The organism is Streptomyces sp. NPDC007872, assembly GCF_042868165.1.
In the GTDB taxonomy this organism is placed as follows: Bacteria; Actinomycetota; Actinomycetes; order Streptomycetales; family Streptomycetaceae; genus Streptomyces.
On the sequence record NZ_JBIAEA010000003.1, the window covers coordinates 692185 to 747830 of the forward strand.

Below are 55646 nucleotides of genomic sequence, written 5' to 3' on the forward strand. Positions count from 1 at the left end.
CGGCGGCCGGGCGGCCATGATGGTCAACGGCCCCTGGCGGATCCCCGCGCTCGACGCGGCGGAGGACCTGGACTGGGGGGTCGTCCCGCTGCCCGTGCCCCGGGCCGGCGACGCCCTGGTCACGCCCCTGGGCGGCGAGGTGTGGACCGTGCCGCGCAACGACTCCGAGGCCCGCCGGCGGAAGGCGGCCGAGGTCCTCGCCTGCCTGAACGGGCCCGCGAGCATGCTGGCCCTGGCCGACTGGCACCACACCGTCCCGTCGCGCCCCGACGTGGCCGGCCGGTACGCCGCGCGGGTCCCGTCGATGGCCGCCTTCGTCCGGAGCGTCGAGGGCGCCCGGGCCCGCACCCGCGCGCTCGGCCCCGCCTGGCCGAGGACGGCCACCGCGATCCACACCGCCGTGCAGGAGGCGGTGTCGGGACAGCGGACGCCCGAGGAGGCACTGCGCCGTGCGCAGCGCACGGCGACGGGCTCCTGAGCGCGGGGCGCGGCCCGGCGGAGCAGCCCGTACGCGACCCGGTTCGGCGGCCCGTACGCGATCCGGCGCGGCGGCCCGGGCGCGGCGGCGGGACGCGGCGGTCCGTGCCGCGTTCCTCGCGCCGGCCGCCGCGTACCTGCTGCTGTTCCTGGGCCGGCCCCTCGTCGACAACGTGACGACGAGCCTGCGGAGCTTCACGGCCGACTCCTTCCTCACCGGCGGGGCGCCGTTCACGGGTGCGGAGAACCACCTCCTCCTGCTGCGGTCGGAGGAGTTCCGGCGGGCCCTCTCCACCACGGCCCTGTACACCGCCGGTTCCCTGGCCGCCCAGTTCGTCCTCGGCCTGGGCCTCGCCCTGTTCTTCCACCGTCGCTTCCCGCTCGCCCGGCCGGTCCGCGCGCTGATGCTGCTGCCGTGGCTGATGCCGCTGGTGGTGACCGGGACGGTGTGGCGGTGGATGCTGGAGACCGACGGCGGCGTGGTGAACGGGGTGCTGCGCGCCCTGCACCTCGTCCGCACCGGCGTCCCCTGGCTCACCGGCACCGACGAGGCCCTCCTGTCCGCGGTCCTCGTCAACACCTGGGTGGGCGTCCCCTTCGCCACGGCCCTCCTGTACGGCGGCCTTCAGGGGATACCGCGCCAGGTCCACGAGGCGGCGCTCCTGGACGGAGCGGGACCCGTGCGCCTCTTCCGGTACGTCACCTGGCCCCTGCTGCGGCCCACCGCGGGCGTCGTCCTCGTCCTCGGCGCCGTCTACACGCTCCGGTCGCCGGACGTGGTGCTCGTCCTGACCGGCGGCGGGCCCGCCGGCGCCACGCGGACCCTGGCCGCCCTGGCGTACGAGCAGTCCTTCCAGGAGCTCGACTTCGGGCGCGCCGCCGCCACGGGGAACGTGCTCGTGCTGGTCTCCCTCGTCCTCGCCCTGCTCCACCTGCGCGCCGGCCGGCGCGCCCGGACCCCCTGAGACGGAGGAGAACCGTTGTTCCCCGTACGGCCACGACGGCGGCGGGGCCGGGCGACCACCCTCGTCGCGGTCGTCCTGCTCGCGCTGACGCTGTCACCGGTCCACTGGATGGTGACCGCCTCCCTGCGACCCGCGGAAGGACCGTGGCGGGACGGGTGGTTCCCCGCGGACCCCTCCGCCGCCGGATACGCGGCGGCGCTGCACGAGCAGGGCGGCCATCTCGTCACCAGTCTGGTCGTGTCCCTCGGCACGGCGCTCCTCAGCCTGGCGCTTGCCGCTCCGGCGGCCCACGCCCTCGCGCTGCGCCCCATCCGGGGCGCCGGCGCGTTCCTCTTCGGCGTGCTGCTGCTCCAGGCGGTGCCCGGCGTCACCGTGGCGAACGCGCTGCACGGCGCCTACGCCGACGCCGGGCTCCTCGACTCCCACCTCGGCCTGGTGCTCGCCGACTCCACCGCCGGCGTCCCGTTCGCGATCCTCGTGCTGAGGTCCGCCGTGCGGGCGATCCCCCGGGAGGTCGTCGAGGCGGCGCTCCTCGACGGCGCGGGGGCGGTGCGCCTGTTCCGTTCCGTGGTGCTGCCGCTCAGCCGGAACGCGCTCATCACCTCCGGCGTCTTCGCCTTCCTCTTCGCCTGGGGCGACACCCTGTTCGCGCTGACCCTGACCACCTCCGACGCCGTCCGGCCGGTCACCCTGGGCGTCTACGACTACCTCGGCGCCCACAGCACCCGGTGGGACGCGACCATGGCCACCGCCGTGCTCGCGTCCCTCCCGGCGGCCGTGCTCCTCGTCGTGGCCCAGCGCCACGTCACCGACGGCGCCGCTCGGAGCGTCCGGTCGGGGCGGTCCACCACTCATGGTTCCCCTTCTCCTCCTCGGTGATCCGCGCCCAGGAGGCCGTTCACAGGGTCCTCCGCACGCCCGCCTGGCGTTCCAGGTTCCGCAGTTGCACCGCGAGGTCGCCCTCGACGGCCGTGTGGGCCGGACCGCTGCGCCCGATGGGCAGGACCTCCTCGCTGCGCATGTCCTCCAGCATCAGGGCGAAGGCGGCGTACGTCGCCACGAGCGCGACCAGGAGTCCGAGGGCGCCGGCCGTGTACGTGAGCCATTCGGCTCCGGTGAGCCCGGCCACGCCCGTGGCCGCCCAGCGCGGCAGGGAGACCACGAGCACGGCCCACAGGGCCCGCTTGGGCCGGGTCACGGCCACCATCAGCGCCCCGAAGCACAGGAACGCCAGGTTGAACACGCCGAGCACCCGGTGCCCGCCGGCCGCGTCGGTGCCGATCACCAGCGCGTACGCCAGCCAACTGCCGGCGAAGGTGCCCATGAGGGTCGCCGCGATGACGTCCCGGGCGCCGAAGGCCAGCACGCTCACGAGGAGTTGCAGGGCGAAGGCGGGGAGGACGCACAGGGCGACGGCCGTGCGGTCCCCGGCCTCGAAGACCCCGAGCTGGAGGCAGGCGGTCATCACGGAGGCGATGGCCACCGTGAAGAAGCCCAGGGGCATGGGCGAGGCGATGGGGCGGAGGGTGATCCGGGTCATCGCCCGCAGGTCGGGCTCGAAGCGGCGCCCGGGGGCGCCGGGGACGGGATCCGGCTCCGGCTCCGTCCCCGCCTCCGTGTCGGTCTTGGCATTCATACGGGTTCCTCGTTCGGTTCAGTGGGTGAAGCAGGGGTCCACGAAGGGCTGCGGCGCGCCGGGCGCGGAGCCCCGTGCCGCGCGCCAGCGGCGGTGCGCCTCGGACTCGGCCACGGTCTGCGCCATCAGCTCGGCCTGGCGCGCGCCGCCCGCCCCGTACCCGCCGAAGCGGGCGACCGGCGACCATTCCGGGGCGATCGGCGGCAGGGCCTCGTCGAGGCCCTCGTACTCGGCGGTCGCGTACACGATGCGGCCGCCGACGACGGTGAGGACCGACTCGATGTCGGGGATCGCGGCGTCGGGGACGGTGAAGTAGTCGTCCGAGAGGACCGTGAGGTCTCCGTAGAAGCCCTCCCGCAGCACGCCCTTGACGTCCTCCTCGCCGGTGAGCCGCGCCCCGCCCCGGGTGTAGAGGGCGAGGGCCGTCTCCCGGCCGAGCAGTTCCGGGCCCGGCCGGAGGGGGGTGCCGCCGACGGTGCGTCCGGTCACGAGCCAGTGGAGCGAGACCCACGGGTTGTACGAGGAGACGCGGGTCGCGTCGGTGCCGGCGGCGACGGTGAGCCCCCGGTCGAGCATGGCCCGGACGGGCGGGGTGCGGCCCGCCGCCGCGGCGCCGTACCGCGCCAGGAAGGCACCGCCCTGGAAGGACATGCGGTTCTGCACGGACACGGCGCCGCCGAGGGCGGCGATCCGGTCCAGGCTTCCGGCCGAGACCGTCTCGGCGTGGTCGAACAGCCAGCGTCCGGCGCCGGGGAAGAGGCCCTCGGCGGCGAGCTTCTCGAAGACGGCCAGGTCGCGGCGGATGGTCTCGTCGTACGTGGCGTGCAGCCGGAAGCCCCAGCCGTTCTCCGTCAGGAGCCGGACCGCCTGCTCGAACTCCGTCTCGTACCCGGCCGCGAGTTCGGGCCGGGGCTCGGAGAAGTTCTCGAAGTCGGCGGCGGCCCAGGTCAGGTTCTCCCCGGCGCCGTTGAGCCGCAGCCACTCGTCGCCGTCCCCGGGCCTCACCGTCTCCGTCCAGCGGCGGAGGTCGGCGAGCTCCTGCCCGGCCGTCTGCGGGAACAGGTGGTAGGCGATGCGCAGCGACAGCTCCCCCGAGCGGGCCAGGTCGACGACGGTGGCGTAGTCGTCGGGGAAGTTCTGGAAGCCGCCGGCGGCGTCGACCGCCGAGGTCAGTCCGAAGCGGTTGAGCTCGCGCAGGAAGTGCCGGGTCGACGTGCGCTTGTCGGCCGCGTCGAGGGCGGGCGCCCTGGCGAGGGTGGAGTAGAGGAGCAGCGCGCCGGGGGCGGCGAGGAGCACGCCGTTCGGCTCGCCGTCCCGGCCGCGGACGATCTGTCCGCCGCGCGGGTCGGGGGTGTCGCGGGTGTATCCGGCGGCGCGCAGGGCCGCCCGGTTCATCAGCGCCGACTGGTAGAGGTGCAGGACGAACACGGGGGTGTCGGGGGCGGCCGCGTTCAGTTCGGCGACGGTGGGCATCCGGCGCTCGGCGAACTGCTCGGCGGTCCAGCCGCCGACGACCCGGATCCACTGGCCCTTCGGGGTGCGGCCGGCCTGCTCGCGCAGCATGGCCAGGGCCTGGCGGAGGCTGCGCACGCCGTCCCAGCGCAGTTCGAGGACGTAGTTCAGGCCGCCCCGGATGACGTGCAGGTGCGAGTCGTTGAGGCCCGGGACCACCCGGCGGCCGAGCGCGTCGACGACCCTGGTGTCCGGGCCGACGAGCGGCGCGAGTGCGTGGTCGTCGCCCAGGGCGGCCACCCGGCCGTCGCGGATCGCGACGGCGCGGGCGTGCGGGCGGTGAGGGTCGCCGGTGAACACCTTGGCGTTGCGGACCAGGAGGTCGGCGTGCGCGGCCGCCCGCCGGGGGGCGGGCACGAGGCCCGCCACCGGCATGCTCGTCGACGGGCCCGTCATGCCAGGGCCTTGCGCAGGGTGGTGACCGCGAGGCCGATGGCCAGCTCCGCCGCGTGCGTCTCGCGGAGCGCGTTCAGCATCACGAAGTCGTGGATCGTGCCGAGCACGCGCAGGGCGGTGACCGGCACTCCGGCGGCGCGGAGGCGGGCCGCGTACGCCTCGCCCTCGTCGCGCAGGACGTCGGCCTCGGCGGTGATCACCAGGGCCGGCGGCAGTCCGGCGAGCTGCTCGGCGGAGGCGCGCAGCGGCGAGGCGGTGATCTGCGCGCGCTCGGCCGGGTCGGTCGTGTACTGGTCCCAGAACCAGCCCATGGCCTCGCGGCGCAGGAAGTAGCCCTCGGCGAACTCGTCGTACGAGGCGGTGTCGCAGGAGGCGTCGGTGACCGGGTAGAACAGCACCTGCTGGAGCAGGCGCACGTCGCCGCGCCGCTTGGCCATGAGGGTGAGGGCGGCGGTCATGTTGCCGCCGACGGAGTCGCCGGCGACGGCGATGCGGGTGCCGTCGAGGTCCTTGTGGTGTCCTTCGCGGGCGACCCACTGGGCGACGGTGTAGTTCTGCTCGACGGCGACCGGGTAGCGGGCCTCGGGCGACAGGTCGTACTCGGGGAAGACGACGGCCGCGCCGGCGCCGACGGCGAGTTCGCGGACCAGCCGGTCGTGGGTGTGGGCGTTGCCGAAGACCCAGCCGGCGCCGTGGACGTAGAGGACGACAGGGAGGGGGCCGGTGCTGCCGCGCGGGCGGACGATCCGGGCGCGGACGTCGCCGGTGGGCCCGCCGTGCACGGTCACCCACTCCTCGTCGACGGCGGGCAGCGGGACGCCCTCGCCGCTCTGGACGTCGTCCACGGCCTTGCGGCCGTCGGCGACGGGGATCTGGTAGAGGTACGGCGGCTGGGCGGTGGCGTCGGCGAACGCCTGGGCGGCGGGCTCGAGTACGGGCTTGTCGGTCATGGCGGGGTGCTCCTTCGGGACGGGTTGCGGGGGGGTCCGGGGTGGTTTTCGGCGGGGGTGAAAAGGGAGGACCGGCGGGTGCGGTCAGCCCAGGAAGTCGAGCAGCGCGCTGTTGACCTCGTCGGCGTGGGTCCACAGCAGGCCGTGCGGGGCGCCGGGCACGATCGTCAGGCGGGCGCCGTCGATCAGGCCGGACAGCGGGACGGCGGTCGCCTCGACGGGCAGGGTGCGGTCGGCGTCGCCGTGGACGATCAGGGTGGGCACGTCGATGCGCGGCAGGTCGGCCCGGAAGTCGGTGAGCCAGGCCTGCACGCAGTCGAGGGTGCCCTTGGCGGAGGCGCCGACGGCGACGTTCCAACTGGCCCGGACGGCCTGCTCGCTGATGCGCTCGCCGCCCAGGACGTCGACGTTGTAGAAGTCGGCGAGGAAGTCCGTCATGAAGGCGTGGCGGTCGGCGGCGATGGCCTCCTGGATGCCCTCGAAGACGCTGCCGTCGACGCCGCCGGGGTTGTCGTCGGTCTTGAGCAGGAAGGGCGGGACGACGCCGATCATGACGGCCTTGGAGATGCGCTCGGAGCCGTAGGAGCCGAGGTAGCGGGTGACCTCGCCGCTGCCCATGGAGAAGCCGACGAGGACAGCGTCGCGCAGGTCGAGGGCGGTGAGCACGGCGTGGAGGTCGGCGGCGAAGGTGTCGTAGTCGTAGCCGTACGCGGGCTGGTCCGAACGGCCGAAGCCGCGCCGGTCGTAGGTGACGACCCGGTGGCCGGCGGCGAGGAGGGCGGCGGTCTGCTTCTCCCAGGAGGCGCCGTTGAGCGGCCACCCGTGGATCAGGACGACCGGCTGCCCGGTGCCGTGGTCCTCGTAGTAGAGCTCGACGGGGGCGGACTCTCGGTCGGCGACGTTGACGAAGGGCATGGGGGTACTCCTTGTGCGGGTGAGGGATGAGAGGAAGGAGAAGGAGGAAGAAAGCGGTCGGGCCTAGAGGCCGTACGCCTCCAGGAGGCGCAGCCAGACCTCGCTGACCGTGGGGAACGCGGGGACCGCGTGCCACAGCCGGGTGAGCGGCACCTCTCCCACGACGGCGACCGTGGCCGTGTGAATGAGTTCGGTGGCCGGCGGCCCGGTGAGGGTGCAGCCGACGACGACCTGGCGGGACTCGTCGACGACGAGCGTGGCGAGGCCCCGGTAGCCGTCCGCGTGGAGCGCGGCGCCGGCCACCTCGTCGGTGCGGTACGTGACGACGCGGACCGGGATCCCGGCCTCGCGCGCCGCGCGTTCGGTCAGGCCGACGCGGGCGATCTCGGGGTGGGTGAAGACGGCCTGCGGGACGGCGAAGCGGTCGGCCGCGGCGCTCCAGGGCTGGAGGGAGCCGGTCGCGGGCCGCCGTCCGGCCGCCCGCTCCGCGATCGCCGCGGCGCAGGCGCGGGCCTGGTACTTGGCCATGTGGGTCAGCGGCGCGCGGCCGTTGGCGTCGCCGACGGCGTAGAGCCAGTCGCCGTGCGGCAGGGTCACGCGACACGTGTCGTCGACCGGCAGCGGGCCCCCCGCGGGCAGGCCGACCGTGTCGAGGCCGAGGTCGTCGGTGTTCGGCAGGCGGCCGGTGGCGGCGAGGACCTCGTCGCAGACGAGGACGGAGCCGTCGTCCGTGTCCACGAGCGCCTCGCGGGTCGCCGGGTCGCGGCGCACGCGGGTGGCCGAGACCCCGAAGCGGACGGTGACGCCGAGGGAGTTCAGGCCCCGGGCCACCTCTTCGCCCGCGCACGGCTCCCAGTCGGTGAGCAGGGCCCGGTCGCGGACGAGGAGGGTGACGGAGGAGCCGAGGGAGCTCCAGGCGGTGGCCGACTCGCAGGCCACGATCCCGCCGCCGATGACGACGAGCCGGGCGGGCACGGCGTCGGCCGTGGTGGCCTCCCTGCTGGTCCAGGCGCCGATCCGGTCGATGCCGGGGACCGGCGGCAGGGCGGGGCGGGTGCCCGGGGCGAGGACGACCGCGTGCCGGGCGCGCAGGGTGCGTGCGGTGCCGTCGGCGCCGGTCGCCGTGACCAGGCGCTCGCCGGCGAGGCGGCCGTGCCCCCGTACCAGCGTCACCCCGGCGCCGCGGAGCCACTCCGCCTGGCCGGTGTCGTCGCCGCGGCCGGTGAACCGGTCGCGGCGGGCGAGGACGGCGGCCGGGTCGAGCGGCCCGGTCACCGCCTGCCGGGCCCCGTCGACGGACCGGGCCGCTCCGCGCGCCGCGCCGGGCCGCAGCAGGGCCTTGCTCGGCACGCAGGCCCGGTAGGAGCAGTCGCCGCCGACCGCGTCCTTCTCGACGAGGGCCGTGGTCAGTCCGGCGCGGGCGGTCCGGGCGGCGGCGACCTCGCCGCCCGGACCGCCGCCGACGACCACGACGTCGTACGTGTCGGTGTCCGGCATCAGCCGCGTACCAGCGGGGTGTCGACGAGGTGTTCGGCGAGGAACCACACCTGGGCCTCGCCGGCGCGGATGACCTCGGAGACGATCAGGTCGGTGCTGCCCTCGTCGCCCTCGGCCGAGATGCGGGCGGCGGCGTCGCGGGCGTCGGTGAGGATCCGCTCGTGGGCGTCGAGCAGCCGCGACAGCATGACGGGGACCGGCTCGACGCCGTCGGGCGGGCGCGGGACGCAGGTCAGTTCGGCCGCGTGGCGCGGGTCCCCGACGGCGACGCCGCCGAGGCTCTGGACCCGTTCGGCCAGCGCGTCCACGATCGCGAGCTGGCGTTCGGCGTGCCGGTCCAGCATGAGGTGGAGGGAGTAGAAGGTGGCTCCGCGCATGAGCCAGTGGTGCTTCTTGTAGAGCCCGTACAGGATCTGGGTGTCGGCGAGGAGGTGGTTGAGGCGCTGACAGGCGTACATGCGGGTGTCGTGGCCGAGGGCGATCGGGAGCTGCTTGAGCGTGCCGAACGCCTGGATCTCCTCGCCCTTCTGGTGCAGCAGCGGCTGGCCGCCGCTCCGGAGGGCGGTGGGTGCGTGGTTCATGGGGTGCTTCCGTTACGGGGTGGGGTGGGTGGTGGGTCCGGCGCGGTGCAGGAGGAGCCGGGCGAGGAGCCCGGAGGCGACGCCGAGCGCGAGGACGGGGGCCGCCCACCACGCGGGGTACGGGGCGAGGCCGAGCGCGGCGTCGGCGGACCGGGCGCCGGGGCCGGTGGCGGCCAGTGCCGTGGCGGTGCCGATGAGGACGAGGGGGTACTCGTAGCCGTCGTTCTGCGCCCAGAGCCCGTGGGGGCGCTTCACGGTGAGGGCGACGGTCATGACCCCGACGGCGCCGGTGGCGGCCGCCGGGGTGAGGAGCCCGGCGGCCAGGAGCAGGCCGGAGCCGATCTGGCCGCCGCCCGCGGCGAGGGCCGTGAGGGCTCCGCCGCGGAAGCCGTCGGCCCGGAACTCCTCGGCGCCGCCTTCGAGTCCCCGGCCGCCGAGGCGGCGGCTGACCTTCTGCACGCCGTGGCCGGCGATCAGGAGCCCCACCAGCAGACGCAGGATCAGAATGCCGGTGTCCACGGGTCTCAGCCGGCGGCGTGCGCGCCGATGACGGTCTGCGCGTACACGACGCCCAGGCCGTACGCGCCCGCGTGGGCCTTGACGATCTCCATGACCGCGCCGTACGTCTCCTGGCGCGCCCAGTCGCGCTGGAGCTCCAGGAGGACCTGCACCCAGGTCACGGGGACGGCGCCGGCGGCCACCATCCGCTGGAGGGCGTGCTCGTGGGCGGCCGGGGTGACGCCGCCGGACGCGTCGGCGACGACGTACACCTCGTAGCCCTGCTCGAGCGCGGAGAGGGCGGGGAGGACCAGGCAGACCTCGGTCCACAGGCCGGACAGGACGATCTTCTTGCGTCCGGTCGCCCTGACCGCCTCCACCAGCGCCTCGTCCTCCCAGGCGTTCATGGTGGTGCGGTCGATGACCTCGTTCTCCGGGAAGACCTCGGCGAGCTGCGGCAGCAGGGGCCCGGAGAAGGACTCGGCGGCGACCGTGGTCAGGACGGCCGGCACGTCGAAGGCGCGGGCCGCCTTGGCGAGGCCGACGGTGTTGTTGATGATCGCGGCGCGGTCGCCGCTGCCGGTGCCGAAGAACATCTGCGGCTGGTGGTCCACGAAGAGCATGACGGCGTTGTCGGGCGTGATCAGGTCCGCGCCGGGAGCGGCGTGCACCTGCGAGGCGTCGAACATGTGGGGTCCTCTCGAAACGGTGGGAACCCGTTCGCCGCGACCTGCGGCGAACGGAACGCCTCGAAATTACGGCCGGCGGGAGCCCCCGTTTGTTCCGTCCGCGCACAGCTCCTGGCACCACAGTGCACACTCCCCGCCGCAGCGCGGTGCGGCGGCGGACGGCTGTGTCCTGAGGCGCTCGCGGTCGCCACCGAGGGCCGGGCGGGCGGGTCCGGCCATCGCCATGGGGCCGATCGATGACGACGCCTTGACATGGTTGACGCGCGTTGACGAGGAACGCCACACTCGGTCAGGTACACGACAAAGTGATGGGGGGTCACGTCGTGCGCGGACGCGCTTCGCGCTCCCGCCTCCCCCGGCTTCCCGCTCGTTCCGGCACCGCACCGGTGCCCGCCTTCCGGCGGGCCCTTCTCCTCCGTGAAAGGAACACCGCTCGTGCTCTCTGGCCTCCCCGCGAGAATCGCCCTCACCGCCCTCGCCGTCACCGGCCTGCTGGCCGCCGCTCCTTCGGCGCCGACGCCCCCCGCGGCCCGGGCCGCGGCCGCCACGACCGCCGCCGGGTCGCCGCCCGCGGGCGCCACCGTGAAGATGCCGACGGGCGTCACCGTGAAGATGCCGGCCGGCGTCGCCGACCGCCTCGGCACCGACCGCGCGGCACTGGTGGACGCCGTCTCCGCCGACGTCCTCTCCCGGTCCCACGACGTCGAGGGCCTCGCCCCGGCGACCGCCCTCGGCAGGCTCGCCGCCGAGGGCCGCACGGTGGTCGTCGACGTGCGCGGCGTCTCGCGCGACTGGGCCCGGGGCGTCGCCTACGTCGAGGCCCCACGCGCACGGCACGGCGCGCCGGAGGGCTGGCTCTACCTCGCCCACCGCGAGGACGGGCGATGGGTCCCGGGCCTGGAGGGCGACCGCGAGTTCGCCGACCAGGTGGCCGAGTCCCCGCTGGTCGGCGCGGCGGAACGGCGGACCATGACGGCCTACGCCGAGCGCGCGGCAGCGCCCCGGACGCGGACACGGCCCCTGGACGCGCCTCCGGAACAGATCTCGCCCGCCGGGACCCAGGCCAACGTCAACGGACTGCTGCTGCCCTGGATGCCGGACCACTACATGACCCTGACCGGCGGTCCGCACGCCCACGACAGCGGATCCGGGTACTGGAGCGCCCTCGACTTCGCCGGCGGCGACGCGAGCGGTCTGGTCCGCTCGTCCCGCGAGGGCACGGCGACCTCGATGTGCGGCGCCGGCGGCGGCTGGACCCGGGTGATCCACCCCGGCGGCTTCTCCACGGACTACTACCACATGCGGAACACGACCTACTACAACGGGACGTCGATCGCCCGCAGTGCCCTGCTCGGCAGCATCGGCACCGACACCTGCGCCGGCGGATCCGCGACCGGGGCCCACGTGCACTGGAGCCTGCGCACCTACGACGCGAACTACGCCGGCCAGTACACCTGGCTGAACGGCCGCACCATCGGCGGCTGGACGTGGTGGAACGGCTCCGCCCAGTACTCCGGCTGCGGCACCCGCCTGGGCGTCACCGCCTGCCCCGGCACGGCGCTCTACAACCGCACCGGCTGACCGGATCCCGGACCCCTCGGCAGCGTTCCCCGGGCCCTGTGGAACAGTGGCGGGCGGTTCCGAGGAAAGGCGACACACGATGACGAACGACGGGGGCGACGGCCTCGCGGTGCTCGACGACCCGGTGGGCGAGTCGCTGCGCGGGCGTCACGCGGGGCTCGGCCGCCGGCACGGCCGGGCCGCCACGTACCTGCCGGAGGTCGCGACCTTCTCGGCGATGCCCGCCGACGCGGACGCGGCGGACTGGGCCGACCTGGCGCGGCTCCTCGGCCGGGAGGCCTTCGCCGACATGTTCAGCTCCCCGGCCGTCCCGCCGCCGGACTGGGAGCCGGTCTTCGTCCTCGCAGGACGGCAGATGCTCCGGTCCGGCGGGTCCTCCGGTGCCGTCGACACCGGCGTGGTGGAGCTCGGCGCGGCCGACGTGCCCGAGATGCTCGACCTGATCGCGCGCACCCGGCCGGGGCCGTTCTGGCCGCGCACCCGCGAACTCGGCACCTACCTCGGGATCCGCGACGGCGGCCGGCTGGTGGCCATGGCGGGCGAGCGGCTCCGGCCGCCGGGCTGGACCGAGATCAGCGCCGTCTGCACGGATCCCGAGGCACGCGGACGGGGGCACGCCGCCCGCCTGGTGGGCGCGCTCGCCGACCGGGTCCTGGCCCGGGGCGAGCGCCCCTTCCTCCACGTGGCCGAGAAGAACACGACGGCGATCGCGCTCTACGAGCGGCTCGGCTTCACGACCCGGAAGCACGTGACCTTCCGGGGCTTCCGCACCCCGTGACCGCTCCCCCGGTGTGCGCGGTGTACGCGGCGTCCGCGATCAGTTCGCGTTCACGAGGTCGTGCGCCGGGACCGTCACGGTCCGCTTCCCCGGCTTGCCGCCGAGGACGACCTTGCGCAGGGCGCTGTTGTTGTCGAGGTCGGTCTCCTTCAGCCGCTTGGCCGGGTTGGCCAGGACCTGGATGTAGTAGGTGCCGTTGGGCACGTCCGTGATGTCGAAGGACTGGCCCGGCAGGTCCTGGGTGTAGGTGTCGCCGGAGCCGACGTCGAGCACCTCGCGGACGGAGATCGAGTTCTCCTGGCCGCAGGCGGTCGCCAGGTCGGTGTTGTACGGGTGCCAGTTGGCGTTCTTCACCGTGTAGTCGACGGCGTCGGTGTTGGCCAGGCAGAAGGCCTCCTTGCCGCTGCGGACCGCCTCCTTCTTGTCGGCCTTCAGGAGCCGGTAGCTGGCGAAGTCGGTGAAGTGCCAGTGGACGTGGCCGGGGCGCGGGTCCCACTCCATGGTGCCGGTCGGGGTGTAGCCGACCTGCTTGCCCTTGGCGTCGTAGAAGTACTGGTAGGCGTCCATCTTCGCCTTGCCGGGCGAGCGGAAGCCGTCCACCACGAGCTGGGCCGGTCCGGCGTTCCACACGTTGGCGCTGAAGGCCAGGTAGTCCTTGCCCGGGACGTTCTCCGTGCCGTCGCTGATGGTGATGCCGTACGCGGGGAGCGAGCGCAGGTCGGGCTTGGGGACGTCCGGGACGGAGGCCTTGCCGGTGGGCCGCTCGGCGGCCGGCGCGAGGGCGGGCGCCTTGCGCGAGCCGTCGGTCTGCCCGGTCGTGTCACCGGTCCGCGCCCCGGCCGCGTCGGCGCCCCGGGCGCCGGCGAGCTCGGCCTGCCGCTTCTTCAGCGCCCACGGGAGGGCCGGCGGGGCGGCCTTCAGCGGTCCGTGGCCCACGTTGTACGAGGGGGTGGCGCCGCTGGTCTCGGGCGCCCCGGCCTGGACGGGCTTCACCGGGCCGTGCCCGGCGTGCGCGGCGTGACCGGCGGGCGCCTGGTGGGCGGCGCCGTGCCCACCGGCCGTACCGTGCCCGGCGTGCTCGCCCGCCGTGCCGTGTCCGGCGTGCTCGTCCGCGGCGGCCGAGCGGGCGGCCCCGACGCCGTTGCCCTCCTCCCAACTGCGCTCCTGGACGGTGACCTTCACCGTCGCGGGCTTGTCGGCGATGCCGAAGAGGTCCCGGTACTTCTTGGCGACCCCGACCCTGGCCGTGTACGTGCCCGCCGCGAGCTTCACGGGCTGGGTGTAGGAACCGGCGTAGGTGTTGGAGGCCCACCCCTTCTCGACGCCCCACACGGAGCCGAGGGTGAAGGGGTTGGTGGGGCAGCTCTCCGGATACTTCGAGGTGGCGGGCGCGTCGGGCCGGATCCGGCCGCTGGCGTTGTTCGGGCAGAAGCTCTCCGCGCGGCTGAGGACCTTCTTGCCGGCCTTGTCGGTGAGGGTGATCTCCGCGAAGCCGGGCAGCCCGGAGAAGTCCTTCACGGTCCCCTGCGGCAGCACCTTGGACCTGGCCTTGCCGCCCTCGTACACGGTCTGGGTGAGGACCACCGGGTCCTTGTAGGACTTCCGGGTCGCCCTGAGCTCCAGCGGCGTCCCCTCCGCGGTCAGATAGGTGCCCAGGTCCAGGTAGACGCCCGGGTCCTCCTTCCAGGAAGTGAGCGTGACCGAGCCGGTCGCCGCGACGAGGCTCAGCCTGGGGCCCGTCGCGGCCTTCGCCTGCTCCGGCGAGGCGGCCATGAAGCCGGCCGTCACGGCCATGGCGGCGACGGCCGTGGTGCCGGCGAGCAGCGGACGCCTCAGCCGGTGGGTGCGGGTAGTGGTCATCGTTCCCTCGTTCTCGACGCTGTGCGAAGAAGGCGGACAGCGGGGCACGGCCCGGCGGGACGGAAGGCCCGTCCGGCCGGCGCGGCGAGAGGCACTCGCCGCGCCCGTGCGGTGAGAGGAGGGGATCCGGCGCCCGGTTGTCCGGGGAGTCGAAATCGTCGGGATGTTGGCCGAATAGCGCCGCCGTGAGGGAAACGGCCGGTTCGGTGGCGCGGGAGGACCGGGTCGTACGAGATGTACGTGATGCACGAGGTTTGCGTGACGTACGAGGCGTACGAGGCTTGCGTGGCGTACGAGGCGGCCCCGACCGCCCTGGCGCCGCCCCGGTCGCGCGGAGGCGACCCGTCTCAGCGGCGCCGGGCGGCTCCGTCGCGCGCGACGTCGTCGTCCGGGGCGTTCCGCTGCCGCGCCGCCGCCCGTCGGCCCGCCACCACGTCCGCTACGGCGACGGCGAGCGAGGCCACGACGAAGGCGATCGAGACGAGGAGGCCGTGGTCGTAGGCGGTGGCCCAGCCGTCCTGGGCGACCTGGCCGAAGAAGACGGAGCCGACCGCGGCGATGCCGACCGCCGAGCCGACCCGCTGGCCGGTCTGGAGGGTGCCGCCCGCGCTGCCGGCCCGGCGCACGGGCACCTCGGAGAGGGTGAGGGTCTGGTTCGGGGCGATCACCAGGCCGCTGCCGAGTCCCGCGAGGAGCAGCGGGGCGAGCATGGCCCAGCCCGCGCCCCGGCCGGGCACCTGGTGCACGGCGAACGCCGTTCCGGCGAGGCCGATCGCCACCATCGCCAGGCCGGCCACCACGAGGGGCCGGCCGAAGCGGTCCACGAGCCGGCCGCCGATCCCGGCCGCGATCCCGGAGCCCAGGGCGAAGGGGGTGATGGTGAGCCCGGCCTGGAGCGCGCTGTAGTGCAGTCCGCTCTGGAGGTAGAGCGTGCTGACGAAGAAGATCGAGGTGAAGCCCGCGAAGTAGAGCAGGATCAGGAGCGAGCCGAGCCAGTAGGAGCGGACGCGGAAGAGCTCCAGGTCGATGAGGGGCTCGTCGCCCGCGCGGGCGCAGCGGCGCTCCCACCACACGAAGACCGCGAGCAGGAGGGCGGCGACGGGGACGAGCAGGTACTTGCCGTTCCCGGGCCACTGCTGGGACTGGACGAAGGGCAGCAGCAGGGCGAGGACCGCGGCGCCGAGGAGCACCACGCCGACCGGGTCGAGGCGGCCGAGCCGCACCGGCTTGGCGTCCGGGGTGTCGGGCAGCAGCCGCCGGGCGAGGAACAGGCACACGATCCCGATGGGGAGGTTGACGTAGAAGACCCAGCGCCAGCCCTCCTCGGGGCCCGCCGCCTGGATCAGCAGGCCGCCGAGGAGGGGGCCGACGGCGGTGGAGATGCCGACGACGGTGCCGAACATCCCGAAGGCCCTGCCGCGCTCGGAGCCCCGGAACATCTGCTGGATGAGGGCGGAGATCTGGGGCGAGACGAGGCCGCCGGCCACGCCCTGCGCCAGTCGCGAGATCACCAGCCACGTGCTCGTCTGGGCCGCTCCGCAGGAGGCCGAGGCGAGCGTGAAGAGCGCGAGGCCGACGATGAAGACGCTGCGCCTGCCGCGCGCGTCGCCGAGGCGTCCGGCCGGGATGAGGAAGAGGCCGAAGGCGAGCGCGTACCCGGAGAGGACCCACTGGAGGTCCGACTCGGGGGTGTCGAGGCCGGTGCGGATGGAGGGCAGCGCGACGTTCACGATCGACACGTCGAGGAGGGTCATGAACCCCGCCACGAGGCAGACGCCGAGCGCCTTCCACCGGTTCGGGTCCGGTTCCTCCTGCGGCCGGTGCGGGGCCTGCGCCGACTCTTGCCGGGTCACGTGTCCTCCTGGTTCCCTCGGGTACGGCCCGGTGGACGGCGCGCGACACGGGCCGTGCGCGCCTCCCGGGCTGCGAAGACCCGGGTACCCGGCGCACGGCCTCCCGATGCCTCCTTTTCACCTGGATCATCCGTTGATGTGGGCAAATGCCCGGGTGCCCGTGCGGGGCACCCGGGCCGGGGAGGCGGTCCCGGGACCGTCAGGCCGCCGTGTCGAAGGTGTAGTGGGGCGTGTGGTCCAGCATGTCCGCGGGGGTCACGTCGTTCCACGGGCGCATGGTGTCGTGGAGGTCCACGACGTTCCGGGTGCCCGCGGCCGGCAGGTAGGCCGAGCCGGGGTGGCGGGCCTGCCAGTCGGCCCACAGCTTGTCGACGAAGGCGTGGTGCAGCCAGAAGACGGGGTCGTTGGGCGAGACCCCGGTGGCCATCTGGCCGCCGACCCAGACGTGGACGCGGTTGTGGAGGTTCACCCCGCGCCAGCCCTCCAGGTGGTTGCGGAAGCCGTCGGAGGCGCTGTTCCAGGGGGCGGTGTCGTAGGTCTCCATGGCGAGGACGGAGTCGACCTCGGCGCGGGTGGGGAGCTGCCGGCCGCCGGCGCCGAGGTCGCGCCGGAGGAAGTCGCGTCCGTCGACGCGGACGGTGACCGTCCAGCGGTTGCCGGACCGGGCGAAGGGGCCGTCGGTGACCTGGCCGTCGCGGGCGCGGCCGGTGCCGCCGAGGAAGTCGGGCGCCCACAGCGAGGAGCGGGAGGTGCGGTCGGCGGTCCAGTCCCAGTAGGGCAGGGTGACGGTCGCGTCGACGGACTTCAGGGCCGCCTCGAACTCCAGGAGGAAGCGCCGGTGCCAGGGCAGGAAGGACGGCGAGCGGTGGCCGACGCGGTCGCCGTCGTCGGTGTCGCCCATGATGAAGGCGTTGTGCGTGGTGACGAAGGCGTCGTACCGCCCGGAGCGCTTGAGCTCCAGGAGGGCGTCGACGAAGCGGCGCTTCTCGTCGGCGGTGAGGGCGGCCTGGTTCTTGCGTACGGTCATGGTGGTGCGTGCTCCTGGATCGGTCGCGGAGGGTTCAGCCGAGGGCGAGGGGGACGAGCGGGGCGCCGCGGAGTTCGCGGACGGCCGCGCGGGCCAGTTCCCTGGGCGTGGCGACGGGCTCGTAGTGGTGGATGACGCTGATCCAGGTGCCGTCGGCGTTCCGCATGACGTGCAGTTCCCGCCCGTCGACGGTGACGGTGTAGCCGCCCGCGTGGTGTCCCCCGTGGTGGCCGCCGCCGTGCGCGGGCCCGCCCTGGATGCGGCGGCCCTGGTAGACCTCGTCGAAGGCGGCCGGGTCGGAGCCGGCCGCCGGGGCGGCGGTGCCGGGGGCCGAGGCCGCGGCCGGGTTCGCCCGGGCGAGGAGCGTGACGGCGCCTGCCGCGACGCCGAGCGCCCGGCGGCGGGTGATGCTGGACATGAGGTACCCCCAAGTGGTCTGTGCGACCGGGGGTTTGGTCATATGCCCCCGGCAGGGGACATCACTACCCGGGGGTGTCGGCGCGGCGGAAATCGCCGGAGGGCGGTTGGCCGTGAAGTGGTCAACTTGCCACGGAAAGTGCAGGTTTGAACAGAGTTGATCTTGCTGTTCGGGGGCACGGAACCACCCCGGAGCGAAGATCTTACGGAGAAAGCGGCTTTTCCGTGAATGATCTTTCGCTCCGGGGTGCGAGGTGTGGCGGGGCCCACGCCCCCGGATTGTCCGGATCGGGCCTCAGCCGCGGCCGGCCTTGCGCCGCGCCCGCAGCCACTCCCGGTTCATCGCCGAGATCGACGGCAGCGGGATCCCCTTCGGACAGGCCGTCGCGCACTCGCCCGTGAGGGTGCAGCCGCCGAAGCCCTCCGCGTCCATCTGGGCGACCATGTCGAGGACCCGGGTCTCGCGCTCCGGGGAGCCCTGCGGCAGCACGTTGAGGTGGTTGACCTTGGCCGAGGTGAAGAGCATGGCCGAGCCGTTGGGGCAGGCCGCCACGCACGCGCCGCAGCCGATGCACTCGGCGTGCTCGAAGGCGAAGTCCGCGTCGGGCTTGGGGACCGGGGTGGCGTGGGCCTCGGGGGCCGCGCCCGTGGGGGCGGTGATGTAGCCGCCGGCCTGGATGACGCGGTCGAAGGCCGAGCGGTCGACCACCAGGTCCTTGACGACCGGGAAGGCGGAGGCGCGCCAGGGCTCGACGTCGATGGTGTCGCCGTCGCGGAAGGAGCGCATGTGGAGCTGGCAGGTCGTGGTGCGCTCCGGGCCGTGGGCGTCGCCGTTGATGACGAGGCTGCACGCGCCGCAGATGCCCTCGCGGCAGTCGTGGTCGAAGGCCACGGGGTCCTCGCCGCGCGTGATGAGCTCCTCGTTGAGGGTGTCGAGCATCTCCAGGAACGACATGTCCGGGGAGATGCCGTCCACCTCGTAGGTGGCCATGGCGCCGTCGGCGTCGGCGTTCCGCTGGCGCCAGACGCGCAGGTTGAGCTTCATGCGTAGCTCCGCTGGGTGGGGTGGACGTACTCGAAGGCCAGTTCCTCCTTGTGGAGGACGGGGGCGGCGCCGTCGGTGAACTCCCAGGCCGCCGCGTAGGCGAACTCCTCGTCGCGGCGGGCCGCCTCGCCGTCGGGGGTCTGGGACTCCTCGCGGAAGTGGCCGCCGCAGGACTCGGCGCGGTGGAGCGCGTCGAGGCACATCAGCTCGGCGAGCTCCAGGTAGTCGACGATCCGGTTGGCCTTCTCCAGGGACTGGTTGAACTCCTCGCCGGTGCCGGGCACCTTGACGCGGCGCCAGAACTCCTCGCGGATGCCGGGGATGCGGGCGAGGGCCTCGCGCAGCCCCTCCTCGGTGCGGGCCATGCCGCAGTGCTCCCACATGAGTTCGCCCAGTTCGCGGTGGAAGGAGTCGGGGGTGCGGTCGCCGTCGACGGAGAGCAGCAGGTTCAGCCGGTCCCCGGTCTCGGCGAGCACCTCGCGGACCGCCGGGTGGTCGTCGGTGACCGGTTCGGCGTGCGGGTGGCGGGCGAGGTAGTCGTTGATGGTGGCGGGCAGGACGAAGTAGCCGTCGGCCAGGCCCTGCATGAGGGCGGAGGCGCCGAGCCGGTTGGCCCCGTGGTCGGAGAAGTTGGCCTCGCCGATGGCGAAGAGCCCGGGGACGGTGGTCTGGAGGTCGTAGTCGACCCAGAGGCCGCCCATCGTGTAGTGCACGGCGGGGTAGATCCGCATGGGGACCTCGTACGGGTTCTCGGCGGTGATCCGCTCGTACATGTCGAAGAGGTTGCCGTACTTCTCCTCGACGGCCTTGCGGCCCATCCGGCGGACGGCGTCGGCGAAGTCCAGGTAGACGCCCTGGCCGCCGGGGCCGACCCCGCGGCCCTCGTCGCAGACGTTCTTGGCGGCGCGCGAGGCGATGTCGCGGGGGACGAGGTTGCCGAAGGAGGGGTAGACGCGCTCCAGGTAGTAGTCGCGCTCCTCCTCGGGGATCTCGGCGGCGGGGCGGGTGTCGCCCTGGGCCTTCGGGACCCAGATGCGTCCGTCGTTGCGCAGCGACTCGCTCATCAGGGTCAGCTTGGACTGGTGGTCGCCGGTGCGCGGGATGCAGGTGGGGTGGATCTGGGTGAAGCAGGGGTTGGCGAAGTACGCGCCGCGCCGGTGGGCCCGCCAGACGGCGGTGGCGTTGGAGTTCATCGCGTTCGTCGACAGGTAGAAGACGTTCCCGTAGCCGCCGGTGGCCAGGACGACGGCGTCGGCGTAGTGGGTGGAGACCTCCCCGGTGATCAGGTCGCGGGCGACGATGCCCCGGGCCCGCCCGTCGACGACGATCAGGTCGAGCATCTCCGTACGGGCGTGCATCTCGACGTGTCCGGCGGCGATCTGCCGGGACAGCGCCTGGTAGGCGCCGAGGAGGAGCTGCTGTCCGGTCTGGCCGCGGGCGTAGAAGGTGCGGGAGACCTGGACGCCGCCGAAGGAGCGGGTGTCGAGGAGGCCGCCGTACTCGCGGGCGAAGGGGACGCCCTGGGCGACGCACTGGTCGATGATCTCGACGGAGATCTGGGCGAGGCGGTGGACGTTGGACTCGCGGGCCCGGAAGTCGCCGCCCTTGACGGTGTCGTAGAAGAGGCGGTGCACCGAGTCGCCGTCGTTGCGGTAGTTCTTGGCGGCGTTGATGCCGCCCTGGGCGGCGATGGAGTGGGCGCGGCGCGGGGAGTCCTGGAAGCAGAACTGGACGACCTGGTAGCCCTGTTCGGCCAGGGTGGCGCCGGCGGAGCCGCCGGCCAGGCCGGTGCCGACGACGATGATCCGGTGCTTGCGGCGGTTGGCGGGGTTGACCAGCTTCGCCTCGAAGCGGCGGGTGTCCCAGCGCTCGGCGACGGGCCCGGCGGGGGCCTTGGTGTCGGCGATCGGCTCGCCGACGGCGTAATCCACGAAGCTCATGGTCAGCTCACCACTCCGGTCATGACGGCGACGGGGACGGAGACGAAGCCCGCGGTCAGGGCGAGCGCGAGGCCGTTGGCGAGGCCCCGGAGGAGGCGCTCGCGGCGGGCGTTGCCGACGCCCAGGGTCTGTGCGGCGCTCCAGAAGCCGTGGCGGACGTGGAGGCCGACGGCGAGCATGGCGACGATGTAGATGGCGTTGCCGTACCAGGTGGAGAAGGTGTCGACGACGTTCTGGTAGGGCCTGCCCTCCTCGAAGCCGCCGGTGTGGACGGTGCCGGTGGTCAGGTCGAGGACGTGCCAGACGATGAACAGGGCGAGAATGATCCCGCCCCAGCGCATGGTGCGGGTGGCGTACGAGGCCCGCCTGCGGCGGTGCGCGTAGGCGGTGGGGCGCGCCTTGATGTCGCGCCGGCTGAGCTGGTACGCGGAGACGGCGTGGGCGACGACGGCGGCGAGGAGCACGATCCGGACGATCCAGAGGGCCCACTCGTGGTGCAGGAGCGGGGCGCCCATGACGCGCAGCCAGTGGGCGTAGCCGTTGAACTCCTCGGGGCCGAAGAAGACCTTGAGGTTGCCGATCACGTGGGCGACGAGGTAGCCGAGCATGATCAGCCCGCTGACGGCCATGACCGTCTTCTTGCCGAGCGTCGAGGAGAGGAATCCGCGTGACGGTGCGGGGGACGGCGGGCGGTCCGCCGTCCGGTTCCCCGTGGGTGCCAGAGCCATGCCGTCGAGGCTAGGGTCGAAGGGCCCGAGAGGTCCAAGACATGGTTCGGCTGCTCTCGATAGGCTCTTCCTATGCACATCGCCTAGGCTGGGCCCATGCAGTTCCAGCAGCTCCTCTACTTCGTCGCCGTGGCCGAGACCCGGCACTTCACCCGGGCCGCCGAGCGCGTCCACGTCTCGCAGCCCTCGCTCTCCCAGCAGATCAAGGCCCTGGAGCAGGAGCTGGGCGCGGAGCTGTTCAGCCGGGCCCGGGGGAACATCACGCTCACCGACGCCGGGGAGGCCCTGCTGCCGCTGGCCCGCCGGATCCTCGCCGACACGGAGACGGCCCGCCTGGAGGTGCAGGAGCTGGCCCAGCTCAAGCGGGGCCGGGTGCGGCTCGGTGCGACCCCGAGCCTGTGCACGGGGCTCCTGCCGGACGTGCTGCGCGCCTTCCACGACCTGCACCCGGGGATCGAGCTCCTGATCGAGGAGAGCGGCTCGCACGACCTGGTGCGGGAGCTGGCGCGCGGGGCGCTCGACCTGGCCCTCGTGGTGCTGCCGCTGCCGACCCCGTCACCCGCCCTGACCACGATCGAGCTGCTCCGGGAGGACCTGGTGGTGGTCTCCGCCGCCTCGGAGCCGGCGCCCCGGCGCCCGGTCCGGATCACGGACCTGCGCGACCAGCCGCTCGTGATGTTCCGGCACGGCTACGACCTGCGGGAGCTGACGGTGGCGGCCTGCCGGGCGGAGGGGTTCGAGCCGGCGTTCACCGTCGAGGGCGGAGAGCTGGACGCGGTGCTCGGTTTCGTACGGGCCGGGCTCGGGCTCGCGGTGGTCCCGGCGATGGTCGCCGCACGGGCCGGCCGCGACCTTCGGGTGACGGCCCTGGCCCGGCCGGGGCTGCGCCGCACCATCGCGCTGGCCCACCGCAGCGACGTGGCGCCGCCGAGGGCCGCGCGGGAGCTCCAGCGGGTCCTGCTGGCCTCCCGGAAGGTGCGGCCGGGGGGCACGTCCGTCTGACCTTCCTCCCGTCACGCCGTCCTCGTCACACCGCGTCCGCCAGGAGCAGCGAGTGGATGCGGTCCGGGGCGCCGGGGCGGGCGTAGTACCAGCCCTGGGCCGTGTCGCAGCCGAGCTCCCGGAGCTGGCGCGCCTGCGCCCCCGTCTCCACGCCCTCCACGGTGACCGCGAGCTCCAGGCTGTGGGCGAGCGAGACGATCCCCTCGACGATCTTCAGGTCGACCGGGTCCACCGGGTGCTGCTGCATGCCCCGGGTGAAGGAACGGTCCAGCTTGAGGACGCTCACCGGGAGCCGCCGCAGGTTGGCCAGGTTCGAGTAGCCGGTGCCGAAGTCGTCGAGCGCGATGTCGACGCCCATCTCGGCGAGCTGCCGCAGCGGCTTCAGGAGGCCCTCGTCGGCGCCGATCAGGGCCGACTCGGTCACCTCCAGGCAGAGCGCGCCCGGGTCGAGCCCCGAGCGCTCCAGGACGTCGACGGTGTCGGCGACCAGGCGCGGGTGGTGGAGCTGCGTCGGGGAGAGGTTGACGTTGATGCGCAGCGGGCCGCCGTCGGCGTGCCGGGTCTGCCAGAAGCGGGCCTGGCGCACGGCCTCCTGGAGCACCCAGCGGCCGAGCGGCACGATCAGGCCGGTGTCCTCGGCGAGCGGGATGAAGCGGTCGGGACCGAGCACCCCGTGCTGCGGGTGGCACCAGCGGACGAGCGCCTCCGCGCCGTGCACGCTGCCGTCGCCGAGGTGGACGAGCGGCTGGTACTCGATGAAGAACTCGCCGCGCTCCAGGGCGGCCGGCAGGGCCGTGGTGAGCCCGTGCCGGGTGATGGCGCGGGCGTCGGCCTCGGGGTCGGCGAGCTCGAAGCGGTTGCCGCCCGCCGACTTGGCCCGGTACATGGTGATGTCGGCGCTCCGCAGCACCTCGGCCGGGGTCCGCTCCCCCGCCGGGCCCTCGACGACGCCGAGGCTGCCGCGCACGGTCAGCTCGCGGCCGTCGATGCGCAGCGGGGTGGCGAGGGCGCCGAGGATGCGGTCGGCGAGGTCGGTGACGTCCCGCTCGCCGCCGGAGCCGGTGGTGAGGGCGACGAACTCGTCGCCGCCGAGCCGGGCCACCATCTCGTTGGCCCCGGTGACGCAGCTCTGCAACCGGTCCGCGACCTCGACGAGGAGCCGGTCGCCGGTGGAGTGGCCGAGGCTGTCGTTGATGACCTTGAAGCCGTCGAGGTCGAGGTAGCAGAGGCCGAAGCGGGCGTTGTCGCCGGGGGCGAGCGCCTTCTCCAGGCGCTCGAAGAACAGGGTCCGGTTGGGCAGTCCGGTGAGGGCGTCGTGGGTGGCCTCGTACCGCAGGCGCAGGTGGAGCAGGCGCCGTTCGGTGGTGTCCTCAAGGAGGGCCAACTGGTACTGGGGGCGGCCGTCGGCGTCCCGGAGGAGCGAGACGGTGAGGTTGGTCCACAGAACCGTTCCGTCACCGCGGTAGTAGGGCTTCTCGACCCGGTAGTGCTCCCGCTCGCCGCGGACCAGCTCCTCGTACAGCTTCCAGACGTGCGGCCCGTCCTCCGGGTGGACCCACTCGCTGACCTTGCGGCTGCGCAGCCGGCCCTCCATCCCGCCGAACATGCGGGTGAGGGTCTCGTTGACCTCCAGGAGGTTGCCGTCGAGGTCGGCGATGCCGATGCCAATGGCCGCCCCGTCGAAGACCGCGCGGAAGCGGCTCTCGGTGGCGTGCAGGGCGATCTCGGCGGCCGTGCGGGCGGCGAGCGCGGAGCGGGCGATGGCCTCCTGCTCGGCGAGGGTCCGCTCGCGCAGGGCCTGGGCGTAGCCGGCGGCCATGGCGTGCTGGAGCCGGGCGCAGCGGGCCCGCAGCTCCTCGGTCGGCAGGTCCGACTCCGTACCGCAGTAGAGCACCAGGTAGGAGTCGACGACGCCGAGGCTGCGGCCGAGCGCGTCCGGGTCGGTGCAGTGGGCGGCGACCAGGGCCGCGCCGGCGCGCTGGGCCGGGGCCGTGTCGAAGGGCCGGGCGTGCAGGGCGTCGTACAGGGTGCGGGCCAGCGGCAGCAGGTGCACCTCGAACTCGGCCCGGGTGAGCGACGTGGCGGTCACCGGGAAGATCGCGCGGCTCCAGATGGTGACGAACCGCCTGAGTCTGTCCTCCGGGCCGTCGGCCTCGGCGCCGGAACCGGCCGGCCGGGACGGGACCTTCACGCCTTGCGCCCCACCCCTGCGAGACCGGAGAAGGTGTGGGGATCCTCCTCCTCGACCGGACTCTCCGGACGCCAGACGGGCAGCGGGACGAGACCGGGCTCCAGCAGCTCGGTGCCCTCGAAGAAGCGGGCGACCTCCGCGCCCGAGCGCATCACCAGCGGGTTGCGGATGTTCCGGTAGACCCCGACGGTGCCGCCGGCCTGCTCCTCCATGGACGGGATGCCCTCGTACGAGGCGTGGGTGAGGATCAGGAAGCTGCCGGGCGCGAGGGCGTCGATCAGTTCGGCGACGGCCTCGTACGGGCGGTCGTGGTCCTCCAGGAAGTGGAGGACGGCGACGAGGAGGAGGGCCACCGGCCGTTCGGGGTCGAGGAGCCGGGTCGCCTCGGGGCTGCGCAGGATGTCGGCCGGCTTGCGCAGGTCGGCGGAGACGACGGCGGTGCCCTCGACGCCCTCCAGGACGGCGCGGCTGTGCGCGACGGCGACCGGGTCGTGGTCGACGTAGACGACCCGCGCGGCCGGGTCGGCGGCGCGGGCGACCTCGTGCACGTTGCCGAAGGTGGGTATGCCGGAGCCTATGTCCAGGAACTGGGTGACGTCGTTGTCAACGGCGTGGCGGACGGCGCGCCGCATGAACGCCCGGTTCGCCTGCATGATCTTGGGCAGGCCGGGCATGAACTCCATGGCCTTGCGGGCGGCTTCCCGGTCGACTTCGAAATTGTGCGAGCCGCCCAGGTAGAAGTCGTACATTCGGGACACGCTCGGCACCGAAATGTCGATACCCGGCGGAGCCCAGGCGGGACGCTCCATCAATGTCTCCAACAAGTCGCCGTGGGATACGGCCATGTGTTCGCGGCCGGTGTTCGAGGTGAGGCTACTGATCGCCCGCCGGGAGGGCGAGTAGAAACGGAAATTCGCGGTCCGTTCTTGGTCACACGCCATTGGCACGTGCTCCGGGAGCGCCGACTTCACGCCTTCGGCCCGTGCATATTCACGTGCATACGGGCGTGCGCCGGTTCCGTCCGCCGTTCCGCGCGCGCCCGGGAGGGGGTCCGGTCCCCTTTCCTGGCTGGGGTGTTGCCGTGATCGGGGCCTGCCGCCGGTGCAGGATGCCCCGTCGACCGCGTGGTGCGACAGGGCGACAACCGGACAGTTCTCCTTACGGCGGCCGGAACGGTTCCCGTCGGGAATCGAAGTGCGCGGTGGCACCCGGGCATTGCGCCGAATCCGCCTACTGTCCGATAGAACGTCAAGTCGCGCCTCCGGAGATCCCCTCCATCCGGCGAATCCGCCGGGTTTCCGCCCCGGCGCACGCCATCCGCGATCAGGCTCGACGGCGTGCCTCTGTACGGATCACTCCTCGCGCGGCCCCTGGCGGCCCTGGCGCTGGTGTGGCTGGTCGCCACCCCCGCGCCCGTCTCCGCCGACGCCTGCGCCCACGCCGTGACGGGCCCCGGCGGCGCGCACACCGCGGTGACGTCCGCCGGGTCCGGCGGGTGCCACGACCACGACCACGACCACGACCATCACCACCACCCGCACCCGCACCCGCACCCGCACCCGCACCCGCACCCGCACGAACCGAGCCCGACGCCCACGCCGACGCCCACGCCGACGCCCGAGTGCCCCTCCCCGACGCCCACTCCCACCCCGACCCCCAGCCCGACACCGACACCGCCCCCCACGCCGACACCGACGCCGACCGTGCCGCCCCGTCCCACCCCCGAGCCGCCTCCCCCGCCCACCCCGAAACCGCCGCCGCCGCCCGTACGCACGACGCCGCCCCCGCCCCCCGTACGGACGCCGGTCCCGCCCGCACCGCGGCCGCCCCGGACCGCCCCGCCGGTGCCGCGCCCCGCGCCGCCCGTCACCAGGGCGCCGGAGCGTACGCCGGAGCCCGGGCCGACGTCCGCCGCCGCTCCCCCGCCCCCGACCTCCGCGCCGCCGCCGTCCCCCGCTCCCGTCGCGCTCCCCCACTACCGCCCGGTCACCCGGCCCCAGCCGAAGAGCCGCACGTCCGTGCTCACCACGACGCTGGTGATCATCGCCCCGGCGGTCCTCGCGACCGCGATCCTGCGCTCCCGGTCCCGCTGATCACGACCGATCCCGCTGATCCCGCTGATCCCACTGATCCCACCGGAGGAATCCGTGTCCGAATGGCTCGTCCTGTCCCTCGCGATGGCGGCGGCCTGCGCCGTCGTGCTCACCATCGTGGTCATCAACCACCGCCGGATCCCCGAGGACGACGACCCCAGCGAGACCCCGGACGTCATCGAGTACATGACGATGATGATCGGCGTGATCTACGCCATCGTCCTCGGCCTGGCCATCGCCGGCGTCTGGGAGGCGCGAGGGGCCGCCCAGGAGACCGTGCGGCAGGAGGCCCAGGCGCTGCACGAGGTCTCGGCCCGCGCCGAGGTGTATCCGCAGGAGGTCCGCGCCCGCATCCGCGCCGACGTCGACGCGTACGTCTCCTACGTGGTCGACGACGAGTGGCGGCACATGTCTGAGACCGGGGAGCTGAGCGACGAGGGCACCGCGCTCCTGGAGAAGGTGCGGCGGAGCGTCACCGACTACCGGCCGGCGAACGACTTCGAGGGGCAGGCGTACCAGCCGCTGGTGGACCAGGTGGCCGCCGTCGACGACGCCCGGAATGCGCGCGGGCAGAACGCGGGCGAGACCATGCCCGGGGTGGTGTGGTTCGGTCTGATCGTCGGCGCCCTGGTGACGGTCGGCCTGATCTTCACGCTCCAGATCCGCAGGACCGGGCGGGAACTGCTGCTCGCCGGTCTCTTCAGCGTGCTCATCGCCTTCCTGCTGTTCCTCATCTGGGACTTCGACGCGCCGTTCGGCCGGGGCATGTCGGCCACCGCCACGCCGTTCACCGACCTGTTCCCGCGGCTCACCCGGTGAGAAGCGCCACCCGAGTGGGCCGCACGGGGGACGCGCGTGACCCGTTCGCACCTCTGGGATCGCGGCCGGGGTGAAGCGCTCCTAGCGTTTCGGGCATCGAGGTGCACGCAGGCCCTTCGCGGGAACCCCCTCCCGCGGCTGCCCCTCGGGACCCGGAGGATTCACCATGCGCGCGATACGTGCCGCATCCACTGCCCTGTCGGGGGTGGCCGCCTTCGCCCTGGCCGCCCCCTTCGCCGTCGCGACGGAAGGTGCCCCGGCACCCCCGCCACGGGCGCGGGGCGCCAAGGCCCCGGGCGATTTCGTCGTTTCGCCCTCGGTCGTCTCCCCCGGCGGGCGGGTGACGCTGAGCGCCCCCGGCTGCGCCAGCACCGCGACGGCGGCGGCCGGTGTCTTCGACACCGCCGTCATCGCCCCGGGCTCGACGGCGACCGCCACCGTGGACCTGGACGTGCGGCCCGGCAGCGTCTACACGGTCGCGTTCAACTGCACGGGCGGCGTCCGGGACACCGTCGACCTCACGATCGCCGGCGGTGCCACGGCCACCGCCACGCCGACGATCCGCTCCACGATCCTCACCACCCCCCGGGGCGTGCAGGGCGGGCTCGGCGGCTCGGTCGACGACGGGGTCGGCCCCGTCGAACTGGCCGCGGGCGGTGCGCTCGTCCTGGCCGCCGCGGGCGGCGTCTTCTACGTGGTGCGCCGCCGCGGCGCCGAGTCCCGGCGCCACTGAGGTGCGGCGGACCGCAGGGGCGCGCGGGCGTCCGAGGACGCCCGTCGCCCCCGGGTCCTGACGAGGACCCGGGGGCGACGGGCACGGCGGGCCGACCGGGAGGTTCGGCCGGTCAGACCCCCGCGCCGGTCACACGGCGACGACGGGCGATGAAGAGCCCGCCGCCGAGCGCGGCCGCGGCGACGAGGCTGCCGCCGACGGCCATCTCGGCGGAGCTGGGGGCCAGCGAGCCGCCGAGGCCGCCCTGGGCGCCGCGGCCCGGGAGGACCCGGAACGACTGCGTGGCCACGGAGTTGCTGCCGTTGCAGCGGACGGCCAGGTTGTAGTTGCCCGGGGTGGCGTGGTTGTAGACGCGGGCGACGGCGGTGGAGACGCCGTTGTTGTTGCCCGAGAGGGTGGTTTCCGGGAAGGCGTTGGACGTGACCGTGCCGCCGCGGTTGCAGCCCCGCGCGGTGATGGTGAGCGTCGAGCCGGGGTGGACGTCGTAGGGGTTGACGGTGACGTCGGTCGGACCGCCGTTGCCGCCGCCGTTGCCACCCCCGTTCCCCCCGCTGTTACCGCCGCTGAGGACGGTGCCCGGACCGTGGGTGGCGGCGGCGAGGGGGGCCGCGAGCCCGACCGCCGCGATCGCGGTGGCGGTCACCGCCAGAGTGCGTGCAGCACGCATGGTTGAACCTCCAGTGGAAGACGCCCCAAAGCGGTGCTCCGGGAGTTTCGACGAGTACGCCTTCCATGACGAACCATCACCATTCGTGACGGACTACGCATGTCGGCACTGGTCCACTCCGGTGAGGCGACACGCCGGGGCGAAGGGCGCCGGGCGTGCCGTACGCGCAGGTCAGCGGCTTCCGAAGTGCTTATCTGACGATTACTCGGATGGGTCAGCCCGGTGTCACCCGCCTGTCGGCCCGTCCGTCGCCCGCTCGGCAGCCCGCCCATCGTCCGCCGGCCGTCCGCCCACCGTCTCCCGGGGCCCGCCCCGGCGCCCGTCCGGGAGCGGCGCCCACCCGTTCGGACCGTCCGGCGCGACGGACCGCCGGGCCGCCCTTACCGTTCTGACGACGCCACGAAGGGAGAACCATGCCCGCGAAGGACTTCCGCGTCTCCGAGCGCAGGAGACTCCAACCCTGGGGCGTCCTGGCCCTCGCCATGCTGTCCGGACTCGCGATGATGCGCAACGGCGTGGACGCCGCCGCCGGGCCGCCGCAGCCCGCCGCGGCCGCCCGTCCGGTGGCGCCCCCGACCGCCCCGGCGGCCCCCTCCGCGGTCGCCGGTCTGGAGCCGCTGCCCTTCGCCCCGGCCTCCCGGATCAAGATCCCGGCGATCCGGGTCGCGGCCCCGATCATGGACGTGGGCCTGGACGCGGACGGCTGGGTGGCGGCGCCCCCGCCCCAGGACGCCAACCTCGCCGGCTGGTACCAGAACGGCATCTCCCCCGGTCAGCGGGGCACGTCGGTCGTCGTCGGCCACGTCGACAACACCCAGGGCCCGGCGGTCTTCTACGGCCTCGGCTCCCTGGAGAAGGGCCAGCACATCGAGGTCGAGCGGTACGACGGCCGGGTCGCGGTCTTCGAGATCTACGGCGTCGAGGTGTACGCGAAGGACGACTTCCCCGGCGTGCAGGTCTACGCCGACACGGGCCGGCCGGAGCTGCGGGTCATCACCTGCGGCGGCGGGTACACGCGCGCGCGGGGCTACGACGGGAACGTCGTCGTCTACGCCCGGATGGTCGGCTCCCGCTGACCCCGCGTCACGCGCGGAGGAGGGCCCGGCACCCGGAGTGCCGGGCCCTCCTCCGCGTGCGGCGGCTCAGCGCCGGGGAACGGTGAGGTGATAGCCGGCGTCGAGGAGCCGGGGCAGGTAGCGGCGGAGGGCGGCCACGCTCTGGGAGCGGTCGCCGCCCGCGTCGTGGTTGAGGACGACGACGCCGGGGGCCGCGCCGTCGAGCACGCGGCGGACGATGGAGTCGGCGCCGGGCTCCGTCCAGTCCAGGGTGTCGACGGTCCAGGCGAGCGGCTCCATGCCGAGTTCGGCGCCGATCTCGAAGGAGTGCCGGTTCCAGGCCCCGTAGGGGGCGCGGTACCAGAGCGGGGCCGTGCCGAGGGCCCGTTCGACGACCTCGCTCGTGGAGCCCAGCTCGTCGCGGATGCGGGAGGGCCGCAGCTTGGGGATCAGGGGGTGGGACCAGGAGTGGTTGCCGACGACGTGCCCCTCGTCGGCCATCCGCCGCAGCAGGTCCTGGTTCTCGACGGCCATCTCGCCGCAGACGAAGAACATCGCCCGGCAGTCGTGGCGGCGCAGGGTGTCGAGGATGCCGGGGGTGTAGCGGGGGTCGGGCCCGTCGTCGAAGGTCAGCACCATCGAGTGGCCGGCCCCGGACACGCTGAGGAAGGGCCGCTGCCGCACGGGCGGCAGCGCGCGCCGGTACGCCGGGGGCGCGTAGGCGGTCATCGGCTGGAGGCGGTACGCGTTCGGGTTCAGGCGGGCGGCCTTCGCCCCCGGACCGGCGGCCGGACCCGCGGCTCCCGGCTCGGCCCCGGGCCCGGCCCCCGGGGTGCGCCGGGGCACGGGGGCGGCGCCGGAGGGCCGGTCGGGCGCGGCGAGCCGGTCCGCGGCGAGGACTCCGACGGTGGCGGTGGCACCGAGCGCGGCGGCGAGGCGCAGCACCGCTCGACGCCCGCTGGGCATCTGATCCTTTTTCATGACCAATGGTTCGTACGGATGAGGGTCCGCGCAGCTCAGCGACACCGGCCGCCCGTCCGAAAGCACCCGTTGGGCGGATAGTCTCGAAGGGTGACCGAACAGCAGGCCCACCGGTTCGAACGCGGCACCGACGGCCCGAAAGTGATCATGGCCGGGGTGGACGGCTCCGCCTCCTCCCTGCGCGCCGCGGCGTACGCGGCGGGGCTCGCCCGGCGGCAGAACGCCCTGCTGGCGCTCGTGTACGTGCAGCCGCTGCTCCCCGCGGGCGCCGCGCTCGGCGCGCCGGTGGCCGGCGTGACGGAGGAGATCGCCGAGGCGCTCGCCGAGGAGATCCGCGCGTCGGCCGAGAGGGTGAAGGACCTGTGGCAGGTGCGGTGGGAGTTCCGCACCTTCCGGGGCGACGCCTACGCGGGCCTGGTCCGGGCGGCGGAGGAGCTGACGGCCGACGCCGTGGTGGTGGGCGCCTCGGAGTCGGCGGGCCACCGGTTCGTCGGCTCGGTGGCCGTCCGTCTGGTGAAGGCGGGTCGCTGGCCGGTCACCGTGGTCCCCTGACCGGCGCTCCCCTCCCTGTCCTTCTCGCCCCGTTCTTCTCGCCCCGTCTTTCCCGCCCCGTCCTACCTGCCCATCACGAGGCCGTCCTTGCCGGCGCCCCGGCTGAGCACCACCCGCCGGATCGTGTCGCGGATCCCGGCCCGGCGCGGGTCCGCGCCGTCGTCGGCGCCGAGGTTGACCACCCGGCCGCGTGCGGTGTCGAACCACTGGGGGACGAACTCGGCCCGGGTGACCTCCCAGCGTCCCCCGGGGGCCCTGGGCGGGGCGAAGGTGAAGCGGCCGATGCTGCCCTGGTTGCCGCGCGGGTCGAAGGCGCCCTGGTGATCCACCATGTCGCCGGCGATCTGGTCGCCCATCCCGTAGATCACCCAGGTGCCGTTGACCTTCTCGTAGGCCTGCGGGACGTGGGCGTGGGTGCCGATGACCAGGTCGACGTCCGGGCGGCCGCCGGTCCGCGAGGCGGTCAGGGCCCGGCCGAGGGAGAGCTGCCGCTCGTCCGGTTCGGTCTGCCACTCGGTGCCCCAGTGGACGCTGACCACGACCACGTCGGCGCCGGCCGCGCGGGCCGCGCGCGCGTCGGCGATCACCTTCTTCTCGTCGAGCAGCCCGACCGCCCAGGGCCGCCCCTTCGGGAGCGGGTAGCCGTTGGTGTCGTAGGTGTAGGCGAGCTGGGCGACGGTGGCGCCGCCCGCCTTCATCAGGGCGGGCCGGGCCGCCTCCTCGGCCGTGCGGGCCGATCCGGCGTGGCGGATGCCCGCCTCGTCGAGGGCGTCGAGGGTCCGGGCGAGGCCCTCGGCCCCGTCGTCGAGGGTGTGGTTGGAGGCGGTGGAGCAGGAGTCGTACCCGGTCGCCCCCAGCCCGGCGGCGACCTCGGGCGGCGACTTGAAGGCGGGGTAGCCGGTGTAGGGCCCGCCCTTCTTCCCGTAGACGGTCTCCATGTGGCAGATGGCCAGGTCGGCACCGGAGACGACGGACTTCACGCCGGAGAGCATGGGGCGGAAGTCGTAGCCGTCGCCGGCGGAGTCCTCGGCCGCCCTGCGGATGATGGAGTCGTGCGGGAGGACGTCCCCGGAGGCCACGAGGGTGAACCCGGCGGGCGCGGAGGCCGCGCCGGGGGCGGCGGAGGGGGCGGTGGGCCGTCCGGCGGCTCCCGGCGCGCTGGTCTCCGGGGCGGCGGTGCCCGCGGCCGGACCGCCGCCGCTCGCGCCGCTTCCGCCGGTGCAGCCGGTCGCCGCCGCGAGCAGGGTGGCGGCGAGCGCCGCCACTCCCGCGGATCTGGTGCGTGAGGTCATGTGCGGCACTCCACCCGATTCATGTGATGAACATCTGTTCTGATGAATTGATCTCGCGGGAAAGCCGCAGTCAAGGGGCGGGGCCGGACCGGGTCATGAACCCCGCTGAAACGGACGAAAGGACTCCGCCCGACCGTTCGCCGTACCATTCGCCGCTCGGTGCGACCGTTCGTCGCAGATCGGTGTCCGTTCCCTGTCCCCCGCCGTCCGGATGCGTTCGTATACGGGCCGACGACGAGCCGCGGGAGAGGTGGGCAGCATGACGACGGCGACGACCGACGAACGGACCCTGGAGGAGTTGCAGCGGGACCACGGCCCCGCGCTGCTCTCCTTCCTGCTCGGCCTCACCTACGGGGACCGGCAGCGGGCCGAGGACCTCGTCCAGGAGACCCTCGTACGGGCCTGGCAGCACCCCGAGGCCTTCGACGGCCCCTACGACTCCATGCGCCCCTGGCTCTTCACGGTGGCCCGCCGCCTCGCCATCGACGCGCGACGCTCGCGCCTCGCCCGGCCCGCCGAGGTCGGCGACGGCGTCCTCGCCGTGACGCCCGACCCCGCCGACGCCACCGCCTCCGCCGAGGCCGCGCTCGACGTGCGGGCGGCCGTCCGGGAGCTGAGCCCCGAACACCGCGCGGTGCTCGTCCGGCTCTACTTCCACGGCCTCACCGTCAACGAGGCCGCCGTGGAGCTCGGCATCCCCGCCGGGACCGTCAAGTCCCGCTCCCACTACGCCCTGCGGCAGCTCGGCCGGTCGCTGCCCGGCTATCGGCCGCGCCGGAACCTGGCGATGGCGACGGGGCGTTGACGACGGGGGGTTGAGGGCGGGGTGCTGAGGGCGGGGCATGGAGGGCGCCGCCGCCTCCGCCGTCCCCCGCGTCACCCCCGGCGACCGGAATCCCACCCGTACCGATCCGGTCGGAGAACGTATCCGAAACCACTCGGGCGAGTTGAGCAAAGCGGGACCCGCGGGCGCCCCGTACGGAGGAGGCTCTCCCCCGGGCCCCGTTGTCCGGGCCCCTCACACGGCCCCGCACGCGCGGTCATGTCCGGGAGAAGGTGGGAGCGTTGCTGCCCGAGAGCACGAACGGCGCCGGCGGCACGAGCGGCGGCGGCCTCGCCGTCCCGATGGCCTGGCTGTGCGCCGAGTACCTGGCCGACGAGGTGCTGCGGGCCGCCGCGCTCGTGGCGCCCGGCTCGCTGGAGCACCGGGCGGGCCTCCGGGCCCTGGCCCTCACCGTCCACCTCGCGGAGGACCCGGACCGGCCGCCCGCCGGCCGGATCGACGAGTGGCTGCGGCACACGGCGTACGACCGCCCCTGGCCGCCCTGGGTCGAGGAGCGGCTCGCCGAGCGGCGGGCGGCCGGCGGCGGGGGGCCCGACCTGGCGCTCGCGGAGACCGCGTGGCGGCGGCTGCGGGACACCTGGATCCTCGCCGCCGACCTCGACGGCCGGACGGACCTCGACGCGGGGTGCCCGGTCGACGAGGCCGAGCAGATCTGGCTGCCCGCCTGGAAGCTGGGCCTTCCGCTCGCGCACCTCTCGCTCCACCTGCGCTGACCGGGGCGTCCGGCGGGGACTCACGGAAGGGGCTCGCGGAAGGCGCTCACAGAAGGCGCTCACGGAAGCGAAGGATGCACCCCGGGGCGGTACTTGGGGACCCGCACCGTCACCTTCATGCCGGCGCCGACGCCCGTCTCGATGACGAGGCCGTACTCCGCCCCGTACACCTGGCGCAGCCGCTCGTCGACGTTGGAGAGGCCGATGCCGGAGCCCGCCGGGTGCTCCCCGCGCAGGACGGCGCGCAGCAGCTCCGGGTCCATGCCGATGCCGTCGTCCTCGACGGTCACCACGGCCTCGGCGCCCGCGTCCCGCGCGGCGATGACGACCCGGCAGCCCTTCTCCCGGTCCTGGAGGCCGTGCTTGACCGCGTTCTCCACCAGGGGCTGGAGGCAGAGGAACGGCAGGGTCACCGGCAGCACCTCGGGCGCGATCCGGAGGGTCACCTTCAGCCGGTCGCCGAAGCGTGCCCCCGCGAGCGCCAAGTACTGCTCGACGGAGCGCAGTTCGTCGGCCAACTGGGCGAACTCGCCGTGCCTGCGGAAGGAGTAGCGGGTGAAGTCCGCGAACTCCAGGAGGAGTTCCCTGGCCCGCTCGGGGTCGGTGCGGACGAAGGAGGCGATGGCGGCGAGGGAGTTGAAGATGAAGTGCGGGGAGATCTGGGCGCGCAGGGCCTTGATCTCGGCCTCCACGATCCGGGTGCGCGAGCGGTCGAGCTCGGCCAGTTCCAGTTGTACGGAGACCCAGCGGGCCACCTCGGTCGCGGCCCGCACCAGGACGGCCGACTCCCGCGAGCCGTAGGCGACGAGCGCGCCGAGGACCCCGTCCTCGCCGGTGAGCGGGGCGATCACCGCCCAGCGCAGCGGGCACGCCGGGTCGGCGCAGCCGGAGTCGGCGGAGCGGCTGCGGCCGGTCTCCAGGGTCTCGGCGGCCTGGGCGGGGACGTGCGCGCGGTGGTGGTCCTCGCCGGGGCCGTCCCAGGCCAGGACCGCGCCCCGGTCGGTGAGGCAGAGCGCCTCGGTGCCGAGCAGCGAGCGGAGCGTGCGGGCGGCCCTGCGGGCGGTCTCCTCCGTGAGTCCGGCGCGCAGCGGGGGCGCGGCGAGCGAGGCGGTGTGCAGGGTGTGGAAGGTGGCCCGTTCGACGGGCGTACCGAGGTCGGGGTCGGCGTCCCGGCCCCCGCGCCGGGCGGCGAACCGGCCGAGGACGAAGCCCGTGGCGAGCAGCACGGCCCCGGCGGCGGCCGCGGCGGCGAGGGCGATGCCGCTCACCGGCGCGTGCCCGGACGGGAGTCCGGGTGGAGATCCGGGCGGAGGTCCGGGCGGTTCTCCTGGGCGGGGGCGGTCCCGGATATCTCCTCCGGGAGGTGGAGGCGGGCGAGGAGCGCCGGGGTGCCGGGCGGGACCCGGTGGGGGGTGGCGAGGGAGACCAGGACCATGGTGAGGAAGCCGAGCGGGACCGACCAGACGGCGGGCCAGGCCATCAGGGTGTGCGGCCAGCCGCCGGGCGCGAGTCCGGCCCGGGTGGCCATGACGGCGGCGAGGGCGGAGCCGCCGCCGAGCAGGAGTCCGGCCATCGCGCCGGGCGGGGTGAGCCGCCGCCACCAGATGCCGAGGACGAGCAGCGGGCAGAAGGAGGAGGCGGAGACCGCGAAGGCGAGGCCGACGGCGTCGGCGACCGGCACCTTGGAGGCGACCACCCCGACGCCGAGCGGGACGGCGGTGGCGAGCAGGGTCGCGAGCCGGAAGTGCCGGACGCCCCGGGAGGGCAGCACGTCCTGGGTGAGGACCCCGGCGACGGACATGGTGAGCCCGGAGGCGGTGGAGAGGAAGGCGGCGAAGGCGCCGCCCGCGAGGAGCGCCCCGAGCAGGTCGCCGGCGAGCCCGCCGAGGATCCGGTCGGGCAGGACGAGGACGGCGGCGTCGGCGGAGCCGGTGAGGGCGAGTTCGGGGGCGTAGATCCGGCCGAGGAAGCCGTAGAGCGGCGGCAGGAGGTAGAAGGCGCCGACGAGCCCGAGGACCACGAGGGTGGTGCGGCGGGCGGCGCGGCCGTGCGGGCTGGTGTAGAAGCGGACGGCGACGTGCGGCAGGCCCATGGTGCCGAGGAAGGTCGCGAGGATCAGTCCGTACGTGGCGTAGAGCTGGTGTCCGTCGCGCCCGCCGGCCAGCGGCTGCGACCAGCCGAGGGGGTCGGCGCCGCCGGCCAGCCGCTCGGGGAGCTCCGCGCCCGGCTCGAAGGCGAGCGTGGTGCCGCCGAGGACGTGGTGGGTGCCGGGGCCGAGGGTGAGGGTCCGCCCGGTGTACGGGACGGAGTCGACGCGGCCGGTGACGGTGACGGTCAGCGGGGCGTCGAGCCCGATCCGTACCGTGTCGGCGACCCGGACGACGGTGTGGCCGCGCAGCACGGCGGGGGCGTCGAAGCGGGCGCGGGGCGCCCCGTCGCCGTACCAGGCGGCGAGCAGGAAGAGGGCGGGGACGAGCAGGGCGGTCAGCTTCAGCCAGTACTGGAAGGCCTGGACGAAGGTGATGCTGCGCATGCCGCCCGCCGCGACGGTGCCGGTGACGACGAGGGCGACGAGCAGGCCGCCGACCCAGTCGGGGGCGCCGGTGAGGATCTCCAGGGTGAGCCCGGCGCCCTGGAGCTGGGGCAGCAGGTACAGCCAGCCGATGCCGACGACGAAGAGGCTGGCGAGCCGCCGGGCGCGCCGGGATTCGAGGCGGGCCTCGGCGAAGTCGGAGAGGGTGTACGCGCCGGAGCGGCGCAGCGGGGCGGCGACGAGGACGAGCAGGACGAGGTACCCGGCGGTGTAGCCGACCGGGTACCAGAGCATGGCGGGGCCCTGGACGAGGACGAGTCCGGCGATGCCGAGGAAGGAGGCGGCGGAGAGGTACTCGCCGCTGATGGCGGCGGCGTTGAGGCCCGGCCGGACGGTCCGCGAGGCGACGTAGAAGTCGGAGGTGGTGCGGGAGATCCGCAGGCCGAGGGCGCCGATGAGGACGGTGGCGAGGACGACGGCGGTGACGGCGACGACCGCGTGGGTCCGGTTCACGCGGGAGTCCGTGCGGAGGGGCTCATCGTTCGACGAGGCCGGTGAAGTCGCGTTCGTTGCGCTCGGCGCGGCGGACGTACCCGTGGGCGACGGCCCAGACGACCGGGTGCACGCCGACGCCGAGGGCGAGCCAGACCAGGGCCTCGGGGGCGGGCAGCGCGAGGACGAGCGGGAGGGAGCCGACGAGCAGGGCGAGCGCGCCGAGGGCGGTGAGGGCGGCACGGAGCTGGCTGCGCATCAGGGAGCGGACGTAGGTGTGCCCGAGGGTGGTCTGCTCGTCGATCTCGGAGCGGGCCGGGGGGTGGGCGGGGCGCCGCCCGGCGGGGGCGGGGACGGTCCCGGCGCCGTGGGCGGAGGCGTGGGTGACGGTCTCGCGCCGGGGCCTGCGCGGCGGGTGGTGCTCGGACATCGGCGTCCGCTCCGGCATCTCTCGGCTTCGGGTGGTTCTCGCGGGCTCTTCCGGGGTGGTGCGCGGGCGGCGCGGCCCGGGACGCGTGGAGTCTACGCAGCGGCGCCGGACGGCGGTAGACCTGCGGCGACGGGGGCGCGGGCGGACGCGGGGGTACGGAGGTACGGGGCCGGGTGCGGAAGTACGGGCGGGTGGGGGGGGTGCGGGTCAGCCGCCGGCCCGGCGCATCAGGAGGTCCCGCAGGGGGCGGGCGTGGCGACGGCTGACGGCGAGGTCGGTGTCGCCGATCCGTACGGAGGTGGCGCCGCCGTCGAGCCGCAGTTCGTCGATCCGGGCGAGGGAGACGAGGTGGCTGCGGTGGATGCGGACGAAGCCCCGGTCCGCCCAGCGCTCCTCCAGGGCGGAGAGCGGGATGCGGACGAGGTGGCTGCCCCGGTCGGTGTGGAGGCGGGCGTAGTCGCCGTGGGCCTCGACGTAGGCGATGTCGTCGACGGGGACGAAGCGGGTGACGCCGCCGAGTTCGACGGGGATCTGCTCGGGCGCGGCGGCGGGGGCGGGCGCGGCGGTGGCGTGGACCAGCTCGTGGACGCGGCGGACGGCTTCGGCGAGGCGCTCGCGGCGCACCGGCTTGAGGACGTAGTCGACGGCCTTCAGGTCGAAGGCCTGGAGGGCGAAGCCCTCGTGCGCGGTGACGAAGACGACGAGCGGGGGGCGGGCGAAGCCGGCGAGCAGCCGGGCGACGTCGAGGCCGGTGAGGCCGGGCATGTGGATGTCGAGGAAGACGACGTCGACGGCGTCCTCCCCGTCGGGCCCCGACTCCAGGGCGCGGCCGATCCTGCGGAGCGCCGCGGTCGCGTCGCCCGCGCCCTCGGCGGTGCGGACGCGCGGGTCGGCGCGCAGCAGGTAGAGCAGTTCCCCGAGGGCGGGCTCCTCGTCGTCGACGGCCAGTACGCGCAGCATGCGGCGGAGTCTAGGGGGTGTCCGGCGGGGACCGTCATGCCCCGGGGGCGTCGTTCTCCGGCGGGTCGAGGAGGTCGAGTTCGGCGGTGAGGGCGGCGGCGAGGGCGTCGAGGTCGGGGACGGCGGCGCCGTCGGCGACGAGACCGATGTGGACCCGGCCGCCGTACGGGGACATGGCCACGGCGAGGGACTGGCCCCGGGCGAGCGGGGCCATGGGGAAGAGGGCGCGCAGCGGGGCGCCGCCGAGGGAGAGCGCGGAGCGGGGCAGCGGCACCTGGGTGACCAGGAGGTCGAAGAGGAGGCGGGCGGCGCCGGAGGCGAAGGGGGCGCCGAAGCGGTGGGCGAGCGGGGGGAGCTGGTCGGCGAGGAGGGCGACGGCCCCGGCGCCCCGGAAGGGGCCCGCCGCCTTGTTGCGGTCCATGGCGCGCCGGACGGCGGCGAGGCGGGCGGCCGGGTCGGGTTCGGTGACGGGCAGGTCGAGGAGGTAGCCGGAGAGGCTGTTGCCGGGGCCGGGCGGGGCCCCGGGGCGGCGGCGCGAGACGGGGACGAGGGCCCGGGGGTCGGCGCCGGGCAGCGGCAGGCCGCGCTCGTCGAACCAGCGGCGCAGGGCTCCGGCGACGAGGGCCAGGAGGACGTCGTTGGCGGTGCCGCCGGTGGTGCGGCGGACGCGGTGGACCCGGTCGAGGGAGAGGGTCGCGGTGGCGATCCGGCGGGTGCCGCTGGAGTGGGCGGCGAGGGCCGCGGTGGGGCGTCCGTCGAGGCGGCTGGCGCGGACGACGGAGGCGCCGACCTCGACGGCCCGGCCGAGGTCGCCGAGGCGGTCCCGGGCGATGCCGAGGAGGCGTCCGGGGCCGGGGAGCCCGGGAAACCCGGAGGGCGACGGGCGCGGGGGGACGGGGCGGGAGCGGCGCGCGGGGCGGTGGCCGGCGGCGATCTCGTCGAAGATCCCGGCGCCGATGGCGACGGCCCGCATGCCGTCGGCGAGGGCGTGGTGGAGTTTGACGAGGACGGCGAAGGAGCCGTCGGGGGCGCCGCTGAGCAGGTACATCTCCCAGGGCGGCAGGCCGCGTTCGACGGGGCGTTCCATGAGTTCGGCGGCGAGCCGGGCGGTCTCGGCGGGGAAGTCGGCGCCGGGGAGGGTGATCTCGCGGACGTGGCGGCGGACGTCGAAGCCGGGGTCGGCGCTCCAGGCGGCGCCGCCGACGGGGATCAGGACGTCGCGGACGCGCATCCGGAGCCGGGGGACGGCGGCGGCGCGGCGGGCGAGCAGCTCCAGGACGTCGGCCGGTTCGCCGGCGGGCGGCGCGGGCACGGGGCCGAAGTGGGCGAGGGCACCGAGGTGCAGGGGATGGGTGGTGGATTCCAGGTGCCAGAAGGCCAGGTCCAGCGGGGCCAGGAGCTCGGTGGTCACGGGTGTCCTCACGTCCTGCGCGGAGGGGTGGAAGACCGCAGTCAATCGCGCACCGACAGTTACGGTCAAGTACGATCAGTTAACGCTCCGTAAAGACTCTCGGTCGCGTGTTTCCGGAGGACATCTCCGGAAGGCCTTCTCAGGTCTCGGAGACGGCCCTCTCAGGTCTCGGAGACGGCCTTCTCACGTCTCCGGGAGGCCTCTCACGTCTCCGGACGGCCTCCTCACGTCTCCGGGACGACGCCCTCCACGACGAACTCGCACCACACGCACTTGCCGCCGCCCCGCGACTCCACTCCCCACGCGTCGGAGAGCTGGTCCACCAGGAGCAGTCCCCGGCCGGAGACGCCCGCCTCCCCGGCCTCGCGGCGCCGGGGCAGGGCGCTGGACCGGTCCTCGACCTCCACCCGCAGCCGCCGCGTGGCCCCGGGGAGGACCCGCAGGGTCACGATCGCCCCGCCGTCGGTGTGCATCAGGGCGTTGGTCATCAGTTCGTCGGCGACCAGCTCGATCTCGTCCGCGCGCTCCCCCGCGCCCCAGGCCCGGACGGCGGCCCTGATCATGTGGCGGGCCGAGCTGAGCGCCTCCGGGTCGCTCTGGGCCACGTGCTGCTGGAACCGGCCGGCGCCGGGGGCGGCGTACGTGCCGTGGCGGCGCAGCAGCAGGATCGCGACGTCGTCCTCGCCGCCCCGCTCGGCGACCACGTCGCACAGGTGGTCGGCGAGCTCCTGGAGGTCGGCGGGGCCGCGCCGGACGAGGGAGGAGAGCCACTGGAGGCCCTCGTCGAGGTCGGCGCCCGGCTTCTCCACCAGGCCGTCGGTGTAGAGCAGCAGGGTCTGCCCGGGGTCCAGTTCGAGGGTGGTGACCGGGTAGTCGAGGCGGCCGAACTCCGCGGAGAGCCCGAGCGGGAGGCCGCCCTCGACCGGCAGCCTGCGGCACCGGCCGTCGGACTCCCTGATCAGCGGGTCGACGTGCCCGGCGCGGACCAGTTGGACGACCCCGGTGCGGAGGTCGACCTCGGCGTACGTGCAGGTGGCGAAGCGCTCGGTGTCGAGTTCGTGCAGGAAGACGGAGGCCCGAGCCATCACCGTGGCCGGGGTGTGGCCCTCGGCCGCGTAGGCGCGCAGCACGATCCGCAACTGGCCCATGACGGCCGCGGCGTGGGTGTCGTGGCCCTGGACGTCGCCGATGACGGCGCCGACCCGCCCGCCGGGCAGCGCGATGACGTCGTACCAGTCGCCGCCGATGTCCCGGCCGAGCCGGGCCGAGCGGTAGCGGACGGCGGTCCGGGCGCCGGGCACCTCCGGGATCCGGCGCGGGAGCATGGCCTGCTGGAGCCCCTCGGCGAGGTCGTGCTCCTGCTCGTACAGCATGGCCCGCTGGAGGCTCTGGGCGATGCTGCTGCCGAGGGCGACGAGCAGGGTCCGCTCGTCCTCGCTGAAGCCGTTCCGGTCGCTGTAGAGCAGTCCGAGCGCGCCGATCGGGCGGGCCTGGGCGATGAGCGGGAGGTAGGCGGCGGCGGTGACGCCGAGGCCGCTGATGTGGGGCCAGAGCACCGGATAGGACTCGGAGAAGTCGCGCGGCGAGTCGATGAACCGGGGGCGCAGGGTGCGGATCACCTCGCTCATCGGGTACGGCTCGTCCACCCGGGTGAAGCGGGTGCCGGGCACGAAGGCGCCCTCGGGGCCCTCGGCGACCAGGTGGATGCGGCCCGCCTCCAGGAGGCCCATGACGAGGCTGGCGGCGCCGAAGTGTTCGAGGGCGTGCGAGTCGTTGAGGAGGTCGATGACGTCCTTCACCGTACGGGCGTGGGCGAGGGCGGCCGTGGTCCCCTCGACGACGCCGGCGCGCCTGCGGCGCCCCTCGTCGAGTCCGAGCCGGGCGGCGGACTCGGTGAGTTCGTGGGTGGCGTCGCGCAGGACGCCGACGATCCGCACGGGGCGGCCGGTGGCGTCGCGGTGGACCATTCCCTGGGTGTGGGTCCACTGGTGGACGCCGTCGCGGCGGTGGATGCGGAAGTACGCGCCGTACTGGTCGCTGCCGTCCTTGAGCGCCTGCGCCACCAGGGCGTCGAGGCGGCTGGCCTCGTCGGGCAGCACCCGCGAGTTCAGGGACTCGGGGCGTCCGTCGTACTCCTCGCGGCCCACGTCGAAGACGGCGAGGGCCGCGTCGTCCATCTCCATCGTCCCGGCGAGCAGGTCCCAGTCGAAGCCGCCCATCCGGAAGGCGGAGCCGTGCGCGGCGAGGATCGGGATCCCTTCCGGCGACCCCTCCGGCGCACGGCGGACCGGGCCGTTCGCCTCCCCGCCCCCGTTGCCCGCGCTCATGGGGCCACGCTAGGCGCAGCACCGCCCGCACGCACCACGAAGATCCGCTCCACCCCTCGGATTCACCCCTCGAACGCCTCGAAGGTGCCGGGCCCGTCCGGCACCGTCCCGGACGGGAAGAGCTCCTCGGGCGGCAGCTCCCCGTCCGGCGGGGCGGGCGGCTCCTCGAACGGGTCGGGGAGTGGGTCGGTGGACGGGTCGGGGGCCGGCTCCGTGGACGGGTCGGGGGCCTCGGGGGCGGGCTCCGTCGGGGCGTCGGGAGTCGGCGGCACGTCCTCCGGCGGGCCGGAGCGGTCGGGAGTGCTGGGGGCGGGGGTGGCCGGGCCGGAGCCGTCCGGGTCGGGCGTGCCGGAGCCGTCCAGGGTGCACGCGTCCGGGTCGCAGGACGGCTCCACGGCGGGCTTCCGGTCCTCCTCGCCGTCGCTGCCCGTCCGGCGCTCGATCCAGGTGCGGTCGGTGGCGTTCACGATGACCAGGCTGGCGACGACGGCGCCGGTCGGGCGGACGACGACCACGTGGTCGGGGTCGAAGGCGTCCCAGGGGACGCCCACGTAGACGCCGCCCCGATCCGCGCCGGGGGCGCGGAGCGGATTGCCGCCGGCGCAGCGGACGCGCGGGGAGCCGTACTGGTCGACGAGGACGGCCGTGCCGCTCTCCAGGACGGCCTGGTGGGCCTCGGCCCGGCCGCCGCGGTAGCCGTGGGCGGTGACGCGGGCGTCCACGCGCAGGACGACCGGGGTGAGGCCGCGCAGCCAGGCGGCGACGCCGGCCTCGGGGATGCCGGAGGCCTCGGCGAAGGCCCGTGCCTTCTTCGCGTCCCCGGTGAGCAGGGAGACCTGCCGTTCGACGTCGCAGCTTCCGACGGCGCGGGTGCCGCCGTAGAGGCCGGGCGTGGCGCCGTCGAGTTCGCGGGCCCGCCGTCCCTCGGAGGCCCCGGGCGGGTCGGAGGGGCGGACGGTGTTGCGGACGGTGGAGGCGGTGAAGGGGTCGGGCCCCGGGACGGCGGCCGCCTGGAGGAGGACGTCCTGGGCGGGGGCCGCGACGGGCCGCCCCGCGCTCCCGGCCCCGGTCCCTCCGGAGGAGCACCCGGCGAGCAGCAGGGCGGAGGCGAACGCGGCCCCGGCGAGGCGCGCGCCGTCACGGGGAGCGGTCGCGCCCCCGTGGGGAGCGGTGGGGGTTCGCCGCGTCCGGCGAAGGGGTGAGCGCACCTGGTACTCCCGACTTTCTCTCCCCCGGGCCCGGGGCCCGGTTCCGGCCAGTCCCTCATGTCTGTCGCAGTGCGCGGGCACCCGCAAGCGGAGGGGGACCAGCCGGGTCACCCCGCCGGAGACAGCCGCTTGAACGCGTTCAAGAAAAGTCCTACGCTCGACACGTAGCTTGAACACGTTCAAATGGGGGTGACGACGTGACCGCGCTGTCGATGCTGGTGGCCCCGGTCGTGATGATCGGGATGTTCTGGGTGGTCCCGACGGGGCTCGCGCTCCTCGGCGGCCCGAGACCTCCCGGCCTGGACCGGCTCCGGCGCGTCTGGCCGCTGCTCGCCGCCCCCGGCGCCCTCTCCCTCTGGCTGCCCCGCTCCGGCCTCTCGGCCGGCCTCGCCGCCGTCTACGCCCTCGCCACCCTGGCGCTCGCGTGCCAGGCACCGGCCCGGCTGACGCTGACCCGCTCGCTCCGGCCGCGGGAGGTCGCCGTCCTCACCGCCCTGGCCGCGCCCTCGGTCGCGGGCCTCGCGCTCGTCGCGGAACGGGCCTCGTACCCGCTCCTCGGCTTCGACCTCGACCTCCTCGCGCTCACCGTCCCGCACTTCCACTTCGCGGGCTTCGCCGCCGCCCTGGTCGCCGGTCTCGTCTGCCGCGCCTCCGAGGACGGGCCCACCGCCCGCTTCGCCACGCTCAGCGTCCCCGCCGGCACCCTGCTCGTCCTGATCGGCTACTTCGTCGACGACTGGGCCGAACTGGCCGGTGCCGTCGTCCTCACCGCCGGCATGGCCGCGGTCGCCGTCCTGACCCTGCGCGAGCGCCGTGACCTCGCGGCCGACGGGCCCACCCGCGCCCTGCTCGCCGTCTCCGCCCTCGTCCTCGTCGTCACCATGCTGCTCGCCCTGGACTGGGCGCTCGGCGAGGCCACCGGCTTCCCGCACCTCGACCTGACCTGGATGGCCGCGACCCACGGCCTGGGCAACGCCCTCGGCTTCGCCGTCTGCGCCCTGCTCGCCCGCCGCCGCCTGCGGGCCGGCGACGGGGCCCGCGGCGTCACCACCGCCCCCACCCGCCCGCGAACGGAGATCCCGGCATGACCCGCCTCCTGAAGGACCTCTCCCGGTCCGACCGCCACCGCCCGGGCCCGACCTACCGCGAGGTCGGCGCCACCCGCACCCCCGAAGCGCTCCCCGACGGATACCACCACCTGCGGTACGGCGCGGTCGTCGGCCACGGCCGGGCCGCCTTCGCGACCGCGGGCACCGCCGTCACCGCCTGGCGGATGCACCGCCGCTCCGGCGCGGGCCTCGTGGCCGACGCCGACCGCGCGGGGCCCGGCGTCCGCGTGGAGGTGTCGGCGGGCGTCGGCCGCTTCCGGCTCGCCGTCCCCTGCGCGGTGATCTGGACGGCGTACGAGAAGGACCGCACCGGCTTCGCGTACGGCACCCTCGCCAGCCATCCGGAGTGCGGCGAGGAGTCCTTCCTCGTGACGCTCGAACCGGACGGCACCGTCCGGTTCACGGTCACCGCCTTCAGCCGCCCGGCCGTCTGGTACACCCGGCTGGCCGGTCCCCTGGTCCCGCTCCTCCAGCGCGCGTACGCCCGCCGACTCGCCCGGACCCTGCGGCGTCTCGTCAGGGCGTGATCCCGGACCGATACTGGAGGCGATGGAGTGGTTCACGGCACCCGACCTCTGGCTGAGCCGGATCGTCTTCCAGCGCGGCCTGGCCGGGCTCTACTTCGTGGCGTTACTGTCGGCCGCCCTCCAGTTCCGGGCGCTGATCGGGGAGCGCGGCATGCTCCCGGTGCCGGAGTACGTGCGCCGGACCCGGCCGCGCCACACGCCCTCGCTCTTCCACTGGCGCTACTCCGACCGCCTGTTCGCGGCGGTCTCCTGGACCGGCGCCGCCCTGGCGCTCGCCCTGGTGGCGGGCGCCGGGGACGCCGTGCCGCTGCCGGTGTCGATGCTCCTGTGGCTGGTCCTCTGGGCGCTCTACCTGTCGATCGTGAACGTGGGGCAGACCTGGTACGCCTTCGGCTGGGAGTCGCTGCTCCTGGAGACCGGGTTCCTGGCCGTCTTCCTCGGCAACGACGACACGGCCCCGCCCCTCCTGGTGCTCCTGCTGCTGCGCTGGCTGCTCTTCCGGGTCGAGTTCGGGGCCGGGCTCATCAAGATCCGCGGCGACCGCTGCTGGCGGGACCTGACCTGCCTCTGCCACCACCACGAGACCCAGCCGATGCCCGGCCCGCTGAGCTGGTTCTTCCACCACCTCCCCCGCCCGCTGCACAAGGCGGAGGCGGCGGCCAACCACGTCGTCCAGCTCGTCGTGCCGTTCTTCCTCTTCGCCCCGCAGCCGGTGGCCGCGGTGGCGGCCGGCCTGATGGTGGTCACCCAGTTGTGGCTGGTCCTCTCGGGCAACTTCGCCTGGCTGAACTGGATCACCATCGTGCTCGCCCTCTCCGCCGTGGACGCCTCGCCGCTCACCGGCGACCACTCCCGGCCGGATCCGCCGCTCTGGTACGCCGTCCTGGTCGTCGCGGTGACCGCCCTCGTCCTGGTCCGCAGCTACCGCCCGGTGCGCAACCTGCTCTCCAGGAACCAGGCGATGAACCGCTCGTACGACCCGTTCCACCTGGTCAACAGCTACGGCGCGTTCGGCACGGTCGGCCGGGTCCGGGACGAGATCGTGGTCGAGGGCACCGACGACCCGGCGCCGCACGAGGGCACCGTCTGGCGGGAGTACGGCTTCCGGGGCAAGCCGGGCGACCCGCGCCGGCTGCCGCGGCAGTTCGCCCCGTACCACCTGCGGCTCGACTGGCTGATGTGGTTCGCGGCGCTCTCCCCCGGGTACGCGCGCGCGTGGTTCGGGCCTTTCGTGGAGCGGCTGCTCGACGGCGACCGGGACACCCTGCGGCTGCTCGCCCACAACCCGTTCCCGGACGCGCCGCCGGTCCACGTCCGCGCCCGGCTCTACCGCTACCGCTACACGACCTGGCGCGAGCTGCGCGCGACCGGGGCGTGGTGGCACCGGACGCCGCTGCGGGAGTACCTGCCGCCGACCCGGCTGCGGAAGCCCGTGGGCGGCCCCTGAGGTGCCGGGGCGTGCCGGTGCCCCGGCCGGAAGCGCGGCCGGGGCACCGGGGGATCACTTCGGGGCGTCGGCTCAGTCGATGCCCGGCAGGATGTGGGGCTCGGCGAGGTCCTCCTCGTAGCCCGCGAGCCGGATCGGGGCCGAGCGGGCCCAGACTTCGAGGTTTCCCAGCTCACCCTTGCGACGCGGCCGCTCGGTGGATGGGGTCGGTCGCGATTCCTGCTTGGTCAGTTCGGGTGTCACCGCGCACTCCTTAGTGTCGCGCTACCTGTAGGACAAGTGCCGTGCGGTCGCGGTGGCGCCGTTCGTCGGGCGGGACCGCGGCCTTGGTGGCGGGCCAGTCCCGGGCCGGCCGTGAGGAAGGTGTGTCTCCTCGGTGGCCGACCGTGGACATCAGAGTAACCAAATGAGCACGCATGCGCTCTACCGGGCCCGGAAGTGTGACGCGTTCGGGTGAAACAAGCCGAAAGAGCGCCCCACCTGGCCGGTGGGGCGCTCTTGCCGGAACGGGGGCGCCGGGCTGTTCGCCGACGCGGGGCCGGACTACCAGTTGCCGGGGGCGTAGTCCTTGAGGAAGACGCCGTACAGGTCCTCGCCCGCCTCGCCGCGCACGACCGGGTCGTAGACCCGGGCCGCGCCGTCGACCAGGTCGAGCGGGGCGTGGAAGCCCTCCTCCGCGAGGCGCAGCTTGTCGAAGTGCGGACGCTCGTCGGTGATCCAGCCGGTGTCGACGGAGGTCATGAGGATGCCGTCGGTCTGGAACATCTCCTGGGCGCTGGTCCGCGTCACCATGTTCATCGCGGCCTTCGCCGCGTTGGTGTTCGGGTGCCCGGCGCCCTTGTAGCCGCGTCCGAAGACGCCCTCCATCGCGGAGACGTTCACGACGTAGGCGCGCCCGCTGGCCGCCTTGCGCGCGGCCTCGGCCATCACCGGCCGCAACTTGCTGATCAGGATGAACGGCGCCGTGTAGTTGCAGAGCTGCGTCTCCAGGAGCTCCACCGGGGAGATCTGGTCGATGCTCTGCACCCAGGTGTTGGTGTCGACGACGTCCGGCACGAGGCCGCCCGCGTCGATGGCGGTGCCGTCGAGGTGCCGGGCGATGCTGGCGTTGCCCGCGACCAGGGCGAGGTCCGCGACCTTCTGGGCCTCCAGGCCGCTCGTGCCGAGCGGCAGCGCGGCGATGCCGTCCACCGCGCCCGAGTTGAAGGCGCCGATGACGTGGTGGGAGGGCAGCTCGCCGACGGGCAGCGGGGCGCTCTCGCCCTCGACCAGGGCGGCGTACGCGGAGGGCAGCCGGCGCACGGTCTGGGTCGCGTTGTTGATGAGGATGTCCAGCGGACCGGCCTCGGTCACCTGGTCGGCGAGGGCCACGGCCTGGGCCGGGTCGCGCAGGTCGATGCCGACGACCTCCAGGCGGTGCAGCCAGTCCGCGGAGTCCTCCATCGCCTTGAAGCGGCGGATGGCGTCCTTGGGGAAGCGGGTGGTGACGGTGGTGTGGGCGCCGTCGCGCAGCAGCCGCAGCGCGATGTACATGCCGATCTTGGCGCGGCCGCCGGTGAGCAGCGCGCGCTTGCCGGTGAGGTCGGCGCGGGCCTCCCGCTTGGTCCGGTTCTCGGCGGCGCACTTCTGGCAGAGCTGGTGGTAGAAGTAGTCGACCTCGACGAACCGCGTCTTGCAGACGTAGCAGGAGCGGGGGCGCTGGAGTATGCCCGCGATCCGGCCCTCCTCGGTGACGGAGCTGGGCAGCAGGCCCTCGGTCTCGTCGTCGATGCGCTGCGCGGAGCCGGTGGCCGTGGCCTCGGTGACCGCCTTGTCGTTGGCGGTCTTGGCGGCCCGGCGCTCCTGGCGGCGGCGCTGCTTCACGGTCCGGTAGATCCCGGCGGTGGCGCGCCGGACGCGGATCGCGTCCGGGTGGTCGACCTCCAGCTCGTCGAGCTCGTCGAGGACGCCGAGGCAGACGGCCAGGCGCTCGGGGTCGATGCCCGGCCCGTGGTCCTGGGTTTCTTCGGTCACCGTCATGGCCTTCGGGTTCCTCGTTCGCTCGTGCGTCGCCGCTCTCGGAGTGTCGCCGCTCTCGGGCTCTCGCCGTCGTCGGGCTTTCGAAAGGGCGAGTTTACGGAGCGGGGGGCCGCCCCTCCAAACCCGTTCGGGGGGCGTGGTCGAAGACACAGTCGCCGCACAGTCCGCCGCCGGGACAGCGGTAGTAGAGGCAGCAGCTCGCGCGGCGCAGCCGGGGGCCGCGGACCGTGCCGGCGAGGTCGGGGTGGTCGAGGAGCTCGGCGACCAGGGCGGCGGCCCGGTCGGCCGCGTCGGGTCTGCCGTGGGCGCGGGCCCAGCGGGTCAGTTCGCGCAGGGCTCCGGCGAGGGCGGAGCCGGCGTTGCCCCAGAGGAGCCGGGTCGCTGTCCGGCCGTCGCGGCGCAGGGCCGCGTGGAGCGGGACGAGGTGGGCCTCCTGGACGGCCGCGCGGAGGTCGGCGGCGGTGGCGGGGCGGGTCGCCGAACCGGCCCACCACAGGTCGTCGGGGGAGGTCAGGGCCCCGTCCCAGTGCAGCTCGGCGGGGTCGAGGCCGGGGAAGCGGCCGTACAGGGCGGCGGGGCCGAGGGCAATGGACCAGAGCCGGGCCGCGAGCCCGAGGTGGGCGACGGAGGCCCCGACGCGCCGCTCGGGGGCGGCGAGCCGGGCGGCGACCCGGTCCACGCGCGCGGTGAGGGGGCCGCCCTCCCCCGCGTAGATCCGGGCGAGCGGCAGGTGGGCCCCGCCGGTCTCCGGCGGGGTGGTCCGCAGGGCGAAGAACCCGCCCACCGATCCGCTCTCGACGAGATCCATCCGGCCCCCACGCTCCTGCTTCGTACCGTCGTCCGTCCCGGGCCCGGTCACGGCCCGGCGCCCACGGTAGCGCCCCCGGCGAGGGCCGGAGGACCGCTTCGCACCGGTTCCGCCCGCGGGGGCGTACACCCCGGGATGTACGCGGGGGTCCCGTACTGCGGGAGGGGTACGGGTGAAGGGGTCCTCCGGTACGACGACGCGAACGGCCCGGGAGGAGGATCGTGGAAGGCATGAGTCCCCTCGTGCTGTCCGTCGTCCTGGCCCTGGTCTCCGCGGTGGCCTACGCGGCCGCGGCGATCGTCCAGGAGCGGGTCGCGGCCTCCGCCGCGGGCCCGCGCTACGCACCGCTGCGCCGTCCGGCCTGGTGGGGGGCGGTGCTGCTCAACGGCGTCGGGGCGGCCCTGCACGTCGCCGCCCTCGCGTACGGGCCGCTCAGCCTGGTCCAGCCGCTGGGCGCGCTCACCATCGTGTTCGCGCTGCCGATGGCGGCCCTCTTCGTCGGCCGCGGGGCCGGGCGGCGGGCCTGGCACGGCGCCCTCATGGCCACGGCGGGCCTCGCGGGCCTGCTGAGCCTCACGACCGGCGCCGACGCGCGGTCCCCGGGCGACGCGGACCGGTGGCTGCTCACGGGCGCCGCCTCCGGCGCGGTGGGCCTGCTCTTCGCGGGAGCGCACCTGGTGGCCCGGTCGCCGCTGCGCAGCGTCCTCCTGGCGACGGCGGCGGGCGTCTCCTTCGGCGCCGCGTCGGTGTTCACCAAGGCGGTGGCCGGGGAGTGGACGCCGGAGGCGCCGCTGGCCGAGTGGACGGCGCTCCTGGTGCTCTCGGCGTTCGCCGTGGCCGGGCTGCTCCTGTCCCAGGCCTCCTACCGGGGCGCGGGGCTCGCCGCCCCGCTCGCCACCCTCACGGTGGTCAATCCGGTGGTCGCCGCCGCGGTGGGCGTGACGCTGTTCGGCGAGGGCTTCCGCTACGGCACTGCGGGCGCCGTGGCCGCGCTGATCTGCGGCGCGGTCGCCGCGGGCGGTCTGGTGGAACTCACGCTCGACCGGATGGCGCCCGCGCCGGGGGCCCCGCCCCCTCCCCGCCGCGCGGGGGCGGGGAGGGGGCGGAGGGGGTCAGACGGAGACGCCGCGCGCCCTGAGATAGGCCAGGGGGTCGATGTCGGAGCCGTAACCGGGGCCCGTGCGGATCTCGAAGTGGAGATGCGGTCCCGAGCTGTTGCCGGTCGACCCTGAGCGGGCGATGCGCTGCCCGGCGCCCACCCGCTGGCCCTCGCGGACGGCGAGGGCGGAGAGGTGCGCGTACTGGCTGTAGCGGCCGTCGTCGTGGCGGAGCACGATCTGGTAGCCGTACGCGCCTCCCCACCCGGCCGAGACGACCCGGCCGTCGGCCGCGGCCCTGACCGAGGTGCCGGTGGGGACGGGGAAGTCGACGCCCGTGTGGTAGCCGCTGGACCAGGAGGAGCCGGGCTTGCCGTAGCGGGTGCCGATGCCCGCGGAGACGGGGGCGGAGTAGCGGACCTCCGGCGCGGCGGCCGGACGCGGCTTGGAGGCCGGCTTGGTGACGGGTTTGACGGCCGGCTTGGTGATCGGTTTGGCGGCGGGCCGGGAGACGGGCTTGGCGACCGGCTTGGCGGGGGTTTTGACGACCGGCTTGGCGACCGGCTTGGCGGCGGGCCGGGGGACGGGCTTGGCCGCCGGTCGGACGGCGGGCCGGGGGGCGGTCCTGGAGGACGTCGCCGTCTGCGGGGCGGTCTTGGCGGGCGCGGGGGTCTTCCCGGCCTTCCCGGCCGTGTCCGTCGTCCCGGCCCCGCCCGGCCGACCGGCGCTGCCGGGCTGCGGGGGCTTCTTCGGCGGCGCGCTGATGCGCAGGGTGAGGCGCTGGCCGGGGATGATGAGGTCGGGGTCGTCGCCGACGACGGGCCGGTTCGTCTCGTACAGCCGCTGCCAGCCGCCCCGGACGTTCTCGTCGCGGGCGATCCGCGACAGGGAGTCGCCGGGCGTCACCGTGTACATCTCGCGCACGGTGGGCACGGTGGTCGGGCTCGCGCTCCGGGCCGGGCGTTCCGATAAGGCGCGCTGTCCGGGCAGGGAGGCCGTGCGCGCCTGGTTCCCGCCGGACGGCTTCGTGGTGGCGGCACGGGTGGCGACCTCGGGCGCCTCACCGCCCCGGGCGAGACCGGCGCGGGGGCCGCAGGACGGCCAGGCGCCGGGGCCCTGTCCCTTCAGGACGCGCTCGGCGATCAGGACCTGCTGGTCCCGGGAGGCGAGGTCGGCGCGCGGCGCGTAGTGCGTGCCGCCGTACTCCTCCCAGGTGGACTGGGTGAACTGGAGGCCGCCGAAGTAGCCGTTCCCCGTGTTGACGTGCCAGTTGGAGGAGGATTCGCAGGCCGCGACCTTCTCCCAGACGTTCAGCGAGGCCGCTTGCACCGTGCCCGCGCCGATCAGCGGCAGCGCCATGCCGGCGCCTCCCGCCGTGATGGTGAGCGAGGCGCGGTTGACGCGGCTCGGCTGGTGACGGCGGTGACGTCCGCGTACGGCCATGGGCCCCCCTTGGAACACTGCGACAGCCGCCAAGTTAGGGGTGGCGCACGCTCCGTGACAAGCACTTCACGCAATCCCGCCCTCCTTCTGTCACCTCCGCGCGGGCACCGGGCCTCCGCCGGCGGGGCCCGGCTGGGGCTGGGGCTCGGGTTCCGGCACGGGCCCGCCGGGCTGCGGGGCGGGGCCGGGACCGGGGTCCGGAGGGGACGGAACCGGGCTCGGCGGGGGTACGGGGTTGGGCGCGGGCACGGGGGGCGGGATGGGCGACGGGGGCAGCGGGTCGGGGGCGGGGTGGGTCATCACGGGCCTCTCGCTCGTCGGTCCGATCGTCGGATCGGTCGTCGGATCGGTCGCTTCCCAGGGTCGCGCGGGGAAGCGCCCGGCGCCCGCCGGACCGGCCCTTCGGGTCAGCCCCGGACCGCCGCTCCCCCGCTCGCCGCTCCCCCACCGGCCGCTTCGGCGGCCGCCGCGAGTCCGAGCCGGGGGCTGGACAGGACGGGCATCGGGGTGGAGGCACGTCCGGCGGCGTCGGCCATGGACGCCTGGGCGAGGACGACGACACCGCCCTCCGTGACGGGGGCCCGGTCCACGGCCTCCGCCACGGCGTCGAGGTACCCCTCCCGGTCCCCCGCCTCGAACCGTTCCCAGGCCCCCTCCACCATCAGCGTGGCCACGGAGGGGGCGTGCGGTCCCGATTCCTCCGCGAGGAGGGCGAGGGTGGGCTCCAGGGTGGAGCGCAGGGCGGCCACGACGAGGACGCGGCGGGCGCGGGCGGCCCGGGCGGCCATCGGCCGGTCCACCCGGAGGACGGGCACGCCGGGGGAGGCCGCCGTGCCCTCGGCCGCCGCGCCTTCGGCCACCCCGCCGAGGGTGGAGCAGGTGCAGAGCACGGCGTCGGCGCCGTCCGCGACGGCCCCGGCGAGCACGGCGGCCACGGCTCCTGCGACAGCCCCGGGGCCCGCCTCCCGGGCCCGTACGAGCAGGTCCTCGTCGACGAGGTGCCGCAGGACGAGCCCGGGGTGGTGCCGGTCGCGCAGGGCGTCGAAGACGGGGACGTGGACCGGCGAGGTGTGCAGCAGGGCCAGGGTGCCGACGGGGGTCACCACAGGTCCGGGGTGCCCCTGAGCTGCTCCTTCGCCGCGCGGACCACCTCGTCCGGCGGGACGGGCGCCTCGTCCGGGTGGCGTTCGGCCCACTTCGCGGCGTACGAGCAGAGCGGTACGACGGGGACGTCCTCGCGGGCGGCGCTCGCGTAGAGCTCGCGCACGAGCGCCCCGGCGATGCCCTTCCCCTCGTGTTCCTCCTCGACGACGGTGTGCACCGCCACCAGGGCGTGGGGCTCGGCGTCGAGGACGAAGTAGACGACGACGCCGACGGGGGCGTCCTCCTCGAACGCCTCCAGACGCCCGTTCGCCCGGTCGTCGCGGATCAGCGGGTCGCTCATGAGCGTGCCGTCCTTCCTCGGGCCGCCGGGCCCGTTACTCAGCCGTGGGCGGGCACGGCGTGCGGCGCGCGCACCGTGTCACTCCCGGGGACGGGCGCGGACGCGTCGTCCCCCAGTTCCACGATGCGGTTGTCGCCGTCGACGTGCACGACGCGCGGCACGAACGTCCGCGCCTCCGCGTCCTCGACCTGCGCGTAACTGATGAGGATGACGAGGTCCCCGGGGTGCACGAGGTGCGCGGCGGCGCCGTTGATGCCGATGACCCCGGAGCCCCGCTCGCCCTCGATGACGTACGTCTCAAGACGGGCGCCGTTGTCGATGTCGACGATGTGCACCAGCTCACCGGGGAGCAGGTCGGCCGCCTCCATCAACTCCACGTCGACGGTGACCGAACCGACGTAGTGCAGATCGGCCTGGGTGACGGTGGCGCGGTGGATCTTGGACTTGAACAGAGTGCGCAGCACTGTGGACTCCTCTGAGACGGCTCCCTGCCTGCTTTCTGCAGGTCAAAGGCGGTCTCGACTGTACACCGGAACGCGCCGAACGATGTTTGTGAGGAACATCGCTTCGCCGAGGCGATACGGCCCTCACCTGGGCTTTCACACTGTCACCGGCGGCTGTTCAGGCAATTCTTCAGGAACGCTCTGCGGCCCGTGCTGACCGAATGCTGACTTACCTGATGAGCCATCAATCGATCGAGTCCCTGTCCGCGTCCACATACCGCAGACCTGTCAAACGTCCAGAGTCGGAACCCACGCGCGCGTACTGACACTGCGCGGCAGATGCCGACCGCAGCCCGTGCCTCGTGAGTTCAGCCCGGAGCGATCGTCACGATGTCAGGGGCGATGTCCAGCACCAGGAGCGCCGCCGCCACGTGGGTCGGGTTGTCCTCCACCTTGACGGCCGAGAGTTCGTTGGCGCGTGAGACGCGCCGTTCGACGGTGTTGCGGTGCGCGTAGAGGTCGGCGGCCGCCCGGGTGGTGCTGAAGCCGCACTGCACATAGGTGAGCAGTGCCTGCCGCAGGGCTGTGTCGGCTTCGGCCAGTGGCCCGAGGGTGTTGATGACGAACCGACGTGCGCCGGGCCGGTCCTTCGTGAGCGCGTCGATCAGCTCGACGTCGGCGTAGGCGGTGAACCGCCGGTCGGAACCCAGCCGGATCACCAGCGCCTGCGCCGCGAGGGCGTCCTGGTGGCTGGAGCGGAATCCTTCGAGACCGCGTCCCGGCCTTCCCACCGCCGCGCGGACCTCGTCGGTCGCCGCGAGGTCCTTCTCCACGTGGTGAAGGTCCGGGAGGGCTTCCCCCGAGAGCCAGATCCACCGCGACGTGGCGCTGGCGCGCGCCACCAGGGCGCTCCGGCCGCCGGCGGAGGAGCGCACGGCGGCGATCGCCTCTTCCAGGGCACCGGCCTGCTGGGGATCGTCGACCCAGAGGACGAGACCCACGTGCCACCGCGCCATCCGGTAGCGCAGGCGTCCTTCGGCGAGGTCCTCCGCCATCGGTGCCCCACTGGCGATCAGCTGGATCAGTGCGATCCCCTCTGCATCCGTGTTCCCCATCGCCGCGGCGAGGCCGGCTTGCCGCAGGGCCGCGACGGAGTCGAGGGCGTACTGCACCAGCGACTGCGCCGTCACGTCCAGGACCCCCACGAGAAGATCGGGGTCCGCGCAGTCCGCCACGCATTCCTCCAGCCAACGCCGCCAGCCGATCCCCAGGGCCACACGCCAGGCACCGGCGAAGTCGGGCGCGATGCCCCGGGAGACGAGATCGTTGATGTACGCCGTGGTCCTCGGACTGACGTAGGGCTCTACCCTCCGCCCCGGTTGCTGAACGTTTGCGGTCAACCACTGGACCACCTCGGAGCGGTTGAGCGCGCGATCCTCCTCGACCAGCGATGCGTCCGCGAGGAGAGCGGGATCGTTCTGGGCGACGAGAGAGGGCCTTGCGAAGGCGTCGATCAGGGCGTCCGTTTCCGTCAGCAGGCGCTGACACAGGGACCTGATCGCATCGGCGACCTCACGCGAGGGCGGGGGCCACAGCTCTTCCATGTCCTCAGTGTCCCTCTGCTCTCGGGGAGCCGAGGCTCCCGACATGCTGTGTCCCAG

General features: G+C 74.4%; 52 protein-coding genes (1 of these 52 running past the window's edge). 17 read left to right on the forward strand and 35 right to left on the reverse strand.

What is annotated here, in order from left to right; translation table 11 throughout:
- The 3 genes in view from ACFYNX_RS13595 to ACFYNX_RS13605 are tightly spaced (at most 15 nt apart) and all read left to right on the forward strand, a layout consistent with a single transcriptional unit that may run on beyond the window.
- On the forward strand, positions 1 to 478 hold the 3' portion of the coding sequence (locus ACFYNX_RS13595; protein WP_388661156.1) for an extracellular solute-binding protein. The gene continues 785 nt to the left of window position 1, outside the view; 478 of the gene's 1263 nt are visible here — the last part of the coding sequence; the start codon falls outside the window, past its left edge; the stop codon is at positions 476 to 478.
- Complete coding sequence (locus tag ACFYNX_RS13600; RefSeq protein ID WP_365543960.1) at positions 450 to 1442, forward strand: sugar ABC transporter permease; 993 nt, start codon at positions 450 to 452, stop codon at positions 1440 to 1442. The genes ACFYNX_RS13595 and ACFYNX_RS13600 overlap by 29 nt, the downstream gene beginning before the upstream one ends.
- 15 nt (positions 1443 to 1457) lie before the next feature.
- Complete coding sequence (locus tag ACFYNX_RS13605) at positions 1458 to 2321, forward strand: carbohydrate ABC transporter permease (protein WP_388661159.1); 864 nt, start codon at positions 1458 to 1460, stop codon at positions 2319 to 2321.
- 19 nt (positions 2322 to 2340) lie between these two features.
- On the opposite strand, the gene ACFYNX_RS13610 is transcribed toward ACFYNX_RS13605, so the two are convergent.
- The 8 genes from ACFYNX_RS13610 to ACFYNX_RS13645 all read right to left on the reverse strand — a co-directional run bounded on the left by ACFYNX_RS13610 (position 2341) and on the right by ACFYNX_RS13645 (position 10116).
- A complete protein-coding gene (locus ACFYNX_RS13610) occupies positions 2341 to 3078 on the reverse strand; it encodes a GPR1/FUN34/YaaH family transporter (RefSeq protein WP_125667630.1) in 738 nt (245 codons plus the stop codon).
- A gap of 18 nt (positions 3079 to 3096) precedes the next feature.
- Positions 3097 to 4986: an amidohydrolase gene (locus tag ACFYNX_RS13615; protein WP_388661162.1), complete on the reverse strand. Its 1890-nt coding sequence runs from the start codon at positions 4984 to 4986 to the stop codon at positions 3097 to 3099.
- On the reverse strand, positions 4983 to 5936 hold the full coding sequence (locus tag ACFYNX_RS13620; protein WP_365543969.1) for an alpha/beta hydrolase: 954 nt from the start codon (positions 5934 to 5936) through the stop codon (positions 4983 to 4985). Before ACFYNX_RS13620 ends, ACFYNX_RS13615 begins: the two co-directional genes overlap by 4 nt.
- A gap of 84 nt (positions 5937 to 6020) precedes the next feature.
- Positions 6021 to 6851, reverse strand: coding sequence for an alpha/beta fold hydrolase (locus tag ACFYNX_RS13625; RefSeq protein ID WP_388661165.1), 831 nt, complete (start codon positions 6849 to 6851; stop codon positions 6021 to 6023).
- Between the two features lie 63 nt (positions 6852 to 6914).
- Positions 6915 to 8348 (reverse strand): dihydrolipoyl dehydrogenase family protein, encoded by a 1434-nt coding sequence (locus ACFYNX_RS13630; protein ID WP_388661168.1) that lies wholly within the window; start codon positions 8346 to 8348, stop codon positions 6915 to 6917.
- On the reverse strand, positions 8348 to 8929 hold the full coding sequence (locus ACFYNX_RS13635) for a DNA starvation/stationary phase protection protein (protein ID WP_365543978.1): 582 nt from the start codon (positions 8927 to 8929) through the stop codon (positions 8348 to 8350). The genes ACFYNX_RS13630 and ACFYNX_RS13635 overlap by 1 nt, the downstream gene beginning before the upstream one ends.
- A gap of 12 nt (positions 8930 to 8941) precedes the next feature.
- Positions 8942 to 9448, reverse strand: coding sequence for a DoxX family membrane protein (locus ACFYNX_RS13640; RefSeq protein ID WP_388661171.1), 507 nt, complete (start codon positions 9446 to 9448; stop codon positions 8942 to 8944).
- Between the two features lie 5 nt (positions 9449 to 9453).
- Positions 9454 to 10116: a hydrolase gene (locus ACFYNX_RS13645; RefSeq protein ID WP_388661174.1), complete on the reverse strand. Its 663-nt coding sequence runs from the start codon at positions 10114 to 10116 to the stop codon at positions 9454 to 9456.
- A 435-nt stretch (positions 10117 to 10551) separates the two neighbouring features.
- Between ACFYNX_RS13645 and ACFYNX_RS13650 the strand changes: the two genes are divergently transcribed.
- Positions 10552 to 11697, forward strand: coding sequence for a M23 family metallopeptidase (locus ACFYNX_RS13650; protein WP_388661177.1), 1146 nt, complete (start codon positions 10552 to 10554; stop codon positions 11695 to 11697).
- 79 nt (positions 11698 to 11776) lie between these two features.
- Entirely contained in the window at positions 11777 to 12475 is a 699-nt protein-coding gene (locus tag ACFYNX_RS13655) for a GNAT family N-acetyltransferase (RefSeq protein WP_388661180.1), read from the forward strand.
- Positions 12476 to 12514: 39 nt separating this feature from the next.
- Here ACFYNX_RS13655 and ACFYNX_RS13660 read toward each other — a convergent pair whose 3' ends face one another.
- From ACFYNX_RS13660 to ACFYNX_RS13690, 7 genes are all read right to left on the reverse strand, one after another.
- The gene (locus tag ACFYNX_RS13660; RefSeq protein ID WP_388661183.1) at positions 12515 to 14335 is read right to left on the reverse strand and encodes a lysyl oxidase family protein; all 1821 of its coding nucleotides are present in this window, start codon (positions 14333 to 14335) and stop codon (positions 12515 to 12517) included.
- Positions 14336 to 14682: 347 nt separating this feature from the next.
- The gene (locus ACFYNX_RS13665) at positions 14683 to 16188 is read right to left on the reverse strand and encodes an MFS transporter (RefSeq protein ID WP_388661186.1); all 1506 of its coding nucleotides are present in this window, start codon (positions 16186 to 16188) and stop codon (positions 14683 to 14685) included.
- A gap of 199 nt (positions 16189 to 16387) precedes the next feature.
- Positions 16388 to 17215, reverse strand: coding sequence for a tyrosinase family protein (locus ACFYNX_RS13670; protein ID WP_365543997.1), 828 nt, complete (start codon positions 17213 to 17215; stop codon positions 16388 to 16390).
- A 34-nt stretch (positions 17216 to 17249) separates the two neighbouring features.
- Positions 17250 to 17633, reverse strand: coding sequence for a tyrosinase cofactor (locus tag ACFYNX_RS13675; protein ID WP_388661190.1), 384 nt, complete (start codon positions 17631 to 17633; stop codon positions 17250 to 17252).
- Between the two features lie 294 nt (positions 17634 to 17927).
- Positions 17928 to 18677 (reverse strand): succinate dehydrogenase/fumarate reductase iron-sulfur subunit, encoded by a 750-nt coding sequence (locus ACFYNX_RS13680; RefSeq protein WP_365544002.1) that lies wholly within the window; start codon positions 18675 to 18677, stop codon positions 17928 to 17930.
- Positions 18674 to 20617, reverse strand: coding sequence for a fumarate reductase/succinate dehydrogenase flavoprotein subunit (locus ACFYNX_RS13685; RefSeq protein WP_388661193.1), 1944 nt, complete (start codon positions 20615 to 20617; stop codon positions 18674 to 18676). Before ACFYNX_RS13685 ends, ACFYNX_RS13680 begins: the two co-directional genes overlap by 4 nt.
- 2 nt (positions 20618 to 20619) lie before the next feature.
- Positions 20620 to 21345 (reverse strand): succinate dehydrogenase, encoded by a 726-nt coding sequence (locus ACFYNX_RS13690; RefSeq protein WP_365544008.1) that lies wholly within the window; start codon positions 21343 to 21345, stop codon positions 20620 to 20622.
- Between the two features lie 96 nt (positions 21346 to 21441).
- Here ACFYNX_RS13690 and ACFYNX_RS13695 point away from each other — a divergent pair, with 96 nt between their 5' ends.
- Complete coding sequence (locus ACFYNX_RS13695) at positions 21442 to 22347, forward strand: LysR family transcriptional regulator (protein ID WP_125664913.1); 906 nt, start codon at positions 21442 to 21444, stop codon at positions 22345 to 22347.
- 25 nt (positions 22348 to 22372) lie between these two features.
- On the opposite strand, the gene ACFYNX_RS13700 is transcribed toward ACFYNX_RS13695, so the two are convergent.
- Both ACFYNX_RS13700 and ACFYNX_RS13705 read right to left on the reverse strand, forming a co-directional pair.
- Positions 22373 to 24538: a putative bifunctional diguanylate cyclase/phosphodiesterase gene (locus ACFYNX_RS13700; protein WP_388661196.1), complete on the reverse strand. Its 2166-nt coding sequence runs from the start codon at positions 24536 to 24538 to the stop codon at positions 22373 to 22375.
- Complete coding sequence (locus ACFYNX_RS13705; protein WP_365544014.1) at positions 24535 to 25347, reverse strand: SAM-dependent methyltransferase; 813 nt, start codon at positions 25345 to 25347, stop codon at positions 24535 to 24537. The genes ACFYNX_RS13700 and ACFYNX_RS13705 overlap by 4 nt, the downstream gene beginning before the upstream one ends.
- Before the next feature lie 528 nt (positions 25348 to 25875).
- Here ACFYNX_RS13705 and ACFYNX_RS13710 point away from each other — a divergent pair.
- The 3 genes from ACFYNX_RS13710 to ACFYNX_RS13720 all read left to right on the forward strand — a co-directional run bounded on the left by ACFYNX_RS13710 (position 25876) and on the right by ACFYNX_RS13720 (position 28183).
- A complete protein-coding gene (locus tag ACFYNX_RS13710) occupies positions 25876 to 26631 on the forward strand; it encodes a hypothetical protein (protein ID WP_388661199.1) in 756 nt (251 codons plus the stop codon).
- 54 nt (positions 26632 to 26685) lie between these two features.
- Positions 26686 to 27450: a hypothetical protein gene (locus ACFYNX_RS13715; RefSeq protein ID WP_365544019.1), complete on the forward strand. Its 765-nt coding sequence runs from the start codon at positions 26686 to 26688 to the stop codon at positions 27448 to 27450.
- A 166-nt stretch (positions 27451 to 27616) separates the two neighbouring features.
- A complete protein-coding gene (locus tag ACFYNX_RS13720; RefSeq protein WP_388661202.1) occupies positions 27617 to 28183 on the forward strand; it encodes a hypothetical protein in 567 nt (188 codons plus the stop codon).
- Positions 28184 to 28295: 112 nt separating this feature from the next.
- Here the strand turns inward: ACFYNX_RS13720 and ACFYNX_RS13725 are convergent, their stop codons facing one another.
- The gene (locus ACFYNX_RS13725) at positions 28296 to 28850 is read right to left on the reverse strand and encodes a hypothetical protein (RefSeq protein WP_388661205.1); all 555 of its coding nucleotides are present in this window, start codon (positions 28848 to 28850) and stop codon (positions 28296 to 28298) included.
- Positions 28851 to 29263: 413 nt separating this feature from the next.
- Between ACFYNX_RS13725 and ACFYNX_RS13730 the strand changes: the two genes are divergently transcribed.
- A complete protein-coding gene (locus ACFYNX_RS13730; protein ID WP_365544024.1) occupies positions 29264 to 29926 on the forward strand; it encodes a class F sortase in 663 nt (220 codons plus the stop codon).
- A gap of 66 nt (positions 29927 to 29992) precedes the next feature.
- On the opposite strand, the gene ACFYNX_RS13735 is transcribed toward ACFYNX_RS13730, so the two are convergent.
- On the reverse strand, positions 29993 to 30871 hold the full coding sequence (locus ACFYNX_RS13735; protein ID WP_365544027.1) for a polysaccharide deacetylase family protein: 879 nt from the start codon (positions 30869 to 30871) through the stop codon (positions 29993 to 29995).
- Positions 30872 to 30976: 105 nt separating this feature from the next.
- Here ACFYNX_RS13735 and ACFYNX_RS13740 point away from each other — a divergent pair, with 105 nt between their 5' ends.
- Positions 30977 to 31438 (forward strand): universal stress protein, encoded by a 462-nt coding sequence (locus ACFYNX_RS13740; protein WP_365544030.1) that lies wholly within the window; start codon positions 30977 to 30979, stop codon positions 31436 to 31438.
- A gap of 62 nt (positions 31439 to 31500) precedes the next feature.
- Here ACFYNX_RS13740 and ACFYNX_RS13745 read toward each other — a convergent pair whose 3' ends face one another.
- Positions 31501 to 32730 carry a CapA family protein gene (locus tag ACFYNX_RS13745; protein ID WP_388661210.1) on the reverse strand — a complete coding sequence of 410 codons (1230 nt, stop codon included), beginning with the start codon at positions 32728 to 32730 and terminating at the stop codon, positions 31501 to 31503.
- Between the two features lie 259 nt (positions 32731 to 32989).
- Between ACFYNX_RS13745 and ACFYNX_RS13750 the strand changes: the two genes are divergently transcribed.
- Together ACFYNX_RS13750 and ACFYNX_RS13755 are read left to right on the forward strand one after the other, a co-directional pair.
- Positions 32990 to 33535: a sigma-70 family RNA polymerase sigma factor gene (locus ACFYNX_RS13750; protein ID WP_365544035.1), complete on the forward strand. Its 546-nt coding sequence runs from the start codon at positions 32990 to 32992 to the stop codon at positions 33533 to 33535.
- A gap of 251 nt (positions 33536 to 33786) precedes the next feature.
- Complete coding sequence (locus ACFYNX_RS13755) at positions 33787 to 34287, forward strand: hypothetical protein (RefSeq protein ID WP_388661213.1); 501 nt, start codon at positions 33787 to 33789, stop codon at positions 34285 to 34287.
- Positions 34288 to 34346: 59 nt separating this feature from the next.
- Here the strand turns inward: ACFYNX_RS13755 and ACFYNX_RS13760 are convergent, their stop codons facing one another.
- From ACFYNX_RS13760 to ACFYNX_RS13790, 7 genes are all read right to left on the reverse strand, one after another.
- Positions 34347 to 35555, reverse strand: coding sequence for a histidine kinase (locus tag ACFYNX_RS13760; protein WP_388661216.1), 1209 nt, complete (start codon positions 35553 to 35555; stop codon positions 34347 to 34349).
- Positions 35552 to 37333, reverse strand: a complete 1782-nt coding sequence (locus tag ACFYNX_RS13765) for a cation acetate symporter (RefSeq protein ID WP_388661219.1) — start codon at positions 37331 to 37333, stop codon at positions 35552 to 35554. Before ACFYNX_RS13765 ends, ACFYNX_RS13760 begins: the two co-directional genes overlap by 4 nt.
- A gap of 22 nt (positions 37334 to 37355) precedes the next feature.
- The gene (locus ACFYNX_RS13770; protein WP_388661221.1) at positions 37356 to 37742 is read right to left on the reverse strand and encodes a hypothetical protein; all 387 of its coding nucleotides are present in this window, start codon (positions 37740 to 37742) and stop codon (positions 37356 to 37358) included.
- 207 nt (positions 37743 to 37949) lie between these two features.
- Complete coding sequence (locus ACFYNX_RS13775) at positions 37950 to 38702, reverse strand: LytTR family DNA-binding domain-containing protein (RefSeq protein ID WP_365544050.1); 753 nt, start codon at positions 38700 to 38702, stop codon at positions 37950 to 37952.
- Between the two features lie 34 nt (positions 38703 to 38736).
- Positions 38737 to 40113, reverse strand: coding sequence for a wax ester/triacylglycerol synthase family O-acyltransferase (locus ACFYNX_RS13780; RefSeq protein WP_388661225.1), 1377 nt, complete (start codon positions 40111 to 40113; stop codon positions 38737 to 38739).
- Between the two features lie 224 nt (positions 40114 to 40337).
- A complete protein-coding gene (locus ACFYNX_RS13785; protein ID WP_388661556.1) occupies positions 40338 to 42332 on the reverse strand; it encodes a SpoIIE family protein phosphatase in 1995 nt (664 codons plus the stop codon).
- 170 nt (positions 42333 to 42502) lie between these two features.
- Positions 42503 to 43648, reverse strand: coding sequence for a DUF6777 domain-containing protein (locus ACFYNX_RS13790; RefSeq protein WP_388661228.1), 1146 nt, complete (start codon positions 43646 to 43648; stop codon positions 42503 to 42505).
- Between the two features lie 206 nt (positions 43649 to 43854).
- Between ACFYNX_RS13790 and ACFYNX_RS13795 the strand changes: the two genes are divergently transcribed.
- From ACFYNX_RS13795 to ACFYNX_RS13805, 3 genes are read left to right on the forward strand one after another with little or no spacing between them, the layout of a single operon-like run.
- On the forward strand, positions 43855 to 44736 hold the full coding sequence (locus tag ACFYNX_RS13795) for a YndJ family protein (protein ID WP_388661558.1): 882 nt from the start codon (positions 43855 to 43857) through the stop codon (positions 44734 to 44736).
- Complete coding sequence (locus ACFYNX_RS13800; RefSeq protein WP_388661231.1) at positions 44733 to 45284, forward strand: DUF1990 family protein; 552 nt, start codon at positions 44733 to 44735, stop codon at positions 45282 to 45284. The genes ACFYNX_RS13795 and ACFYNX_RS13800 overlap by 4 nt, the downstream gene beginning before the upstream one ends.
- Before the next feature lie 22 nt (positions 45285 to 45306).
- On the forward strand, positions 45307 to 46731 hold the full coding sequence (locus ACFYNX_RS13805) for a lipase maturation factor family protein (RefSeq protein WP_388661234.1): 1425 nt from the start codon (positions 45307 to 45309) through the stop codon (positions 46729 to 46731).
- Positions 46732 to 46803: 72 nt separating this feature from the next.
- On the opposite strand, the gene ACFYNX_RS13810 is transcribed toward ACFYNX_RS13805, so the two are convergent.
- The 3 genes from ACFYNX_RS13810 to ACFYNX_RS13820 form a co-directional block, all read right to left on the reverse strand.
- Positions 46804 to 46974: a hypothetical protein gene (locus ACFYNX_RS13810; protein ID WP_365544063.1), complete on the reverse strand. Its 171-nt coding sequence runs from the start codon at positions 46972 to 46974 to the stop codon at positions 46804 to 46806.
- Positions 46975 to 47274: 300 nt separating this feature from the next.
- Complete coding sequence (locus ACFYNX_RS13815; RefSeq protein ID WP_388661238.1) at positions 47275 to 48750, reverse strand: SDR family NAD(P)-dependent oxidoreductase; 1476 nt, start codon at positions 48748 to 48750, stop codon at positions 47275 to 47277.
- A 94-nt stretch (positions 48751 to 48844) separates the two neighbouring features.
- Positions 48845 to 49558, reverse strand: coding sequence for a (2Fe-2S)-binding protein (locus tag ACFYNX_RS13820; RefSeq protein ID WP_388661241.1), 714 nt, complete (start codon positions 49556 to 49558; stop codon positions 48845 to 48847).
- 230 nt (positions 49559 to 49788) lie between these two features.
- On the opposite strand from ACFYNX_RS13820, the gene ACFYNX_RS13825 reads away from it, so the two are divergent.
- The gene (locus ACFYNX_RS13825) at positions 49789 to 50790 is read left to right on the forward strand and encodes a DMT family transporter (protein WP_388661243.1); all 1002 of its coding nucleotides are present in this window, start codon (positions 49789 to 49791) and stop codon (positions 50788 to 50790) included.
- On the opposite strand, the gene ACFYNX_RS13830 is transcribed toward ACFYNX_RS13825, so the two are convergent.
- From ACFYNX_RS13830 to ACFYNX_RS13850, 5 genes are all read right to left on the reverse strand, one after another.
- A complete protein-coding gene (locus ACFYNX_RS13830) occupies positions 50671 to 52098 on the reverse strand; it encodes a peptidoglycan DD-metalloendopeptidase family protein (protein WP_388661246.1) in 1428 nt (475 codons plus the stop codon). The genes ACFYNX_RS13825 and ACFYNX_RS13830 overlap by 120 nt on opposite strands.
- A 407-nt stretch (positions 52099 to 52505) precedes the next feature.
- A complete protein-coding gene (locus ACFYNX_RS13835) occupies positions 52506 to 53204 on the reverse strand; it encodes a hypothetical protein (RefSeq protein WP_388661249.1) in 699 nt (232 codons plus the stop codon).
- Positions 53198 to 53542, reverse strand: a complete 345-nt coding sequence (locus tag ACFYNX_RS13840; protein ID WP_388661252.1) for a GNAT family N-acetyltransferase — start codon at positions 53540 to 53542, stop codon at positions 53198 to 53200. Before ACFYNX_RS13840 ends, ACFYNX_RS13835 begins: the two co-directional genes overlap by 7 nt.
- A gap of 38 nt (positions 53543 to 53580) precedes the next feature.
- On the reverse strand, positions 53581 to 54006 hold the full coding sequence (gene panD, locus ACFYNX_RS13845; RefSeq protein ID WP_161374466.1) for an aspartate 1-decarboxylase: 426 nt from the start codon (positions 54004 to 54006) through the stop codon (positions 53581 to 53583).
- Between the two features lie 347 nt (positions 54007 to 54353).
- Positions 54354 to 55589: a PucR family transcriptional regulator gene (locus tag ACFYNX_RS13850; RefSeq protein WP_388661256.1), complete on the reverse strand. Its 1236-nt coding sequence runs from the start codon at positions 55587 to 55589 to the stop codon at positions 54354 to 54356.
- Positions 55590 to 55646 lie beyond the last annotated feature (57 nt).

Bases quoted from the DNA above. Each gene is read 5' to 3' on its own strand.
- ACFYNX_RS13610 (WP_125667630.1), bottom strand. From the start codon at position 3,078: ATGAATGCCAAGACCGACACGGAGGCGGGGACGGAGCCGGAGCCGGAT.
- ACFYNX_RS13615 (WP_388661162.1), bottom strand. From the start codon at position 4,986: ATGACGGGCCCGTCGACGAGCATGCCGGTGGCGGGCCTCGTGCCCGCC.
- ACFYNX_RS13620 (WP_365543969.1), bottom strand. From the start codon at position 5,936: ATGACCGACAAGCCCGTACTCGAGCCCGCCGCCCAGGCGTTCGCCGAC.
- ACFYNX_RS13625 (WP_388661165.1), bottom strand. From the start codon at position 6,851: ATGCCCTTCGTCAACGTCGCCGACCGAGAGTCCGCCCCCGTCGAGCTC.
- ACFYNX_RS13630 (WP_388661168.1), bottom strand. From the start codon at position 8,348: ATGCCGGACACCGACACGTACGACGTCGTGGTCGTCGGCGGCGGTCCG.
- ACFYNX_RS13635 (WP_365543978.1), bottom strand. From the start codon at position 8,929: ATGAACCACGCACCCACCGCCCTCCGGAGCGGCGGCCAGCCGCTGCTG.
- ACFYNX_RS13645 (WP_388661174.1), bottom strand. From the start codon at position 10,116: ATGTTCGACGCCTCGCAGGTGCACGCCGCTCCCGGCGCGGACCTGATC.
- ACFYNX_RS13655 (WP_388661180.1), top strand. From the start codon at position 11,777: ATGACGAACGACGGGGGCGACGGCCTCGCGGTGCTCGACGACCCGGTG.
- ACFYNX_RS13660 (WP_388661183.1), bottom strand. From the start codon at position 14,335: ATGACCACTACCCGCACCCACCGGCTGAGGCGTCCGCTGCTCGCCGGC.
- ACFYNX_RS13670 (WP_365543997.1), bottom strand. From the start codon at position 17,215: ATGACCGTACGCAAGAACCAGGCCGCCCTCACCGCCGACGAGAAGCGC.
- ACFYNX_RS13675 (WP_388661190.1), bottom strand. From the start codon at position 17,633: ATGTCCAGCATCACCCGCCGCCGGGCGCTCGGCGTCGCGGCAGGCGCC.
- ACFYNX_RS13680 (WP_365544002.1), bottom strand. From the start codon at position 18,677: ATGAAGCTCAACCTGCGCGTCTGGCGCCAGCGGAACGCCGACGCCGAC.
- ACFYNX_RS13685 (WP_388661193.1), bottom strand. From the start codon at position 20,617: ATGAGCTTCGTGGATTACGCCGTCGGCGAGCCGATCGCCGACACCAAG.
- ACFYNX_RS13690 (WP_365544008.1), bottom strand. From the start codon at position 21,345: ATGGCTCTGGCACCCACGGGGAACCGGACGGCGGACCGCCCGCCGTCC.
- ACFYNX_RS13695 (WP_125664913.1), top strand. From the start codon at position 21,442: ATGCAGTTCCAGCAGCTCCTCTACTTCGTCGCCGTGGCCGAGACCCGG.
- ACFYNX_RS13705 (WP_365544014.1), bottom strand. From the start codon at position 25,347: ATGGAGCGTCCCGCCTGGGCTCCGCCGGGTATCGACATTTCGGTGCCG.
- ACFYNX_RS13720 (WP_388661202.1), top strand. From the start codon at position 27,617: ATGCGCGCGATACGTGCCGCATCCACTGCCCTGTCGGGGGTGGCCGCC.
- ACFYNX_RS13725 (WP_388661205.1), bottom strand. From the start codon at position 28,850: ATGCGTGCTGCACGCACTCTGGCGGTGACCGCCACCGCGATCGCGGCG.
- ACFYNX_RS13730 (WP_365544024.1), top strand. From the start codon at position 29,264: ATGCCCGCGAAGGACTTCCGCGTCTCCGAGCGCAGGAGACTCCAACCC.
- ACFYNX_RS13735 (WP_365544027.1), bottom strand. From the start codon at position 30,871: ATGCCCAGCGGGCGTCGAGCGGTGCTGCGCCTCGCCGCCGCGCTCGGT.
- ACFYNX_RS13745 (WP_388661210.1), bottom strand. From the start codon at position 32,730: ATGACCTCACGCACCAGATCCGCGGGAGTGGCGGCGCTCGCCGCCACC.
- ACFYNX_RS13750 (WP_365544035.1), top strand. From the start codon at position 32,990: ATGACGACGGCGACGACCGACGAACGGACCCTGGAGGAGTTGCAGCGG.
- ACFYNX_RS13770 (WP_388661221.1), bottom strand. From the start codon at position 37,742: ATGTCCGAGCACCACCCGCCGCGCAGGCCCCGGCGCGAGACCGTCACC.
- ACFYNX_RS13775 (WP_365544050.1), bottom strand. From the start codon at position 38,702: ATGCTGCGCGTACTGGCCGTCGACGACGAGGAGCCCGCCCTCGGGGAA.
- ACFYNX_RS13785 (WP_388661556.1), bottom strand. From the start codon at position 42,332: ATGGGCGGCTTCGACTGGGACCTGCTCGCCGGGACGATGGAGATGGAC.
- ACFYNX_RS13800 (WP_388661231.1), top strand. From the start codon at position 44,733: ATGACCCGCCTCCTGAAGGACCTCTCCCGGTCCGACCGCCACCGCCCG.
- ACFYNX_RS13805 (WP_388661234.1), top strand. From the start codon at position 45,307: ATGGAGTGGTTCACGGCACCCGACCTCTGGCTGAGCCGGATCGTCTTC.
- ACFYNX_RS13815 (WP_388661238.1), bottom strand. From the start codon at position 48,750: ATGACGGTGACCGAAGAAACCCAGGACCACGGGCCGGGCATCGACCCC.
- ACFYNX_RS13820 (WP_388661241.1), bottom strand. From the start codon at position 49,558: ATGGATCTCGTCGAGAGCGGATCGGTGGGCGGGTTCTTCGCCCTGCGG.
- ACFYNX_RS13825 (WP_388661243.1), top strand. From the start codon at position 49,789: ATGAGTCCCCTCGTGCTGTCCGTCGTCCTGGCCCTGGTCTCCGCGGTG.
- ACFYNX_RS13830 (WP_388661246.1), bottom strand. From the start codon at position 52,098: ATGGCCGTACGCGGACGTCACCGCCGTCACCAGCCGAGCCGCGTCAAC.
- ACFYNX_RS13840 (WP_388661252.1), bottom strand. From the start codon at position 53,542: ATGAGCGACCCGCTGATCCGCGACGACCGGGCGAACGGGCGTCTGGAG.
- ACFYNX_RS13850 (WP_388661256.1), bottom strand. From the start codon at position 55,589: ATGGAAGAGCTGTGGCCCCCGCCCTCGCGTGAGGTCGCCGATGCGATC.